The organism is Paenibacillus sp. LHD-117 (assembly GCF_030929555.1).
In the GTDB taxonomy this organism is placed as follows: domain Bacteria; phylum Bacillota; class Bacilli; order Paenibacillales; family Paenibacillaceae; genus Pristimantibacillus.
This window is the reverse complement of sequence record NZ_JAVFVT010000013.1, coordinates 115,343-172,360: the sequence shown is the minus strand read 5'-3', so window position 1 is coordinate 172,360 and position 57,018 is coordinate 115,343. Positions and strand designations below refer to the sequence as shown.

Annotated in this window: 55 protein-coding genes, 1 rRNA gene and 1 other RNA gene (1 of these 57 running past the window's edge); 12 read left to right on the top strand and 45 right to left on the bottom strand. The window is 54.6% G+C overall.

Annotated elements, in window-relative coordinates:
- The 16 genes from RB620_RS12530 to rpoE all read right to left on the bottom strand — a co-directional run.
- Positions 1 to 85, bottom strand: a 16S ribosomal RNA gene (locus RB620_RS12530); the annotation flags it as partial.
- Between the two features lie 308 nt (positions 86 to 393).
- Positions 394 to 657, bottom strand: a complete 264-nt coding sequence (locus RB620_RS12525; protein WP_308094761.1) for a pro-sigmaK processing inhibitor BofA family protein — start codon at positions 655 to 657, stop codon at positions 394 to 396.
- A complete protein-coding gene (locus RB620_RS12520) occupies positions 654 to 899 on the bottom strand; it encodes a DUF2508 family protein (protein WP_308094760.1) in 246 nt (81 codons plus the stop codon). Before RB620_RS12520 ends, RB620_RS12525 begins: the two co-directional genes overlap by 4 nt.
- Positions 900 to 1,159: 260 nt before the next feature.
- Positions 1,160 to 1,759, bottom strand: coding sequence for a recombination mediator RecR (gene recR / locus RB620_RS12515; RefSeq protein ID WP_308094759.1), 600 nt, complete (start codon positions 1,757 to 1,759; stop codon positions 1,160 to 1,162).
- 71 nt (positions 1,760 to 1,830) lie between these two features.
- Positions 1,831 to 2,142: a YbaB/EbfC family nucleoid-associated protein gene (locus RB620_RS12510; RefSeq protein ID WP_308094758.1), complete on the bottom strand. Its 312-nt coding sequence runs from the start codon at positions 2,140 to 2,142 to the stop codon at positions 1,831 to 1,833.
- A 26-nt stretch (positions 2,143 to 2,168) separates the two neighbouring features.
- Positions 2,169 to 3,956, bottom strand: a complete 1,788-nt coding sequence (gene dnaX / locus RB620_RS12505; protein ID WP_308094757.1) for a DNA polymerase III subunit gamma/tau — start codon at positions 3,954 to 3,956, stop codon at positions 2,169 to 2,171.
- Between the two features lie 211 nt (positions 3,957 to 4,167).
- Positions 4,168 to 4,435: signal recognition particle sRNA large type (gene ffs, locus RB620_RS12500), an RNA gene on the bottom strand.
- A 125-nt stretch (positions 4,436 to 4,560) separates the two neighbouring features.
- A complete protein-coding gene (locus RB620_RS12495; RefSeq protein ID WP_308094756.1) occupies positions 4,561 to 4,980 on the bottom strand; it encodes a hypothetical protein in 420 nt (139 codons plus the stop codon).
- Between the two features lie 82 nt (positions 4,981 to 5,062).
- Positions 5,063 to 5,260, bottom strand: coding sequence for a 50S ribosomal protein L31 (gene rpmE / locus RB620_RS12490; protein ID WP_308094755.1), 198 nt, complete (start codon positions 5,258 to 5,260; stop codon positions 5,063 to 5,065).
- Between the two features lie 156 nt (positions 5,261 to 5,416).
- Positions 5,417 to 6,670, bottom strand: coding sequence for a radical SAM family protein (locus RB620_RS12485; protein ID WP_308094754.1), 1,254 nt, complete (start codon positions 6,668 to 6,670; stop codon positions 5,417 to 5,419).
- 30 nt (positions 6,671 to 6,700) lie between these two features.
- Complete coding sequence (rho, locus tag RB620_RS12480) at positions 6,701 to 8,044, bottom strand: transcription termination factor Rho (RefSeq protein ID WP_308094753.1); 1,344 nt, start codon at positions 8,042 to 8,044, stop codon at positions 6,701 to 6,703.
- A 69-nt stretch (positions 8,045 to 8,113) separates the two neighbouring features.
- Positions 8,114 to 9,373, bottom strand: a complete 1,260-nt coding sequence (locus RB620_RS12475; RefSeq protein WP_308094751.1) for a UDP-N-acetylglucosamine 1-carboxyvinyltransferase — start codon at positions 9,371 to 9,373, stop codon at positions 8,114 to 8,116.
- Between the two features lie 195 nt (positions 9,374 to 9,568).
- Entirely contained in the window at positions 9,569 to 10,423 is an 855-nt protein-coding gene (fba, locus tag RB620_RS12470) for a class II fructose-1,6-bisphosphate aldolase (RefSeq protein WP_308094749.1), read from the bottom strand.
- A gap of 174 nt (positions 10,424 to 10,597) precedes the next feature.
- Positions 10,598 to 10,996 carry a response regulator gene (locus RB620_RS12465; protein ID WP_308094748.1) on the bottom strand — a complete coding sequence of 133 codons (399 nt, stop codon included), beginning with the start codon at positions 10,994 to 10,996 and terminating at the stop codon, positions 10,598 to 10,600.
- 172 nt (positions 10,997 to 11,168) lie between these two features.
- Positions 11,169 to 12,773, bottom strand: coding sequence for a CTP synthase (locus RB620_RS12460; RefSeq protein ID WP_308094747.1), 1,605 nt, complete (start codon positions 12,771 to 12,773; stop codon positions 11,169 to 11,171).
- A gap of 388 nt (positions 12,774 to 13,161) precedes the next feature.
- A complete protein-coding gene (gene rpoE, locus RB620_RS12455; protein ID WP_308094745.1) occupies positions 13,162 to 13,731 on the bottom strand; it encodes a DNA-directed RNA polymerase subunit delta in 570 nt (189 codons plus the stop codon).
- Between the two features lie 432 nt (positions 13,732 to 14,163).
- Between rpoE and RB620_RS12450 the strand changes: the two genes are divergently transcribed.
- Positions 14,164 to 15,300 (top strand): S8 family peptidase, encoded by a 1,137-nt coding sequence (locus RB620_RS12450; RefSeq protein ID WP_308094743.1) that lies wholly within the window; start codon positions 14,164 to 14,166, stop codon positions 15,298 to 15,300.
- A gap of 49 nt (positions 15,301 to 15,349) precedes the next feature.
- Here RB620_RS12450 and argS read toward each other — a convergent pair whose 3' ends face one another.
- From argS to RB620_RS12435, 3 genes are all read right to left on the bottom strand, one after another.
- Positions 15,350 to 17,035 (bottom strand): arginine--tRNA ligase, encoded by a 1,686-nt coding sequence (gene argS / locus RB620_RS12445; protein WP_308094741.1) that lies wholly within the window; start codon positions 17,033 to 17,035, stop codon positions 15,350 to 15,352.
- Positions 17,036 to 17,037: 2 nt separating this feature from the next.
- The gene (locus RB620_RS12440; protein ID WP_308094739.1) at positions 17,038 to 17,520 is read right to left on the bottom strand and encodes a YwiB family protein; all 483 of its coding nucleotides are present in this window, start codon (positions 17,518 to 17,520) and stop codon (positions 17,038 to 17,040) included.
- A gap of 79 nt (positions 17,521 to 17,599) precedes the next feature.
- On the bottom strand, positions 17,600 to 18,202 hold the full coding sequence (locus tag RB620_RS12435; RefSeq protein WP_308094737.1) for a DNA-deoxyinosine glycosylase: 603 nt from the start codon (positions 18,200 to 18,202) through the stop codon (positions 17,600 to 17,602).
- 141 nt (positions 18,203 to 18,343) lie between these two features.
- On the opposite strand from RB620_RS12435, the gene RB620_RS12430 reads away from it, so the two are divergent.
- Positions 18,344 to 18,718, top strand: coding sequence for a winged helix-turn-helix transcriptional regulator (locus RB620_RS12430; protein ID WP_308094735.1), 375 nt, complete (start codon positions 18,344 to 18,346; stop codon positions 18,716 to 18,718).
- A 192-nt stretch (positions 18,719 to 18,910) separates the two neighbouring features.
- Entirely contained in the window at positions 18,911 to 19,573 is a 663-nt protein-coding gene (locus RB620_RS12425; protein WP_308094734.1) for an NAD(P)H-dependent oxidoreductase, read from the top strand.
- Between the two features lie 76 nt (positions 19,574 to 19,649).
- On the opposite strand, the gene RB620_RS12420 is transcribed toward RB620_RS12425, so the two are convergent.
- From RB620_RS12420 to RB620_RS12400, 5 genes are read right to left on the bottom strand one after another with little or no spacing between them, the layout of a single operon-like run.
- Positions 19,650 to 20,675 (bottom strand): tyrosine-protein phosphatase, encoded by a 1,026-nt coding sequence (locus RB620_RS12420; RefSeq protein WP_308094733.1) that lies wholly within the window; start codon positions 20,673 to 20,675, stop codon positions 19,650 to 19,652.
- Positions 20,676 to 20,723: 48 nt separating this feature from the next.
- Positions 20,724 to 21,578, bottom strand: a complete 855-nt coding sequence (gene phnE, locus RB620_RS12415; RefSeq protein WP_308094732.1) for a phosphonate ABC transporter, permease protein PhnE — start codon at positions 21,576 to 21,578, stop codon at positions 20,724 to 20,726.
- A complete protein-coding gene (gene phnE / locus RB620_RS12410; RefSeq protein WP_308094731.1) occupies positions 21,578 to 22,375 on the bottom strand; it encodes a phosphonate ABC transporter, permease protein PhnE in 798 nt (265 codons plus the stop codon). Before phnE (RB620_RS12410) ends, phnE (RB620_RS12415) begins: the two co-directional genes overlap by 1 nt.
- Positions 22,376 to 22,377: 2 nt before the next feature.
- Positions 22,378 to 23,175, bottom strand: a complete 798-nt coding sequence (phnC, locus tag RB620_RS12405; RefSeq protein WP_308094730.1) for a phosphonate ABC transporter ATP-binding protein — start codon at positions 23,173 to 23,175, stop codon at positions 22,378 to 22,380.
- A 31-nt stretch (positions 23,176 to 23,206) separates the two neighbouring features.
- Positions 23,207 to 24,190: a phosphate/phosphite/phosphonate ABC transporter substrate-binding protein gene (locus RB620_RS12400; protein WP_308094729.1), complete on the bottom strand. Its 984-nt coding sequence runs from the start codon at positions 24,188 to 24,190 to the stop codon at positions 23,207 to 23,209.
- A 217-nt stretch (positions 24,191 to 24,407) separates the two neighbouring features.
- On the opposite strand from RB620_RS12400, the gene RB620_RS12395 reads away from it, so the two are divergent.
- On the top strand, positions 24,408 to 25,055 hold the full coding sequence (locus RB620_RS12395) for a GntR family transcriptional regulator (RefSeq protein WP_308094728.1): 648 nt from the start codon (positions 24,408 to 24,410) through the stop codon (positions 25,053 to 25,055).
- 144 nt (positions 25,056 to 25,199) lie between these two features.
- Here the strand turns inward: RB620_RS12395 and RB620_RS12390 are convergent, their stop codons facing one another.
- The 8 genes from RB620_RS12390 to speE all read right to left on the bottom strand — a co-directional run bounded on the left by RB620_RS12390 (position 25,200) and on the right by speE (position 37,309).
- Positions 25,200 to 26,063 carry a DUF4085 family protein gene (locus RB620_RS12390; RefSeq protein WP_308094726.1) on the bottom strand — a complete coding sequence of 288 codons (864 nt, stop codon included), beginning with the start codon at positions 26,061 to 26,063 and terminating at the stop codon, positions 25,200 to 25,202.
- Positions 26,064 to 26,410: 347 nt separating this feature from the next.
- The gene (gene lacZ, locus RB620_RS12385) at positions 26,411 to 29,614 is read right to left on the bottom strand and encodes a beta-galactosidase, LacZ type (RefSeq protein ID WP_308094724.1); all 3,204 of its coding nucleotides are present in this window, start codon (positions 29,612 to 29,614) and stop codon (positions 26,411 to 26,413) included.
- A gap of 28 nt (positions 29,615 to 29,642) precedes the next feature.
- Entirely contained in the window at positions 29,643 to 30,467 is an 825-nt protein-coding gene (locus RB620_RS12380; protein ID WP_308094723.1) for a carbohydrate ABC transporter permease, read from the bottom strand.
- Complete coding sequence (locus tag RB620_RS12375) at positions 30,460 to 31,335, bottom strand: carbohydrate ABC transporter permease (protein ID WP_308094721.1); 876 nt, start codon at positions 31,333 to 31,335, stop codon at positions 30,460 to 30,462. The genes RB620_RS12380 and RB620_RS12375 overlap by 8 nt, the downstream gene beginning before the upstream one ends.
- 115 nt (positions 31,336 to 31,450) lie before the next feature.
- Positions 31,451 to 32,749 carry an ABC transporter substrate-binding protein gene (locus RB620_RS12370; protein WP_308094719.1) on the bottom strand — a complete coding sequence of 433 codons (1,299 nt, stop codon included), beginning with the start codon at positions 32,747 to 32,749 and terminating at the stop codon, positions 31,451 to 31,453.
- A 191-nt stretch (positions 32,750 to 32,940) separates the two neighbouring features.
- A complete protein-coding gene (locus RB620_RS12365) occupies positions 32,941 to 34,740 on the bottom strand; it encodes a cache domain-containing sensor histidine kinase (protein WP_308094718.1) in 1,800 nt (599 codons plus the stop codon).
- Positions 34,737 to 36,320 (bottom strand): response regulator, encoded by a 1,584-nt coding sequence (locus RB620_RS12360; RefSeq protein ID WP_308094716.1) that lies wholly within the window; start codon positions 36,318 to 36,320, stop codon positions 34,737 to 34,739. The genes RB620_RS12365 and RB620_RS12360 overlap by 4 nt, the downstream gene beginning before the upstream one ends.
- A 161-nt stretch (positions 36,321 to 36,481) precedes the next feature.
- Positions 36,482 to 37,309 (bottom strand): polyamine aminopropyltransferase, encoded by an 828-nt coding sequence (gene speE / locus RB620_RS12355; RefSeq protein ID WP_308094715.1) that lies wholly within the window; start codon positions 37,307 to 37,309, stop codon positions 36,482 to 36,484.
- Between the two features lie 246 nt (positions 37,310 to 37,555).
- Between speE and RB620_RS12350 the strand changes: the two genes are divergently transcribed.
- Positions 37,556 to 39,682 (top strand): transglycosylase domain-containing protein, encoded by a 2,127-nt coding sequence (locus RB620_RS12350; protein WP_308094713.1) that lies wholly within the window; start codon positions 37,556 to 37,558, stop codon positions 39,680 to 39,682.
- Between the two features lie 154 nt (positions 39,683 to 39,836).
- Here RB620_RS12350 and RB620_RS12345 read toward each other — a convergent pair whose 3' ends face one another.
- The 6 genes from RB620_RS12345 to RB620_RS12320 all read right to left on the bottom strand — a co-directional run bounded on the left by RB620_RS12345 (position 39,837) and on the right by RB620_RS12320 (position 46,336).
- The gene (locus RB620_RS12345) at positions 39,837 to 40,940 is read right to left on the bottom strand and encodes a GerAB/ArcD/ProY family transporter (RefSeq protein ID WP_308094711.1); all 1,104 of its coding nucleotides are present in this window, start codon (positions 40,938 to 40,940) and stop codon (positions 39,837 to 39,839) included.
- A gap of 15 nt (positions 40,941 to 40,955) precedes the next feature.
- Positions 40,956 to 41,189 (bottom strand): hypothetical protein, encoded by a 234-nt coding sequence (locus RB620_RS12340; RefSeq protein WP_308094709.1) that lies wholly within the window; start codon positions 41,187 to 41,189, stop codon positions 40,956 to 40,958.
- 112 nt (positions 41,190 to 41,301) lie between these two features.
- Positions 41,302 to 42,405, bottom strand: a complete 1,104-nt coding sequence (locus tag RB620_RS12335; protein WP_308094708.1) for a GerAB/ArcD/ProY family transporter — start codon at positions 42,403 to 42,405, stop codon at positions 41,302 to 41,304.
- 21 nt (positions 42,406 to 42,426) lie between these two features.
- Positions 42,427 to 43,626 (bottom strand): Ger(x)C family spore germination protein, encoded by a 1,200-nt coding sequence (locus RB620_RS12330; protein WP_308094706.1) that lies wholly within the window; start codon positions 43,624 to 43,626, stop codon positions 42,427 to 42,429.
- Between the two features lie 14 nt (positions 43,627 to 43,640).
- Entirely contained in the window at positions 43,641 to 45,158 is a 1,518-nt protein-coding gene (locus tag RB620_RS12325; RefSeq protein ID WP_308094705.1) for a spore germination protein, read from the bottom strand.
- An 89-nt stretch (positions 45,159 to 45,247) separates the two neighbouring features.
- Positions 45,248 to 46,336 (bottom strand): GerAB/ArcD/ProY family transporter, encoded by a 1,089-nt coding sequence (locus tag RB620_RS12320; protein ID WP_308094703.1) that lies wholly within the window; start codon positions 46,334 to 46,336, stop codon positions 45,248 to 45,250.
- A gap of 183 nt (positions 46,337 to 46,519) precedes the next feature.
- Here RB620_RS12320 and RB620_RS12315 point away from each other — a divergent pair, with 183 nt between their 5' ends.
- From RB620_RS12315 to cyoD, 5 genes are all read left to right on the top strand, one after another.
- Entirely contained in the window at positions 46,520 to 46,801 is a 282-nt protein-coding gene (locus RB620_RS12315; protein ID WP_308094702.1) for a hypothetical protein, read from the top strand.
- 289 nt (positions 46,802 to 47,090) lie between these two features.
- Positions 47,091 to 47,993 carry a ubiquinol oxidase subunit II gene (gene cyoA / locus RB620_RS12310; protein ID WP_374121400.1) on the top strand — a complete coding sequence of 301 codons (903 nt, stop codon included), beginning with the start codon at positions 47,091 to 47,093 and terminating at the stop codon, positions 47,991 to 47,993.
- A gap of 29 nt (positions 47,994 to 48,022) precedes the next feature.
- Positions 48,023 to 50,011, top strand: a complete 1,989-nt coding sequence (locus RB620_RS12305; protein ID WP_308094698.1) for a cbb3-type cytochrome c oxidase subunit I — start codon at positions 48,023 to 48,025, stop codon at positions 50,009 to 50,011.
- Positions 50,011 to 50,703, top strand: coding sequence for a cytochrome o ubiquinol oxidase subunit III (gene cyoC / locus RB620_RS12300; protein ID WP_308094697.1), 693 nt, complete (start codon positions 50,011 to 50,013; stop codon positions 50,701 to 50,703). The genes RB620_RS12305 and cyoC overlap by 1 nt, the downstream gene beginning before the upstream one ends.
- 1 nt (position 50,704) lies before the next feature.
- Positions 50,705 to 51,064, top strand: coding sequence for a cytochrome o ubiquinol oxidase subunit IV (gene cyoD / locus RB620_RS12295; protein ID WP_308094695.1), 360 nt, complete (start codon positions 50,705 to 50,707; stop codon positions 51,062 to 51,064).
- Between the two features lie 495 nt (positions 51,065 to 51,559).
- On the opposite strand, the gene RB620_RS12290 is transcribed toward cyoD, so the two are convergent.
- Together RB620_RS12290 and RB620_RS12285 are read right to left on the bottom strand one after the other, a co-directional pair.
- Positions 51,560 to 51,790 (bottom strand): hypothetical protein, encoded by a 231-nt coding sequence (locus RB620_RS12290; protein WP_308094694.1) that lies wholly within the window; start codon positions 51,788 to 51,790, stop codon positions 51,560 to 51,562.
- 44 nt (positions 51,791 to 51,834) lie between these two features.
- Entirely contained in the window at positions 51,835 to 52,221 is a 387-nt protein-coding gene (locus RB620_RS12285; protein WP_308094692.1) for a hypothetical protein, read from the bottom strand.
- Positions 52,222 to 52,342: 121 nt separating this feature from the next.
- Between RB620_RS12285 and RB620_RS12280 the strand changes: the two genes are divergently transcribed.
- Entirely contained in the window at positions 52,343 to 52,606 is a 264-nt protein-coding gene (locus tag RB620_RS12280) for a hypothetical protein (protein ID WP_308094691.1), read from the top strand.
- Positions 52,607 to 52,690: 84 nt separating this feature from the next.
- Here the strand turns inward: RB620_RS12280 and RB620_RS12275 are convergent, their stop codons facing one another.
- Positions 52,691 to 52,984 (bottom strand): hypothetical protein, encoded by a 294-nt coding sequence (locus RB620_RS12275; RefSeq protein WP_308094689.1) that lies wholly within the window; start codon positions 52,982 to 52,984, stop codon positions 52,691 to 52,693.
- Between the two features lie 188 nt (positions 52,985 to 53,172).
- Here RB620_RS12275 and RB620_RS12270 point away from each other — a divergent pair, with 188 nt between their 5' ends.
- The gene (locus tag RB620_RS12270; protein ID WP_308094688.1) at positions 53,173 to 54,642 is read left to right on the top strand and encodes a protein adenylyltransferase SelO; all 1,470 of its coding nucleotides are present in this window, start codon (positions 53,173 to 53,175) and stop codon (positions 54,640 to 54,642) included.
- An 88-nt stretch (positions 54,643 to 54,730) separates the two neighbouring features.
- Here the strand turns inward: RB620_RS12270 and RB620_RS12265 are convergent, their stop codons facing one another.
- The 4 genes from RB620_RS12265 to RB620_RS12250 form a co-directional block, all read right to left on the bottom strand.
- Positions 54,731 to 55,528, bottom strand: coding sequence for an SDR family oxidoreductase (locus RB620_RS12265; protein WP_308094773.1), 798 nt, complete (start codon positions 55,526 to 55,528; stop codon positions 54,731 to 54,733).
- Between the two features lie 23 nt (positions 55,529 to 55,551).
- A complete protein-coding gene (locus RB620_RS12260) occupies positions 55,552 to 55,932 on the bottom strand; it encodes a hypothetical protein (RefSeq protein WP_308094686.1) in 381 nt (126 codons plus the stop codon).
- Positions 55,933 to 55,970: 38 nt separating this feature from the next.
- Positions 55,971 to 56,525, bottom strand: coding sequence for a GNAT family N-acetyltransferase (locus RB620_RS12255; RefSeq protein ID WP_308094685.1), 555 nt, complete (start codon positions 56,523 to 56,525; stop codon positions 55,971 to 55,973).
- A gap of 384 nt (positions 56,526 to 56,909) precedes the next feature.
- On the bottom strand, positions 56,910 to 57,018 hold the final stretch of the coding sequence (locus tag RB620_RS12250) for a hypothetical protein (protein ID WP_308094683.1). Its footprint extends 491 nt past the window's final position; 109 of the gene's 600 nt are visible here — the last part of the coding sequence; the start codon falls outside the window, past its right edge; its stop codon occupies positions 56,910 to 56,912.

Sequence of the window (57,018 nt, the reverse complement as noted above, 5' to 3'; positions counted from 1 at the left end):
AAGCACTCCATCAGATCCGCTCGACTTGCATGTATTAGGCACGCCGCCAGCGTTCGTCCTGAGCCAGGATCAAACTCTCCATAAAAGTGTTTGATAGCTCTAAAACGTTGTTGCTATTTTCGATCAATATGCTTACGAAGTGTTTTGCTTCGCAAAACTTAAGATCGGGCAGTTTCGCTCGTTGTTCAGTTTTCAAAGAACAATTTCTTGTCTTTCGTTTCTTGCGTGTCGGCCGTTTGTCTCAGCGGCGACTTTTATAATATATCACAGGCGCCTAGAGGAATGCAAGCACTTTTTTTAAAAACTTTTTAAACCGTTTTTTCCTCTGCGTCAGGCGCGAGTAATAATGTAGCATACCTGATTGCCCCCCGTCAACCCTAATCTCCAAATTCCCTACATGACGGTCCACTGCAAGCCTGCAAGCAACGCGATGCCCGGTACGCCTAGCACAACAACCGTCCCGACCGTGACCGGGTTCAGCGGGATATACATACCAGGGACCAGCCCGCTGTAATTCAGCACGTATAACACGCCGGCTGCCGCCACCAGATGCAGAGCGAATCCGCGAAGCCAAGCCAGCGGCATTTTGTTACGTATCAAAATCCAAATCAACAGAGCCGAAGACCCGATTAACATTGCGGTCCATACCGTCTTCATTTTACGATTCCCTCCCATTTGGGCCATGGGCCTCTCATCCGTTTCGCTTTGCTGAGCAGCATGTCATACCGTTTCTCCGCGGTAATAATGGAGAAGATCGCATAGTCGATCTGCTCTTTCCCCGCCGCATGATTGAAGAAACGTTTGGCATTCTCCCATTGCGTCAGCGTCTCCCGAATTTCCGCCTTCAGTTCTTGCTTGCGCTCAAGCTCTTCTTTATCCAGTTCGCTTCGACGTTCCATTTCCCCACCCGCCTTGTCCAAGCTAATTAACGACTTCCTTCTATGTGTATAAGCTTGTACTCGCGATTAGAACATTCAGGCGGAGGAAAGCGAACCTGTCCATGCAAGCAGGATCACGGTAGCCCAATCATACGCGACGAGAAGATGGATAAGCCCTCACTAAAGCATTTCGTTAATCAGCAAAAAAAGAAACCGCCCCAACAGCGCAGGTTCGCGCGGTCGAAACGGTTCTTTCGGTTATGAATGTATATTTCGATACATTAGCTGAGCTCTCTGCGTCCCTCTAGCGCTTTGGACAACGTCACCTCGTCGGCATATTCCAAATCTCCACCAACCGGCAATCCGTGCGCGATCCGGGTCACCTTCAGACCGAACGGCTTAACTAGGCGGGACAAATACATCGCCGTAGCTTCACCCTCGATATTCGGGTTCGTGGCCAGGATCAATTCTTGAACGCGCTCGTCGCTAAGCCTTCTTAACAGCTCGGCAATTCGAATCTCGTCAGGTCCGACTCCCTCCATCGGAGAGATTGCGCCTTGGAGCACATGATAATAGCCGTCGAATTCCTTCGTCCGCTCCATCGCAACCAAGTCCTTCGACTCCTGAACGACACAAATAACGGAGCCGTCGCGGGATTTGTCCTGGCAGATTCTGCATGGATCGGTGTCCGTAATGTTGCAGCAGACAGAGCAATAAAATAAATTTCTCTTCACGCTGACCAGCGCCTTGGCGAAGTCGATCACGTCGTCTTCCTTCATTCGCAGCACATGGAACGCAAGTCTTGCCGCTGTTTTGGGACCAATGCCCGGAAGACGGGTAAAGGCGTCAATCAGCTTCGCTATCGGTTCCGGGTAATACAAAGGTACAGCTCCTTTCAGACTTTGAGAAAACCTTTATCGAAGCCATTCAATATCGAACGACCCGTCCAATATTAGAACAATCCCGGAATTTTCATGCCGCCCGTAAATTTGCCCATATCTTTGTTCGCCAGCTCGTCTGCTTTCGTAAGCGCGTCGTTCACGGCAGTAAGTACAAGGTCTTGCAGCATTTCTACGTCATCCGGATCTACGGCCTCGGGCTTAATGGCAATGCTGAGCACTTTCTTGTGGCCGTTTACTTCCACCGTCACAACGCCGCCGCCAGCGGTTCCTTCGACAATTTTGCTTTCGAGCTCTTCCTGGGCTTTCATCATTTGTTCCTGCATCTTCTTCACTTGCTTCATCATTTGGTTCATATTGTTCATCTGAAGTCACCTCTTCATTAGTATAATTAAGTTTTATCCTTCACAACAACCAGATCTTCGCCGAAGAGCTTCACGGCTTCCTCGACCCATTCCGGCTGCTTCGGCGACGACGACTCCACAGATTCGTGCTCCAGCTCGAAGTCGCCAGCCGGTGTTTCCCCGGCTCCATCGACGCCGGATTGCCAATCTTTCTGCATGACCGTTACAAGCATATAAGACTTGCCCAGGACGTCGCTTGCAATCCGCTCGATGATTTCTCGATGGTTTGGCTTCTCGGTCGTTTCCCTGTGGATCTCGTTCTTGAAGGCAAGCAGGAGATTGTTCTCCGATACGGAGACGAGTTCCCCGTCCTTAAGCCAAGCGTGGAGGGTCACTTTCTCTTCCTTCACCCGCTGCAGCACGTCGCCCCACTTCATGCGGGCGGAGCCGGAATCGGGACTGCCCGCGGATGCCAGATAAGCATCCAGCTTCACCTTGGTGCGCGCAACGCCGCCTCCGCCGCCGAAGGCTCCGCGGGTAGCGCCTCGCGTCGCAGCCCCGCCTCCGGCACCTCGGCTTGCCGTTGCCGCTTCTCCCGCGGCCGCGATGGCTGCTCCTCCACTGATAAGACCCTCGATCTTCCGCTCGAGCGCCGCGATCTGCTGACGCAGCGCTTGCACCTCCGTCGAGGAGGCGCCGCTTCCGGAGGATGAAGCTTGGCCGCCGCTTGCGGTTCCGCTCCTCACGCCTTCTTCGAGCGTGCAGAGCTTGAGCAAAGCAACCTCGAACACCGTCTGCGGCTGCGTCGCATGTTTCAGCTCCGCCTGATAGCGGTTCAGCGTATCGATCATTGCGAACAATCGCTCCGGCGAATACGCTTCGGCCATCTCGCGGAACCGCTCGCGGTCCACGATTCTCTCCGTAGCGGCACCGCCGCCCGGCGCCAGCTTCAGCACCAGCAAGTCGCGGAAATAATAAATGAGATTCTCTAAACACTTGTCGGGACTCTTGCCGGCTTGCGTCAGCCCTTCGACCAGCGGCATAATGGCCGCGGCGTTCCGATCCCTTACCGCTTCAGCAAGCTGGTAGAATTGTTCAGAAGCCATACCGCCCGTCACGTCGACGGCGGCTTCGAGCGTAATCCGCGAATTACCGAACGCGGATACTTGCTCCAGCAAGCTGATGGCATCCCTCATGCCGCCTTCGGATAACCTTGCGATATACGCGATCGCATCCTCGTCCGCGCTAATGCCTTCTTCCGCGCAAATCTGCGATAACCGCTGCGTCTGCTCCTGAAGCGATACCTGACGGAAGTCGAACCTCTGGCATCTGGAGATGATCGTGGCCGGCAGCTTGTGCGGCTCCGTCGTGGCCAGAATAAAAATAACATGCCCCGGCGGCTCTTCCAACGTCTTGAGCAGCGCGTTAAACGCTTCCGAGGTCAGCATGTGCACCTCGTCGATAATGTACACCTTGTACCGAACTTCGGATGGCGCGTATCTTACTTTGTCCCGTATGTCACGGATCTCGTCGATGCCGCGGTTGGACGCCGCGTCGATCTCGATCACATCCATAATATGTCCTGCCGTTATTCCTTTGCAAGCGTCGCACTCGTTGCACGGCTCGATCGCCGGTCCCCGCTCGCAATTCACCGCTTTGGCCAGCACTTTGGCCGTCGTCGTCTTGCCCGTTCCCCTCGGCCCGTTAAACAAATAGGCATGGGAAACCCGATTCTCGCGAATCGCGTTCTGCAAGGTTTGTATAATATGCTGCTGTCCAACCATATCCTGAAACGTCTGAGGACGCCAGGCACGATATAAGGCGATATGTGTCACGCGGCTCTTCCCTTTCAGCTGCTTGCGATACCTTATTATACTACATCAGGGAGTTGAGCGTAAGCGTTATCCATCATTCGCTGCTCGGTTGCGACTTTTCCGAAGCATGCAAAAATGCCCGCAACCGCGAAGTTCCCCAAGCGTTATGCTTGTTGAACCTGCAGCTGCAGGCATATGTGCAAGGCTTGCGCCCCTCATTCCTTAAGTAGAACCGTGCACCTGCCCCCGATATATGCGATCCAAGCGGCACTCTTGCTACACAGCTCGAGCCAGGCACTCCCCCGGCACATGAACTAACTTGCTTACGGCTGCTTCCTTCCGGACCTGACCGGGTTCACAAGCGTCCATTGCGGAGGACCCAGCTGTCAACACTGCTTGCAAGCGCCAAGCCTCACATCAGCATAACCTCAGACAGGAATTCAACCTCGCTACAGCGGATTGCGAGTTACAGGGCACCGCTACCTCCCCATCTAGCACGGCATAGACAAGTATAGTACATTCCGGGGCAAAGCGCAACCGATGGTGAATTTTACACAAAAACGAGGCCCAGAGTCTTCGATGTCCAATGACTCTCGAGCCGCGATCAATCGATTCGTTTGCGCCATTATCGGCTTGCTTTTACGTGCACCTCGTACCTCGGCATGTTCGTCTGCACGATCGACTGCGCCCGCGCGCGCAAGTTTTCGAGTTGAGCGTCCGTCATATCCCGATCCGCTTTCAGGTTCACGTGCAGTTCGCTGCCGTTGAAACTGACCTGGGTCGAACGAATGCCCGCGACCGGCTCGAGGACGCGCTCGATCAACCTTGTATCCTTCTCGTACAGCAGAGTCGTATTGCGGTTCATCAAATTCGGGTTGCTGTTCGAATAACCCATATAACCATCATGGCCGTAGGATCTTGCCTCACCCGGCTCCGCGCCGGCGCAACCCGACCCGAGCAGCATAGCTGCGCCGACCAATCCGGTCAGCATCCATTTGTGAAGCGGTCTCTTGATGCCATTGTCCTTCCGATATCGCTTGGTCATAAAAAAACCTCCCTTATAACCATAGGATGGCTGAGGGAGGTTCTTGTATTCTGCCAAATAAAGGCCGAATGCTTGGTATGAATTACATGCCGTATTTCTTCTTGAAACGGTCGACGCGGCCGCCGGCATCCAGGAACTTCTGCTTACCCGTGAAGAATGGGTGACATGCGGAGCAAATCTCTACGCGAAGAGTCGGTTTGATGGAACCTGTCTCGAACGTATTGCCGCAAGCGCAAGTTGCTGTAACGACGTGGTATGTCGGATGAATACCTTGTTTCATCTCGTTCACCTCTTTCTGCCCTGAGCCACATGCGGGCCCAGAGTATAAATCACACATAGTGGATTATAGCACGAAGCGGCTTCGCGTTGCAATGATCAAAGCCGCCTCCCGGCTCAGTGGATGCATTTGCCAAACGATTATCGAGCCTAAACCGCGTTATCTGCGCAATGCCGCTGGAGGCACATGCGTATACGAGCCGATGACGACGTCCGGAAGTTCCTCGCGGAATATCTCCAGCATCTGTTTCATGCCGTAAATCTCGCCTTGCGGCTTCGGAATAAGCGCCAGGTAGCTCTCGGGATCGATGTTCAAATTCCGCATTTGAATAAGCTTCAGTCCCGTGCGTTTCGCGAAGCCGATCATCGCCTCGATCTCTTCCTCGCGATCGGTCACGCCGGGGAAGATGAGGTAGTTGATCGACGTGTACACGCCCTTGTCGGTCGCGTATCTCAGCGACTTCTCCACGTTCTGCAACGTGTAACCCCGCGGCTTGTAATAGGCGTTGTAGTGATCGTCGAGCGCGCTGATCGTACTGACGCGCATCAGATCGAGACCGGCGTCCACGATCGCTCGGATGAAATCGGTCAAACCGGCGTTCGTATTAATATTGATATAACCGAGCGAGGTAGCGGCTCTGACGCGCTTCATCGCTTCCACTATGATCTTCACCTGCGTGGATGGCTCGCCCTCGCAGCCTTGGCCGAAGCTGATGATGGACTCCGGCTCGCGCAGATGCTCCAGCATGATGTCCACGACCTCGTCGACCGTCGGCTTGAAGTTCATCCGCGTCTGCGGAGCCAGGAAGCCGCTGTCGTCCGGTTGTTCGGAGATGCAGCCGAAGCAGCCCGCGTTGCATGAGTAGGATACAGGTACCGCCCCTTCCCACCGGCTCAGGAACGTGTTCGATGCCGTCAGGCATTCGTAGCCGAGGGCGCAGTTCGACAGATGTTTGTACAGCCTGTTGTCGGGATACTTCTCGAGCAGCCGCTCGACTTGCACGCCGAGCTCCTTGCGGTCGCAATTTAGCGGATCCCAGCGTTCGGGATCGTCGCATTGCTCGGCTGCCACGTAGAAGCCGCCATCCTTCCAGACGACGGCGGTATAACCGAACAGCGGCAGCTTCTCGTTTTTGTCAGCCTTCACGTAGCCAGGCAAACATAAGCGCGTATAACCTTGCGGCAGCAATGCGCCGACCGCCTGCGCGCCGCCGGGCAGCACTTGCATCTCTCCGCTGTCCGGATCAAGGCCGATCGGGCGCGTGAACGGCAAGCTAACGAGCGTAGCGCCTTCCGGAAGAGGAATAAGCTCCTCCTCCATCATTTCGACGACCATGTCGCCGCTGCGTCCAAGGCCGTAATATTCGGGATGGTCGAACACGTTGCCGTGTTCGTCCGCATATACGAGATTCATGATGTCCTCCTTCCAGCCGGGCAGCGAAATCTAAGACCCTTGCGTTGATCTTGCCACGGGTCTTCTGCTCGCGGATGACGATGGGGAACTGCTCTTCATCGCCGGTCTTTCGTTCCTCGAAGCTTCCGCCGAAGTATCCAGAGACATGAGGAACTGCTCGTTGTTCTCCGAATCCTTCAACTTCTTCAGGAAATTGTCGACGAACTCCACCGAATCGTTCATGCTCTTGCGGATCGCCCATACTTTCTCGAGCTCTTCCTTGGTAAGCAGCATCTCCTCGCGGCGCGTACCGGATCTGCGCATATCGAGCGCGGGGAAAATGCGTCTTTCCGCAAGCTTGCGGTCCAGGTGCAGCTCCATGTTGCCCGTACCTTTAAATTCTTCATAAATGATATCGTCCATACGCGAACCCGTCTCGATCAGCGCCGTCGCAAGAATCGTCAAGCTTCCGCCTTCCTCCACGTTGCGCGCAGAACCGAAGAACCGCTTCGGACGGTGGAACGCAGCCGGATCGATACCGCCGCTCAGCGTGCGTCCCGAAGGAGGAATGACCAGATTGTACGCGCGCGCCAGCCGCGTGATGCTGTCCAGCAAGATGACGACGTCCTTCTTGTGTTCGACCAACCTCAGCGCGCGCTCGAGGACAAGCTCGGCTACCTTGATATGATTTTCCGGCAGCTCATCGAACGTCGAAGCCACGACTTCGCCTTTCACGGAACGCTGCATGTCCGTTACTTCCTCCGGGCGTTCGTCGATGAGCAGCACGAACAGCTCGATATCGGGACGATTCTCGGAGATGCTATTGGCGATTTCCTTGAGCAAGAGCGTCTTGCCCGCCTTAGGCGGAGCGACGATCAAGCCCCTCTGGCCAAGTCCAACGGGAGCTAACAGGTCCATCATGCGGGTGGAGAGCTTCGACTTTGAGGTTTCGAGCACTAATTTCTTCTCGGGATATAGAGGAGTAAGAGCAGGAAAGTGGAGTCGTTCCGATGCCGTATCGGGATTCTCGCCGTTCACGGCGTTCACTTGCAGCAAACCGAAGTAACGTTCGTTCTCCTTGGGCGGCCGGCACTTGCCGGAAACTAGATCGCCGTTCCTTAAATCGAATCTGCGTATCTGCGATGCCGAAATATAAATATCTTCTTTGCTGGGCAAATAGTTGATGGGACGGAGGAAGCCGAAGCCTTCCTGCAGGATGTCCAGCACTCCCTCCATAAACATAAGCCCGCTCTTCTCCGCTTGCGCCCGGAGGATGGCGAATATAAGTTCCTTCTTCTTCAGCTGACCATAATAAGCAATCTGATATTGCTTAGCGAGCTTGTACAGCTCCGTCAGCTTCATCTCTTCCAGATCTGCAATCTGAAGATCCGACATGTCCTCACCACTTTATTCAAATTGTTGGGGCTATTCCTGATTATTCATCCTTGCCAGGAATTCCCTGATCTATTCCGAGTCGTTCTCGCGCCAGACTTCCGCGCCCAGTCTCGTTAAATTCTCGACCAGATGGTCGTACCCGCGGTCGATGTATTCCACGCCGGTTATCTCCGTCACGCCATCCTCAACAGTCAAGGCGGCTACGACAAGCGCGGCTCCCGCGCGCAGATCGGCGGCTTTTACTTTCGCCGCGTTGAGCTTGCCGCCTTCGATGATGGCGGATCTGCCTTCCACACGGATATTGGCTCCCATCCGGGCGAGCTCAGGGACATGCTTGAACCGGGTACCGTAAACGTAATCCGTCAGAATGCTTACGCCCTTCGCTTGGGTGAGCAGCGTCGTCATCGGCGATTGCAGATCGGTAGCGAAACCCGGGTAGACAAGCGCCTTCACGTCGACGGCCGTGTAGTCCGGTGATCCAACGATGCGAATCGCTTCATCCATCTCGTATACTTGCACGCCCATCTCTTCCAGCTTGGCCGTCATCGCTTCCAGATGTTTGGGAATGACATTATCAATGAGTACATCGCCGCGCGTAGCAGCGGCCGCAATCATATAAGTGCCCGCTTGTATGCGGTCGGGAATAATAGAATGGCGGCAACCGTGCAGCTTGTCGACGCCTTCGATACGGATCGTCTCGGTGCCGGCTCCTTTTACGTTCGCCCCCATGGCGTTCAATAACGTAGCTACATCTATAATTTCAGGCTCTTTTGCCGCGTTTTCGATAATGGTAGAGCCTTTGGCCCGCGAGGCCGCCAGCATGATGTTAATCGTCGCTCCGACGCTTGCGACGTCCAGGTAAATCTTCGCCCCGCGCAGTTGCTTGGCGGAAATATGAATCGATCCGTGCTCGTTCGTTACGGTAGCGCCTAAAGCCTCAAAACCTTTGATATGCTGATCGATTGGACGCGGCTCAAAGTTACAGCCGCCAGGCAAGCCAATAACCGCTTCGCCGAATCGGCCAAGCATGGCACCCATTAAATAATAAGAAGCGCGAAGCAGCTTTACTTTTCCGTTCGGCATCGGCCTTGCGGCCAGCTTCGACGGATCGATGCGCATCGTATCCCCGTCACGGGTTACCGCCGCGCCTAATTCTCGCAAAATATCGCTATAAACCGCGACATCGCTGATAAGTGGCAAATTATCCAATACGACTTCCGATTCCGCTAAAATCGCGGCCGGGACAAGTGCAACCGCGCTGTTCTTCGCGCCGCTGATCTGTACGGTTCCGCGCAGCGGACGTCCGCCGCGTATCATCAATTTCTCCATGAAAGATTAGTTCCTCCTCTTAAGTTGGAAGAGAACAAGCAGAAACACCTGCGGCGTCCTTGTCAGAGGACGCCACCGTTTCGCGTTGAATTCTAAGTCCGTTTGAGAAAAACCGCCGCGGCAAGCAGGCCGCGGCCCCAGCCGGTTCATCCTGCTTGCTCTCTCAGGCGGTTTACGTTCCCTTGCTCTCTTCGCTTAAGCTTGGTTGTTGCTTCCGAACAAGCGGATTTTTTCTTGGATGACAGCCTTCATTGCGGAACGAGCAGGCGTCAAGTATTTGCGCGGGTCGAATACATCGCCGTTCGCGCTCAGCACTTCGCGGATCGCGTTCGTGCAAGCCACTTGGTTCTCGGTGTTTACGTTGATCTTCGCAACGCCAGCTTGGATGGACAGACGAATCGCCTCGTCCGGAACGCCGGAGCCGCCATGAAGAACGACAGGAACCGGGATTGCGTCGGCTACCTTTTGGATGATATCGTAGTGGATCTTAGGCTCGCCTTTGTACATGCCGTGCGCCGTACCTACGGCAATCGCCAGGCAGTCTACTTTCGTTTCTTCGTAGAAGCGGATCGCTTCTTCAGGGTCAGCCATTTTGGCATCTGCTTCGTCTACGCTGAGGTCATCCTCTACGCCGCCGATCGTGCCCAGCTCGCCTTCAACGGAAACGCCCATCGCGTGAGCCGCTTTGACGACTTCCTTCGTCAGGGCGATGTTTTCTTCCAGACCGTAGTGGGAACCGTCGAACATAACGGAAGAGAAGCCCGCGCGGATACATTTCATCGCGACTTCGAAGCTGCTTCCGTGGTCAAGGTGAAGCGCGATCGGCAAGCCGGATTTCTTAGCTGCCGCTTCAGCCATAGCAACCGTGAATTCGATTCCCATATATTTCAGAGCGCCTTCGCTGACTCCGTAAATAAATGGCGATTTTTCTTCCATGGCAGCCTCGACAGTCGCTTGCGCGAATTCAAGGTTGTTCATGTTGAATTGACCTACTGCAAATTTGTTCGCTTTCGCTCTAGGCAAAAACTCGTTCATCGAAACCAATGGCATAGTCTTCATTTCCTCCTAAAGTTCGCTTTCGCTTTCTGTTTCAAGCCCGTACCGACTTGTCATTCTGAGCTATTATACCACATTGCAGCGGCAAATGGTAAAGCTTGTTTTGGGCCTCAACACAGCAAAAGAAGCACCGGCGCGCTAAAGCGGCCGATGCTTCCTTATATTTCATTACGAGCCTACCGCGAACCGATCCGAGGAATTGCCCCCTTGGAGATGCTTGTTCACTTCCATTCTCATCTCGTCGATATCGAACGGCTTGGTGAAATGCATCAGCGCTCCCAGATCCGTCGCTTCCTTGATCATGTCGAGCTCGCCGTACGCCGTCATCATAATAACTTTGATCGTGGAGTCGATGGTTTTGATATGCTTCAAAATTTCGAGTCCGTCCATACCGGGAATCTTCATATCCAGCAGCACCAAATCCGGCGATTCGCGCCTGACGATCTCTAGAGCAAGCTTGCCGTTGGCCGCTTGAAACGTGTTATAGCCTTCGCTGCTGAACACTTCGAGCAGCAACACGCGTATCCCGTTCTGATCGTCGACAATCAATACCTTCTTCTTATCCAAGCTTCCTCAACCCCCCGAGTCTAAACGTAGTTATCCTTCATCGATCGATTAGAGATTTCTTCGTCAATTTTTTATACTTATTCGAGAGGGAGGAGGGATTTTCCTGCTATTGCATACAAAAAATTACTGAATGGGAGAAAGTATGACAACTTAGCGTCAACTTTGTCGGAAATTAACGCTCCGAGTACGCAAGAGCGGCCTGAACGAAGCCTTTGAACAACGGCTGCGGACGGTTCGGTCTCGACGTGAACTCCGGATGGAATTGAACGGCCAGGAACCAAGGATGCTCCTTCAGCTCGACCATTTCCACGAGGCGGCCATCCGGGGACGTACCCGAGATGCGCAAGCCCGCCGATTCGATCGTTTCTCTATATTCGTTGTTGAACTCGTACCGATGGCGATGGCGCTCATACACCAGCTCGTCTCCGTATTCGCGCGCCGCGATCGTCTCCGGCGCGATCTTGCATGGGTACAAGCCTAGTCGCATCGTGCCGCCCAAGTCTTCGATATCCTTCTGGTCGGGAAGCAGATCGATGACCGGATACGGCGTCGAAGAATTGATCTCCGAGCTGTTCGCTCCCGGCAATCCGGCAACGTTGCGCGCGTATTCGATGACGGCCACTTGCATCCCCAAGCAAATGCCGAAGAACGGCACTTTCGCTTCGCGCGCGTAACGGATCGCGCAGATCTTGCCCTCGATGCCGCGATCCCCGAAGCCGCCCGGCACCAGAATGCCGTGCACGCCCTGCAAGGCGTCAGCCACGTTCGAATCGGTCAGCTGCTCGGCGTCTACCCAGCGGATCTTCACTTCGGAATCCGCGGAGATGCCGGCATGGCCAAGCGATTCCACGATGCTGAGGTAGGCGTCGTGAAGCGCGACGTACTTGCCGACGATCGCGATCTCCGTCGTATTGTGGAGCGACTTCACGCGATCTACGAGGCTCTCCCACTCGCGCATGTCAGGCTGATCCGTAACCAGCTTCAGATGATTGACGACGATCTCGTCGAGGCCTTGCTCGCGAAGCATGAGCGGCACTTCGTAAAGCGTCGAAGCGTCGCGGCATTCGACGACCGCGTTCGCGTCGATATCGCAGAACAAGCCGATCTTGCGCTTCATGTCTTCGGCTAGCGGATACTCCGTGCGGCATACAATGACGTTCGGCTGGATGCCAATGCTGCGAAGCTCCTTCACGCTGTGCTGAGTCGGCTTCGTCTTCACTTCGCCGGCAGCTTTAATGTAAGGAATGAGCGTAACGTGGATGTACATCACGTTCTCGCGGCCGATGTCGCTCTTGATTTGGCGGATCGCCTCCAGGAACGGCAAACTCTCGATATCGCCTACCGTGCCGCCGATTTCGGTGATGACGACGTCGGATCCGTGTTCCTTGCCCGCGCGGAAGACGCGGTCCTTGATTTCGTTCGTGATGTGCGGAATGACTTGCACCGTTCCGCCCAAATAATCGCCGCGGCGTTCCTTCGTGATGACGTTCGAATAAATTTTGCCCGTGGTGACGTTGCTGTTCTTGGACAGGTTGATATCGATGAAACGTTCGTAGTGACCAAGGTCAAGGTCCGTCTCCGCGCCGTCGTCCGTGACGAACACTTCGCCATGCTGATAAGGGCTCATCGTTCCCGGGTCGACGTTGATGTACGGATCGAACTTTTGGATGGTGACTTTAAGGCCTCTGTTCTTGAGCAGTCTGCCCAGCGATGCCGCGGTAATTCCTTTGCCTAGGGACGATACTACGCCGCCGGTTACGAATATATATTTGGTCACTGTGATGATACCCTCCATGCTCCTATGTTAATAAATAGTTTACCCAAATCCGCTACCTTATGTCGCCTATGCGCGAATGATTCGCGCACCTCTTCATCCGCTTTGGCGACAGCCTATAGAAACCCGAAACGAAGCCGGAATCTCGGCACTGCGTCCCGCGGGAATGCGCTCAGCAACCCGCATGGGACGAACCGAAAAATCCGTTTCCCTCGAAAAAAACCGGCAAACAACCGCCATTCAAACAAAAAAAGTGACACCCGTAGCTACGGGGGCACTTTTCTCTTATCGCATGAAATATGCGTATTATTTGTTAACCGAATCTGAAGCCCATGCAATAGTTTACTCTGCCTTAATAGGACATGTCAAGCGAAACTAAGCGGCCTTCCGATTACTTGTCGTCGTCTTCCTCGTCGTCGTCGAAAGACTCTTCGTCCTCGTCTTCGTCGGAGTCGATCTCTTCCTCGGCCTCTTCTTCGAGATCTTCTTCTTCGATGTCGATTTCCTCTTCGACTTCGGCCTCTTCTTCGGCTTCTTCGAAGTCTTCTTGATCCTCGTCGTACGCATCGTAATCTTCGTCCTCGGCCGCGAAATCGTCTTCTTCCTCGTCCGTGTACAGATCGTCGTCGTCGAGATCGTCGTCATCGTTAATAATGCGCGTACGCTTCGCGTTGCCGACCGGATCCTCGGAACGTTCGACCGGATACCAGCGCTTCAGTCCCCACATGTTGCTGCCAACGCACGCGAACCGTCCGTCGATATTGATCTCCGTATATACCTGAGCGATAAATTGATTGATGCCCTCTTCGGACAGACCGCGGATCTTGGCGATCTCCATCATCAAATCGCGATAATAATATGGCGTGTTAGCCGCTTTGAGCACCTCGAACGCCAAGTCCACCATTGGCATTTCCTTCACGCGTTCAGGATCCAGCTTCAATGTAATACTGCTGCCGCTCATATGGACACATCCTCTCTTGCACCGAAATAATGTACGGTACCGTACTTTGTTAACGTTAGTCACAGTATAGTAAAACCTATTTTATTCGAAAAAGCAAGCGCAAACGGCTGTCGCCGTACTCCGGCGGCAAAAGCTTGCATATCGCGACAGATTCCATGCCCGGATAAGGTGGACAAGCCGGGGCAACGCGCAGCGCCGCCAGGTTCGCCGCCATACAAAAAGCGAAGGGAGCCTCCCTTCGCTTTGACTGTATCCATCCGACTCGCGTCGGAGATGCAAGAGCATTCTCAGCTCTTCCTTCATCCTATGAGCGAGCGCGGATTTTGCCACGGCCTAGCGCCTATTTATTTTAAAAGGGGCAAGTGGCTTATGCGGCTTAGGACGCCCCTTCATACAATAGTTCAGCATCGTCCTTCGGGAGGGGGAGCCCTATTGAATACCGCCGCATTCATCCGATGGTTACAGCAATCGCGCGCAATCCAATCCACGGAAACATCGAAACGCATTATCCGGTTCCAGCACGGCAGCGATTACCGGCACTTCCTTCGGCAGTTGTCGCAGGACAACTCTTTTCGGCCGCTCCAAAAGTTTGTAAGCCCCCTGCCCATCATACGGGGCATCTCATGCCTATTGCCCGAAACCGCCGTTCTGGATACATTCAAGGGACGAGTATGGATGGAGAAGGACTGCCTCATCAGCGTCAGTCCGTCCGCCCAAAAGGCACAGGCGCTCGATAACGGCATGCCTTGGGGCGTTCAGCAAATCAAGGCGCCGCAAGCATGGGGAATCACGACGGGTCACCGGGTCAAGGTCGGGGTCATCGACACCGGGGTCGACTTCAATCATCCCGATCTTCGCCATTCCTTATTGAGAGGCATCAATCTGCTGAACCGCAGCAAGATGCCTTACGACGACAACGGACACGGCACGCATATCGCCGGCACGATCGCCGCATCGAACGGCATGCACGGGATGATCGGCGTTGCGCCGCGCGCGTTGATCGCTCCGGTCAAAGCGTTCGACCACAACGGAAGTGCTTTTGTCTCCGACATTATCCTCGGCATCGAATGGTGCGTCCGCAACGGCATGGACGTCATTAACATGAGCTTCGGGATGAAAACCCGAAGCAAGGCGCTGCTCGGCGCCGTCAACAACGCTTACAATTCGGGAGTCATTATCGTCGCTTCATCCGGCAACGACGGCAAGCTGCGCTCCGTCGACTATCCGGCGCGTTATCCGCAGACGATCTCCGTCGGCGCCACGAACCGAATGCGGCGGGTCGCTCCGTTCAGCAACCGCGGTACCTATATCGATATTTATGCCCCAGGGGAGAAGATTACGTCGGCATGGCTGCGGGGCAATTATAATGAAATGAGCGGCACGTCGATGGCGACTTCCCACGTCAGCGGCGCGATCGCCCTCCTGCTTTCCCTATACCCGCACTTATCGCCGGGCGAGATCAAGCAGATTATGAGAAGATCCATGCAGCCTCTCCGAAGCGGCAAAACCCGCCGAACGGTCGGCGAACTGGACGTCATAAGAATGCTGCAAGCCGCGGAGAAGCTGTAGCTTCATCCGCGGCTTGCGCGAGGTTGCTATATGGCGTGCGGCGTTCCCGTTACATGCGCTCCGGAGCGGATACGCCGACTAATCGCAGCACGTTCGCGATCGCGAGGCGGACGGCCCCCAGCAGCGCGAGGCGCGCCGCCGTCTGCTCGGCGTCTTCGGTGATGACGCGTTCGGCGCGGTAGTAGCTATGGAAATCAGCGGCGAGCTCGTAGACGTAGCGAATAAGACGATGCGGCGCATACCCGGCCGCCGCGTCCGCCACTTCCTGAGGCAGCTCGCCGATCTTGCGGATCAGATCGAATTCCGCTTCCGTGTCAAGCTTGCCCAGCGCGACGTTCGCCAAATCGCTCACGGAGATGCCTTGCTCCTCGGCCTGACGGAAAATACTGCAAATCCGCGCATGGGCGTATTGCACGTAGAAGACCGGATTCTCGTTCGAGGTCGAGATCGCGAGATCCATGTCGAAATCGAGGTGAGAGTCCATGCTTCTCATCGTGAAGAAATAGCGGATCGCGTCGACTCCGACTTCGTCCATCAGGTCTTCCATCGTGACGGCTTTGCCGGTGCGCTTGGACATTTTCATCTTCTCGCCGTTCTGGAACAGGCTCACCATCTGCGCGATCAGGACGGTCAGCTTGGCCGGATCGTTGCCGAGCGCCTCCATCGCCGCCTTCACGCGAGGGATATAGCCGTGATGGTCCGCTCCCCAAATGTTAATCATCCGGACGAAGCCGCGACCGTACTTGTCGCGGTGGTACGCGATATCCGGCGTCAGGTACGTGTAGGAGCCGTCGTTCTTCACGAGCACGCGGTTCTTGTCATCGCCCAGCGGCACGGTATTCAGCCAAGTGGCGCCGTCTTCCTCATAGACATGGCCGGAAGCCTTTAGCGCTTCAAGGCCTTGCTCGACCAATCCGTTCTCGTACAGCGAAGTTTCGCTATACCATACGTCGAAGCCGACGCGGAACCTGGCGAGGTCGCGCTTGATCTTGTCCAACTCCTTCTCCAGCCCGAAGCTGCGGAAGAAGCCGAACCGCTCTTGGTCTTGCAGCTGCAGCAGGCGCTCTCCTTCTTGCTCGGACAAGCCCTTGGCGAATCCGATAATGTCTTCGCCGTAATAGCCGTCCTCCGGCATCTCCGCTTCTTGTCCGAGCGCCTGGCGGTACCGTGCTTCCAGCGACAGCGCCAGGTTCTCCACCTGCTTGCCGGCATCGTTAATATAATATTCGCGCGTGACGTCATATCCGGCGAAATCCAATACGTTGCACAGCGCGTCGCCGACCGCCGCCCCCCGCGCATGGCCAAGGTGAAGGCTGCCCGTCGGGTTGGCGCTGACGAACTCCACCTGCACGCGCTGGCCCTCGCCCACGTTCGCACGGCCGTATTGATCGCCCGCTTCCAGCGCTTGCCGAACGACCGGATACAGATAACTTTTATCTATTCTGAAGTTGATAAAGCCGGGTCCCGCTATTTCGGCCGACTGAATCGAAGCGCTCTTCACGTCCAGATGTTCGATGATCGCTTCCGCGATTTGGCGTGGGTTCCGTTTCGCCAGCTTCGTCAGCTGCATCGCGGCGTTCGTCGCGAGATCGCCGTGCGACTTGTCCTTCGGCACTTCCAGCACGAAGACAGGCAATTGCTCGCGCTCGACTAGGCCGGCAGTGACGACCGCGTCCGCGATCGCCTTCTTCACCAGTTCGTACATGACTTCCAGCACATTCACATTCGTATTCATCCTTAAAGCTCCTCCTGTATATGGAGACGGATATGGAACCGTCCCGATAATTGCTCTTCGACTAGCAAGCCGTACGCCCACTCCAACGTAAAAGGCAGCGCTGCCGGCAATCCCTGCCCGTCTATCACGCCTTCATCACCTTGGATGGACAGCTTCGTCGTGTCTGTCTCCAGCCCAAACGCTGTCATCGCCGAGCGGTAGCTGCCTTTCCTTCGCTGGCCGGCGACAAACAGCTGCTCCATCCTCACCGCTCCGTTGCGGGTCAACGACAGCTCGCCCGGCGAATAACGGATCAACGTCCGAACTTCGCCCTCCGATGGCTGCTGCCGCGACGTTCCGGCTGCCGCCGAGTCCGCGCCGCCTTCTGCGTAACGGATATACACAGCCTTCGCCTTGCGGAACCATTCGCCGCGATAGATCTCTACTTGCCGTTCCCCGTCCTGAACACTCTCGAGCGTCAGGGTGATCTTGCCGCTTGCTTCCATAACGTCCAAACTCCCGTATTCATTGAAATGTCATGTTACTACTATATACAGGAAGTGCCGCAATTTCAACGCCGTCCTATCAGACTTCCCCTGCTGCGTACGGCACGATCGCCCGCCAAGCCGCGACGCGGTCCTCCAAGCTTCGCATATGCTTCGTCGGGATCGGACTTGTGGACGGCAGCTTCAGCAGCGCCACCTCCCGGGGAAGCGCGCTCGTTCCTTTCCCGTAATGCTTGCGGAAGGTATCGAACGCCTTGCTTCCGTTGAACGCGATGCACCGGATACCGGGGTAACGCTCCAACAAGCCGGGAATGTCGTTCGGAAGCTCGGCTTTAATATTGACGTCGAGACTGCCTTCCCGCTCGCAGGAGAAGATGACGTCCCATAAGGCTAGCCGATGGGCTTGCAGGAAGTCCAATCGTTCGCCGTAATCGGAATTCGGCGCAAGGTACGGCCGTACGTCCCCCGCAGCATGGCCGGCTATGCCCCTCTCTCCGTCCGGCGCGATCGCCCGCGTCCCTTCATCTCCGAACAAGGCGTAGACGACTCTCCAGAAATAATTTTGCGGATGACCGTAGAACTGCCCGTGTTCCAGCGACTTTACGCTTGGCGCCGTGCCGGCGATAAGCACTCTGGCTCGTTCGTCGACGACCGGCGGGAAAGAAAAAATGCGCTCGACCACTCGAGGGTCACCTCCGATTTTCGTCGTAAATAGCTTTAACATACCGCTAACGGGGACCTAATCGCAACTTGCGATGCGGCCATGCACGATAATAGGAGGTCTGCTATAATGCAGATAATCAATTTGACGAGGTGAAAGCCCATGCGAACTCGTAAACTTAATGTAGACAGCTGTCCGAATAAGGAAGGTTGTCCGGTCGAATACACGTTAAGCATCATCGGAGGGAAATGGAAAAGCATTCTGCTGTACCACATGATCGACAGCGACAAGAGATTTAATGAATTCCGGCGAATCTGCCCGGATATTACCCAACGAATGCTGACGCTGCAATTGCGCGAGCTGGAGAATGACGGCATCGTGCACCGGGAAGTTTACAAGCAGATTCCGCCCAAAGTGGAATATTCCTTGACTGAGCTTGGACGAACGCTGGTTCCGATCATTTTGCAGATGAAGGCTTGGGGAGAAGCCAATAGATCATTACCCAGTCCCATTAGTATAAAAAAGGATACTATGTGAGAAAACCTCTATCGAGGTCTTTCGAAGATGAGCGACCGCGTTTAAAGGTGGGTTTTATCGCCAAGTTGAATTTATTCTTCCGATTCATTCGGAAGTTATTAATTCTACTGTGGTTACAAACATGTGCGTACTTACATGGCTGTTGTGCATTCGATATACTCGAACTATCAACAGACGAGGAGTGACGCAGGCTTGAAGAAAGAAGAAATATTGGAAGCATACCGTTATCGCCACGCAACGAAGGAATTCGATCCCGCACGCCAAATCTCCCGCGAGGACATCGGCTTTATTCTGGAAACAGCCCGATTGTCTCCTACCTCCTTCGGATTCGAGCCAGTCAATCTGCTCATGGTTCAAAACAAGGATCTTCGCCGCAAGCTTCTGCCCGTAACCTGGGGCGCGCAGAAGCAGTTGCCTACCGCCAGCCATTTTGTCATCCTGCTTGCAAGAACGAAGTCCGGCATGACCGCGCAATCGGAACATATTCAAACGATGATGACCGAAGTCCAGAAGCTGCCGCCGGATATCGCGGAAAACAAAGGGAATCTGTACCACAAATTTTTGGAGTCCGACTTCGGCCTGCTTGATAATGAACGCGCCATGTTCGAATGGGCCAGCCGGCAAGGCTATATTGCACTCGGCAACATGATGACCGCCGCAGCTCAGATCGGAATCGACTCCTGCCCTATTGAAGGTTTCGATAAAGCGCGGGTGGAAGCGATCTTGGAAGAAGAAGGTTATCTGCGCAGCGAGCAGTTCGGCGTTTCCTGCATGGTCGCCTTCGGATACCGCGTGCGGGAGCCGCGCGAGAAAACAAGAAGACCGCTGCATCAAATCGTGGAATGGATTGAATAACAAGCAGAGGCTATCCCGCTTCGTTAGCGGAATAGCCTCTATTTCATATATCCAGCAGGTCGAATGATGACAAATTCTACTCCAAATATAGCGAGCGAAGGCGCTCAAGCTCTCCGGCGCTTAGGCCGAGACCGTTCGTCCAATAGTTCTCGAAGCTGCCGTAACGGGCATCGATCTCTTCGAAGGATGCGGCCAGATATGCCGGCCTTGCTTCCGACAGCGCCTGAGCAACCTCCGGCGTCAGCTTGCTCATGAAAGAAGCATGCGGATTGTCTCCGCGCTTCACGCTTAGCATACCCGCTTTGAAGCGCTCGGCAAACTGGTTGGTCAAGGCATAGTCCGTCAGGATAACCTCGCGGTCCACGCCGAGCGCCTGCAGGATGAGCGAAGCGAGGAATCCCGTGCGGTCCTTGCCGGCGGCGCAGTGGAACAGGAACGGAGCGCCGTTCAGCTTCAGCAGGCGGCGGAAGAAGTCGGCAGACAGCTCGGCGTTGCCAACCATGTGACGGTTCATCAGCGCCAGCATGTCTTCGTTAATATCCTCCAGCTTCATCATTTCGTCCGGATTGGCGGAGGACATAAAGGACAGCTGTTCGTTCCGCTCGTTGCCGATCCGTGGGCTCGGGCTGTGCTCCAGCTCGATATCGGTGCGAAGATCGCAAATCCATGCAAGCTCCAGCTGTTTCAAGTAAGCGAGATCCGCTTCGGTCAGGCGGGATAGATCGGCCGAACGGTACAGCTTGCCCCACTTCACGCTGCGTCCGCCGTCCGCGCCGTAACCGCCCATGTCCCGGAAGTTCAGCGCGCCAAGCAGCGGAAGCACGCGTTCCGCGACCGGAACAACACCGAGTTCTCCGAACTTGACAAAATAGTACCCTCTCGCTCCGGGATTCGGGTCCTGGAACGTCCATTCCTGCGCCTGCGTCACGACCGCTACCAGATGGTCGCCGTTCTCGTCCAATACGGGCTGCTCGCTGCGGTAGATCAGCACTTTGTCGACCTCAACGGGCGGATCCCAGAAAATCCGTAGCGCAAGTCCGTCCAATCGCTCCAGGCCGACTGCCGTTATCGCCGTTTGCGGCGCTTGTTGTTGCGTGTTCATCATTGATATCTCCTTTTCTTCTTGCCCTAGTTGAAATGTCGCATAACGTTACGACCGCTTTCGCATCCGAAGCTTCAGCCGGTTCGATGCCAGCTCTACGCTGAACACCATCGCGAAAATAACGAACCCGACGAACAGCGCTTGGTCGAATTTATAGCTGCGCATCGCGTGGGACAGCTCGTAGCCGATGCCGCCCGCGCCTACCGCGCCGAGAATCGTGGACTCGGCGAGATCGCCTTCGAAACGCATGACGCACCATGCGAGCAGCGCCGACAATGCGCAAGGCAGTACGCCTTGAAGGACGATCTGAATCCAGCTCGCGCCCGTCGACCGCAGCGCTTCGATGACGCCGTCGTCGACTTCCTCGAGAGATTGCGCGAATACTTTCACCAAGCTGCCCGTCGCTCCGACCATGATGGCGAGCACGCCGGGCAACGGACCCATGCCGACCGCGACGATGAAGATCAGCGCCCAGATCAGCGTCGGAATCGCCCGCAGCAGCGAAGAACCGCTTCTCACGGCCCAAGCCACGGCAGGATGAGGCGTAATGTTGCCGGCCGCCAGGAACGATAGGAAGAAGGCAAGCGCGATGGCCAGAACCGTTCCGAGTATCGCGACCTGTATCGATTCTACGGCTGCCGCCAGGACGTACTGCCACTGGGAAGCGTCCGGAGGGAACATAAGCCCCACCGTCTTCGTGAACTTGGCCGCGCCCGTGAATAACCTTCCGTAATCAAGCTGCAGTTGAAACAAGCTGAATCCAAAAAACAAGACGGCGAGCACGACCAGCCATCCGAGGGACAACCGCCGTTTGGCGCCGCTCTTCGCTCCGTCTGGGCGCTCCCGGTTTTCCGTCTTGCCCGTCCAATCGTTCCTCTCCGGATTACGAACCGTCGATGCCATTAGATGATCCTCTCCCTAATCCGGTTTGTCATGAACTCCGTGGCGAGGACGATGACAAGAACAAGCAGAACCGCCATGCTCACCTCTTTGTATTGAAACAGCTTGATGCCCGATTGGATCGCGAACCCAAGTCCGCCTCCGCCGACCATGCCGACGATCGTCGACGCCCGTACGTTGACTTCGAGATTGAACAGCGACCATCCTACGAAGCTGGGCAGGAACTGCGGCAGCACGGCTTGCCCGATAACCTGCCAGTAGCTGGCGCCCGCCGCCCGAAGCGCTTCGACCTGACCCATGTCGATTTCCTCCAGCGACTCCGCGTAGCAGCGAATCAGCATGCCTACGGAGACGATGACGAGCGAGAGCGTGCCAACCAAATTGCCCAGACCGAAGGACGCCACGAGCAGGATGGTCCAAATAATGACCGGAATGTTGCGGAACATCGCGGAGAATGCGCGCAAGCCGATCTGGATCGCCGGATGCGGGGACGTGGTCGCCGCGGCAAAGATCGACAGAAACCCGGCAATGATGGAGCCGATGAACATCGCGACGAAGCTCATGTAGATCGTGTCCAGCGCCGGCTGGATCAAGCCCGGGAAGCTCGCCGCGTCCGGCGGCAGCAAATCCTCGAACAGAAACCGCGCCCCGTCGCCGATGCCGCCGAATAATGCCGAGCCCGAGAATCCCGTGCCAACCGCCGACCAGATGCACAGCCCAAGGAGCAGGACCAGGAATAAGATTAACTGATTTCGTTTCGCTTTACGGATTTTTTGCAGCTGTTCGCCCTTGATGCCCATGCTTATGCCGTCTCCTTCTGCCGCGCCGGTTCTCCGGACAATTCCGCGCCGCCGGCCGCCGGCCGGTTATAGATCAGCGCAATCATGTCGTCCGTCAATTCTTCCGGCGTTCCGTCGAACACCTTCTGCCCCTTGTGAATGCCAATAATCCGTGTCGCGTATTTCTTCGCCATGTCCACTTGATGCAGATTGCAGAGGCAGGCGATGCCGTCCTCCTTGCAGAAGGTGTGCAGGCTGCTCATCACCGTCTCCGACGACGCTGGATCGAGGCTCGCGATCGGTTCGTCGGCGAGGATCAGCTTCGGCTTCTGGGCAAGCGCCCGCGCGATGCCCACGCGCTGCTGTTGGCCGCCGCTCAGCTCGTCTGCCCGCTTGTGAATCTGCTCGCTGAGACCTACGCGCTCCAGCAGTCTTGTCGCCTCCTGCACGTCGGACTTCGAGAACAACCCGAGCGCGCCTCGCCAGCCGCTCATATACCCCAACCGCCCGTGGAGGACATTCGTTAAGACGGACGACCGCTCCACCAGATTGAAGCCTTGAAAAATCATGCTCATCTCCCGGCGGATATGGCGCAGCTTCCGGTTGCCCGCTCCGATAGTTTTTGTCCCTTGGAACACGATTTCTCCCGAGGACGTCTCCACCATTTGGTTCAGGCAGCGGAGCAGCGTGCTCTTGCCCGCGCCGCTCGGTCCGATCACCGCGATGAACTCGCCCGCCTCCACCTTGAAGTCTATGCCGGATAATCCGACCGTTCCGTCCGCATATACCTTTCTCAATCCTTCAACCTGCAGTAATGTCATCCTCATGTCCTCCCGTGTACGCGGTTTGATGTTATTTCAGCATTTCTTCCGGAGACATCTCCAGCATCTCGGCCACTTCGCGAACGCCGTCGAAGTCGGAATCTTCGGCAGGGAAGAAACCTTTGGCTCCCATGCCTTCGAAGTAAGCCGGGTTCTTCTCGGCGTAGCTCAGCGCGAATTCACGCATTTTGTCGACCAAGTCCTGCGGCAGGCCGTCGCGGTAAGCTAGCGCGCCTCCGCCCGGAATTGGATCGGATTCCGCGATGACGCGAACGTCTTCGGCTTTGATGAGACCCGCGCCGACGATGATCTCGATGCACTGGCTGCAAGTCGCGGCGCCGTCCGCATCGCCGTTCGCGATGGCCAGCAGCGATTTGTCATGGCCGCCGGAGAACGATACGTTGCTGAAAAATTTCGGGATTTCGTCGTTTTTCACATTCAGAAGCTTCATTAATGTCGCTCTAGGATACAAGTGTCCCGTCGTGGATGCCGGGTCGGCGAACAGGAAGTTTTTGCCCTTCAGATCCTGCACCGTCTGCGCCGGGGAATCCTTCGGCACGATAATAACGCTTGTCCCCTCCGAGCCCGGACCGTTGTTCATGGCGGCCAGCAGCTTCGCGCCGCTTCTCTCCACCGCGATAATGTAGCCGAACGGTCCGTAGGTCGTCATATCGATTTTGCCGGAGCGCATCGCTTCGATCATCATATTGTAATCCTCTCCCTCGAACGTCTCGACTTTGATGCCGAGGTATTCGCCGAGATCGGTTGCGAATTGATCCGCGTTACGGCTCATTTCTCCATCTTCCATAGGCAGGCTGCCGATTCGCAGGACGGATGGCCATTCCGATTTCGGGGCGTCCGATGCCGTGCCCGCGTTCGCGCTCGCGTTTTCCTTGTTGCCGCCGCTTGCGCCGTTGTTCGCGCCGTTGTTGCCATTGTTCCCTCCGCATGCCGCAAGAACCAACATCAATGCCGCCATCAGTGTAACCATTGTCCAAACCTTCTTCTTAAGCACAGTACAGCCTCCTAAATGGTATTGCGTTCCGGTCCGTTCCGGCAGTCTTCCAGCCGGCAGCCTATCCGCGTTTATCTGGTACGCAACTAGAATACAAGTTGAATGTAAATAGAGTGTTTTCGATATTTCGAGAGATTGTAAAGGCTGAAAATCGCTTGATTTGCGAGATTCGCGGCTGTTAAGATAGTGTTAACCCAGTGTCGAAAGGATAGGTATAATGGCAATTCAATCTCTCGTCGCGACCGCTTATACCACGCTGAAGGACCGGATCGTGCGCGGGCAGTTGATGCCGGGTACGCTTCTGTCGGAGAACGAGCTCGCCGATGAGCTCAAGATGAGCCGCACGCCGGTGCGCAACGCGATTACCCATCTGGAATCGGAAGGGTTCGTCGTCTCTCTCAAAAATCGCGGAGTCCTGGTGAAGGAAATTACAGCCAAGGAATCAATGGATATGTACGAGGCGGTCATGGCCATGCTTGTCTATACGCTTGACGTAAAGAGCGAAAGGAACATTCATCTCAACATGGAGAAGCTGGAGGAGTGTTTGAACAGGCAGATCGAAGCGGAGAAGGCGGACGATTATTTGTCTTATATGCAATATTCGATGCAGTTCATGAAGGCGATTATTTCGTCCATTCATAACATGGCGATGCTGGCCGCAATGGAAAGTTACGTCGATAAGCTTGCGATGGCGGCCTACATCAATTTTTTGAATACGCCGTACATCAAACATTATTCCGCCAACAACCTGAACCGCTCGATCTTCGAGGCGCTTCAGAAGGGCGACGACGAAGAAGCCCGCCGACTCGCCAAAGGCGCTTACACCTACGCCCGCAGCCGCATGTTTGAGGCAGGACGCTTCTAATCCGCGAGGAGGCTGCCCACTTGTTGAGTAGCCGACCTCCCATAATTGTAGCAGTACGCTTGTACCGCGAGAGAAGGCTGCAGGACCTGAGGCGGCAGCCCTCTTACGCATGCAACAGCAAGCCGATTGTCCGGCCTTCACTCTTCATTCTTGTTCTACAATAATGTCCCCGCAGCGAATAATGAGTTCCGGCATTCCTTCGCCATAAAACAGGATGTGGGCCTCATAGCCGGAATTCGTACGATACAGTTCCTCATAAATCCAGTGACTGCCTGCAATATGCTCATCTTGTCTGAGAATCTGGGCGGCGTCAAACATGACCTTGTTAAAAGTGGTGAAACCGCCCTGCGTGTCCAGTCGCATAATCAACTGCTTGCCAGAGGTCAATTCCGCGACCTTGCAATCGTGAAAGCCGAACCGACTTCGGATATGTTCGGGAATGTTCTCCGCTTGCTGCGCCTGTCGATACTGCTCCAGGACCGACGTGACTCGTTTTTCATTTTGCTTGCTTAGCCGCTTCAGCTCGCTCAATACTTCTTTCGTACAATAACCTAACGTAAACACCCGCATATCCGCAATGCGGGAAGACAGCTCGTACGGCAGCCGATTAAGCGCTTCCTTGCATAACCCCTCTTGGTGGATGGCGAAATCCGCATGACATTTTGCCTCGTCGAATGGAGGCCGGGCATCATAATCGGCAATCCTTTGCAGGATCCGGTCTTTTTCCTCGGAGGACATATGATACACCATTGTATCCTCTTCGCCGATCGCTTCGCCGTTCAACACTTTATCCAGAGGCACGCAAGTCATTCCATCCCGCTCCAGCATAAACCGGGGATCGACATCGTAAAGCTCGCGCTGCATCTTGGCATATTCCTTTGCCTTTCTATTATAGAGCCGCAGATAGAGCGCTTCGTCTCGTACATGGGCCCCCTTGTGCGCCTTCATATCAAAATGAAGTCCTGTCCGCTGGCATAGATCGTACCAATCCTTTGTCAAATATTTCACAGGAGCGCCTCCTTTCTCTTGTTTTTTGGTGTGGTAACCTAAACTTCGAGAATGTGGGGAGGTACTCCTTTTTTTAATGCCTGAAAATCCTTATTCCACTAGGGCCCGAGAAGACTTTTTTGCTTTCTATCCGAGCAGTGGTTCAGTTGCTGCGCCAAGCGCCATGATGGAGCAATCCTCCGAAGCGACTCTGCTTTTATGCTCATTTTGGAGCTGTGAAAGTTGAGTTATTAATTCTTTGAATTTCAAAAAGACTCCAACCCACGCGGCCGCGGTGTTGGAGTCTTTTTCGTATCTTCATTAGGAAAATTATATTCAAGATTGTATATCCGCCGCCGTTACGCCAACTACACCCGTTCGATCACGAACGAGAACGTCATAGGCTTGTCGCTCGGGATCGTGTACTCCTCGTGGACCGGCGCGCCCCAGCTGTCGTCGCCGCCGACGCCCATCTGGCGGCCTGCGACGGTGATAACCGTATAATGCTGCTGCGGCAGCTCATAATGATGCTGCGCGTTCTCCAGCTCGAACGCCGTGTACGGCGAGATGCCGCATTCCACGGGCGCTCCGTCCGCAACGATGCGAATGCCTCTGCCTAGGACGTCCGTCACGTCCACCCGGCGCACGCCGGTCCGGTTGCCGGACTCCTGCGGCATGACGTAGCCGGAGACGTTGCCGGCCGCCGTTCCTTCGAACTCGCACAGGCGCGCTCCCTGAGCGCGATCGGCGTAGTTCTCCTCCGGCCCCAGCGCTAGCCACTTCAGCCGGTCGTAGTCGGCCGACACCTTGAAGGACACCGCGAAGATCGGCAGCTTCGGCAGGTTCGCCGCGCCGCTGTAGTCGGCCTGCACGCGGATGCTGCCGTCCGGCCGAACCGTATAAGCGACGCGCGTCTCAAGCTCGGCGCTGACGGAGAAGCGGAAGCGGTACGCGATGGTGACCGCGCCATCCTCCCCGTTCTCTGAGACGTCAATGCCGACGCACTTGCGCGACAGACTCGCGGCATACCAAGCTCCCGCGTCGAACCCTTGCGAGAAGCCCCTGTCGTTGTCGGTCGTCGCCCGCCAGAACAGCGGGGACGGCGGGGAAGCGATCATCTCGCGCCCCGAATAGTTCAGCGAGATCAAGCTCATCGCCTGTTTCGAGAAGAGGGCGCTGAAGTCACGGCCTTTGACGCCAATGTTCACGTCGCCGTGAACGACCTTCAGCTTCCCGCGAGCGTCCGTCTCCGTTCCGAAAACCGCGCATCCGTCAGCACCGCATAAGTTGCCGAATCCTCCGTCGATCGAGCCTCCGGCAACCAGGAGCAGGCCGCTAGCTTCGCCGTTGTTGCCGCTGACTGTCTCATCTTCCACCCGGAACACATGCTGGCCGAACGCGACCTCGTGGCCGGCTTCCGCCCAAATCGCAGCTTCCTTCAAGCGGAAGGAGGCGTCGATCGCGTATTCACCCGGTGCAAGACCGTCGCCTAACTTCGCAAGCTCGATCGGGACGTAAGCCTCGCCGCAAGGAGCGACGTTCGCTTGCACGACGCGGCGCTCCAGCTCCCTGCCTTCCGCCGACAAGGCGAACAAGAGATCGAGCTGCGACGTGTCCGCGAACAGATTCTCGTTGCGGATCGCGACGCCTTCCCTGTCCGGCGTCAGCTTGATGTTCTGGTACAGGAATTTGACCTCCTGCATCTTTGGCGAAAGCTTGCGGTCCGCGTACACAATGCCGTTCGTACAGAAGCCGTAATCCGTCGGCCGGTCGCCGAAGTCGCCGCCGTACGCGAGGAATTCCTCGCCGTAGCGGTCCTTCTTCACGATGGACTGGTCGATGTAATCCCAGATGAAGCCGCCTTGGTACATCGGATATTCGCGCTCCAGATCGGTGTACTTGCTCATGCCGCCGAGCGAATTGCCCATGGCGTGCATGTATTCGCAGCTGATATACGGCTTATCCGGATTTTCCTCCAAATATTTCGCAATATCCGCCGGCTTCGCGTACATCCGGCTTTCCATGTCGCTCGCTTCCGTGAAGGCGCGGTCGTAGAATACGCCCTCGTAATGGACGAGCCGCCCGCCGTCCACCGAACGGAAGTATCTCGCCGCGTTCACGAGGACATCGCCGACGTACGACTCGTTGCCGAGCGACCAGATCAGGATCGACGGATGGTTTTTGTCCCGCTCGTACATCGAAACGGCGCGGTCCAGAACGATGTCCTGCCACTCCGGCTTGCTGCCCGGAATGTTCCACGACGGCTCGACGGCGCCCATCTTCTGCCACGAGCCATGCGTCTCGAGGTTCATCTCATCTATGACGTATACGCCGTATTCGTCGCATAGCTCATACCAATAGCTTTGGTTCGGGTAATGCGACGTCCGGACGGCGTTCATATTGTTCCGCTTCAGCGTCTGGATATCCCATAACATGTCTTCCTTCGTGATGGCGCGGCCCGTGCGGCAGTTAAACTCGTGACGGTTCACGCCTTTGAACACGATGCGCTTGCCGTTGATCGTCATAATCTTGCCGGTCATCTCGAACCGGCGGAAGCCGATCCGGCTCGGAATCGCTTCGACCAAGGTGCCTTCCGCGTCGTAGATCTCCAAGATCAATTCATATAAATAGGGCGACTCGGCGCTCCACAGCTCGGGTCCCGCCACTTCCGCCTCCAAAGTCGCCTTCATCCCTTCGCCAAGCGCTGCCGAAACTTCAGCAACTTGCCCGCCGCACGCGTCGTACAGCGTCGCGACGGCCTTCGCTCCCCGCGGCGGCAGCTCGCGGAACGTCAGTCCCGCGCGAAGCGTGCCCGCGGCAAACGAATCGTCCAGCTCCGCGCGGACATCCAGATCGTATACGTGGATCGATGGCACAGTATAGAGGTACACGTCGCGGAAGATGCCGGAGAACCGCCAGAAATCCTGGTCCTCGAGCCAGCTTCCCGTACTCCGCTGAAATACTTCCACGGCAAGCTTGTTCTCGCCCTCGCGCACGTATGGCGTCAGATCGAATTCGGAAGGCGTGAAGCTGTCCTCGGAGTAGCCGACGAATTGCCCGTTCAGCCAGACGTAGAAGGCAGTCTCTACTCCTTGGAACGAGATGTACACCGGCTCGCCGCGCATCTCCTTCGGCAGGTCGAAAAACTTCACATAGCTTCCGACCGGATTATGTTCTTTGGATATAAAAGGAGGTCTCAGCTCCTCTTGGCCGTCCCATGGATACATCGTATTGACATACTGCGGCTGGCCGTAGCCCTGCAACTGGATATGCCCGGGCACCTGAATGTCGCCCCAGCCTCCGCAGCCGAAGTCTTCCTCGTAGAACGAAGCCGGCCGAAGCGCCGGATTCGCCGCGTAATGGAACTTCCACGCGCCGTTCAAGGAATGGCGCATCCGCATCGGCGTCCGGTTGCGCGCTTCTTCCGCCGTCTTATAGTAGCCGTGATCGGAATGGGCAGCCAGGCGGTTCACCGCGAATACGCGAACATCCTCCAGCCAGTCCAAGGTTGGACTAGCCGAAGGAGCGGAGGAGCCGGTTGCCGTTATTTTGGAATGAGATGTCGATATCATAAATAAACATATCTCCCTTCAACCTTCATTACTTAACCGAACCGGTCATGCCCGCGACAAAATGTTTCTGCATCAGGAAGAAAACAATCGCCGTCGGCAGCGTCGCGATCAGAATAACCGTCATGATAACGCCGTAATCCGGCGAATAGCTGGAGCCGAGGTTCGAAATCAAGAGCGGAATCGTCCGCTTCTCCGACGATTGCAGAACGACGAGCGGCCACAAGTAATTGTTCCAGCTCGACATAAACGTAATGATGGCCGCCGCCGCGTATGTCGTCTTCATCGTCGGCACGTAAATGCGGAAGAACACGCCGAGCTCGCTAAGCCCGTCGATGCGTCCCGCTTCCAGCATATCCTTCGGGAACATCTTCGTGCTCTGGCGGAAGAAGAAGATCAGGAACGCCGTCGTGACCGTCGGCAGAATGACCGACGAGATCGTGTCGATCCCGATGAAAGGCATCGTCTGCGAGATGCTACCGAACATCCGGTACAGCGGAACCATCAGCGCGGCGAACGGAATCATCATCGACAGCAGCAGAATGCTAAATACGGCATCCTTAACCTTGCTGCGGTAGATTTCGAAGCCGTAGCCGGCAAGCGACGCGATCAATAAAGCGAGCAGCGTGGTCGTGATCGAAATTTTCGCCGAATTAAGAAGCGCCGGCACGAGATCGACCGTATCGAACACCTTGCGCAAGTTCTCGAACAAATAACCGCCCGGCAGCAGCCTGCCTTGCGTCACGTCGACCGACTTGTTCGTGGAGCTGACGATCATCCACAGGAACGGGAAGATCGACACGATTGCCGCGACGCTTAGAAAGACGTACAAAAGCGATCTTTTCATTTTACGCATTCTTATCACCCGCCAATTTGAACTGTAGGATCGAGAAGATGACGATCAGGATGACGATCGCGTACGAGACGGTCGCGGCGTACCCGAAGTCCGGCGTGTATTTGAACGACAGGTTATAAATGTACTGGGACAACGTCATCGTCGAATTGCCCGGTCCGCCCTTCGTAATGTTCATGACCTCGTCGAACAGCTGCAGCGTCCCGATCGTCGACGTAATGGACGTGAACAGAATAATCGGCTTCAGCAGCGGAACCGTAATGCTCCTGAACTGCCTGAAAGCCGAGGCGCCGTCAATCCGCGCGGCTTCGTAGATGGAGTTGTCGATATTTTGCAGGGCAGACAGATAGAAGATCATGTTATACCCCGTCCAACGCCACGTGATGGCGATTATAATCGTAATTTTAGCCCAGAACGGATCGGTAATCCATTCAATGGGTGCGTTAATCAGATGCAGCTTCAGCAGCATCGTGTTGATAAGGCCGTCCGGCCCGAACAAATATTTGAAAATAACCGAATACGCGACGAGCGAAGTGACGGCCGGCAGGAAAATCGCCGTGCGGAAAAACCCTTTGAACTTCAAGTTTCTGTCGTTCAGCAGCACCGAGATGAACATGGCGAGCAGAATCATGATCGGCACTTGGATGATGAGATAAATAAACGTGTTCTTCAACGCCGTAATGAACGTGGCATCCGTCAGCAGGCGCTTGTAGTTATCGAAACCGACGAAAGACAGGTTCGTTCCCGTACCGGACTGGAACGACATAACGAGCGCCTGAATCATCGGGTAAAAATAAAACGCGCAAATCATCACGACCGCGATGGCGATAAAGGACCAGCTGATGGTGTTCGTTTTCGCCTTCAAGTTCATGGCATAGCCTCCTCTTCCACCCTATATTCCGGAAAAGAAAACCTCGGAGCAGCCGCCTGCCACTTCTCGTAAGGCAGCAAGCGGCTGTCCAAGGTTCCCGTTTTGTCTATTTGTTTTATTTGATTTGCGAATCGGCTTGCTTCTGGGCGTCCGCCAGCACATCGTCGACCGACTTGCCGTTCAGGTAGTTCTGCATCTCGACGACGAGGATGTCCTCGATTGCGTACGTGTGCATGCCGTAGTTGACGCTAGGAATTTCCGCCGTCCACTTCGCGAAGTCTTGGACGATTTCCTGACCGCCGAAGAATTCGTTCGGCGCTTTGTACGCTTCGCCTTCGGCCGCTGGCTTGTACGTACCGATCGCGCCCACTTCCGTGATCAGCTTCTGGTACAGATCCACGTTCGAACCGAGCGTCGCGCCCAGGAATTCAGCCGCCTTCTCCTTGCCCGGTACGTTCAGCACGTACCACGAGCTGCCGCCAAGGCTGGAAGCGTGAACCGAATCGGCGTTGTTCGTCAGCTTCGGCAACGGCACGATCGCCCATTTGCCCGCTTGGTCCGCCGCCGCCGTGATGGAAGGCGTGAACCAGTTGCCCGTCGGCACGGATGCCGCCTCGCCGCTATTATAGTTCGCCACGAATTGGCTCCAGTCGGCATGGATCTTCACGACGTTGGCGTCCATCAACTTCTTGTACGTCTCGAACGCTTCTTTCAACGCGACATTGCCTGCGAGATCCGCCGTCTTGCCGTCTTCCTTCAGGTACCAGGAGCCAGCCGATTGAATCATGACGCGAAGGATGCCGAGGTCGTTCGGATCAAGGGAAATCCAATCCTTGCCCGTCTTCTCTTTCACCGCTTTGCCGATCTCGATGTACTTGTCCCACGTGATGTCCTGCATGTCGGCCACCGTGTAGCCGGCTTGCTCGAGGTAATCCGTTCTAACGTACAAGCCTGTTACACCGGAGTCGAATGGAAGGCCGTAGTTTTTGCCGTCGATCGCCGTCGGGCCCAGCTTGTATTCAGCGAAGTCCGCAGCCTTGAAGCTGTCCGTCAGCGGATGGAACATATCCGGATACGCTTGAAGGAAGCTTTGCGCGCGGTAGTCTTCGATCAACACGATATTCGGAAGACCTTTGGTCGTGCCCGAGCTCATGCCCGTGTTCAGCTTCTGAACGATGTCGTTTTGCGCGTTCTCGATAATGTCGACGGTTACGTCCGGATGATCCGCGGCGTAAGCATCCTTCGCCAAGTTCATGGCTTTGATATTGAAATTCGGATCCCATGCCCAAACCGTGACTTTACTTGTCTCCTCCGCGGCTCCGCCTTCGGCATTGCCGCCTTCGTTCGCGTTCGGGGAGCATGCTGCCGTCAAGACCATAATGCCTGCAAGCAGAAGGGCAATCATCTTTTTCATCTCTCTAGACCTCCGTTTATGTTTGTATGTGCTGTAAGCGTTTGCCCGCTTACTGACTCCATCTTAGCATTCCGCGGATTTCGGACGTTATGATGATTTTTGCCTACAGTTGTCGGATTATTGCAAGTTGCTCGGGGAGAGCAGCACGCGTTAGAACGATATTTGGATTTTTGGACGATTTTTATCTTTGATCAAAAGCGGGCTTTTTGAACATCCTCCTCCAGCAGAGGAATCCGGATCTTCACTTTGGTGCCCTCGCTGGGCTCGCTCGTCATCGTCACGCCGTATCCGTCTCCGTACAGCAGCTTGATCCGGTCGTGCACGTTCTTCACGCCGATGCCGGTGAACAGCTGGCGCTTGCCCTTTGGCCGCGCGAGCTGTCCCTCTTCCCTGCCCGACATGTCGAAGCCGTCGCCGTCGTCGACCACCTCGCAGACCAGCGCGTCCGGCTCCATCGCCGCCATGAAATAAATATTGCCCGATGCCTTGCGATTGAATCCGTGGAAAAACGCGTTTTCGATAAAAGGCTGGATGATCAGCTTCGGCACATGGTACCCCATGCAGTTCGGCGCGACGAAATAGTTCATCTTGATCCGCTCGCCGTAGCGCACATGATTAATGAAAACATAGTTTTTCATATTGACGAGCTCCTGGCTGAGCGGAATCGTCTCGCTGACGTTGCCGATCGCGTTCTGCAGCAGGGAAATCAACGCGTTGATCGTAGCCGCCGCCTTCTCCTTGCTGCCCTGCTGTACCATGAACTTCACCGAAGCCAGCGTGTTGTAGAGGAAATGGGGGTTGATCTGCTGCTGCAGCGCCTCCAGCTCCGCGTTGCGCTGCTGCTTCTGCGTATGGACCAGCTCTTTCACGTATTCCTGCAGCTCGTCCATCATGGCGTTAAACGCCTGGCCGATCTGCCGCGTCTCGTAGCTGCCGTCCACGGCCACGTGATGGTCGAATTCGTATTTGGAAATCGTGGAGATTTGTTTCACGAGCCGGGTGAGCGACTTCGTCATGCGCCGGGAGATAAGGAAGACGACGATGAGCGCGACCCCGACGATGACGATGACGCTGAGCACGATCGCGCGGGTATCCGTCAGCTGGCCGATCGCCGCTTCCTTGTCCACCAGATTGACCACGTACAGCCCGAACGGGGCCAGAAACTTCGACAACACGATCTGGTCTTTGTCCATGATGTCCGCGTTCACCGAAGGCAGCGATTGTTGCTCGATCCGTTCGGCATATTGCAGCAACTCCAAGGAGGGCTGTCCGAGCCATTCCGTCCGGTTGGCGGAGACGATCGTGCCCGCCCGGTCGATGACGGCAACGTCGTTGCCGAGGCTGGTAAAGCTTTCGTAGAATCGCTTGAACTCTTTCTCCCGGATGGAGAAGTAGATCGCGCCGTAAATGCGTCCCGTCGCGCGGTCGGCCAGCGCCTTGGACGCGATGATGGTGGGTTCCGCCTTCGCCACGCCCGAACGTTCCGTGTCGTCGTATTGGTAATGGATTTTTTTCGGTTCCTTAAGCGTTCGTTCTGTAATCGGATGCCCGCGCAGCTCCTCCGGGGAAATCGGCCAGATGGTCGGATCCGTGGAAAAACTCCGCCCGTTCACTCCCGTTACGACAATGCTGACCTCGTAAGCGTCGACCATGGATTGGATTCTCTTGAGCTGCTGACTCATATTGTAATAGGCCTTGCTCCTCGCGACGGAATCCCCGTCTCCTTCCGTCAGGAAGCCGCGGATCGAACCGCTTTGCTGAATACTGTTCGCCGCCATGACGACCGCGTAGCTGAACGCGTCCATATTGCTCGTAATCTGCGCGATGATCTTGGAATTGGTAATGCTGAACGTCTGCATGAACACCCGCTCCGACGTATTGATCGTCGTCCAAGTGGACGTAACGGATACGGCGATGATGCTGACGACCATGATAATGAACATTTTGATAAAAAGTCCGTTGTATTTGAACCGATCGAACGCGTTTCTCATGGTTGGCCCTTCTCTTCGTTCGCGAATTGCCTCCGGTAACGGCTGGGCGACAATCCGGTCAATTTCTTGAATACTTTGCAGAAATAACTGTGGTCCGCGTAGCCGACCATGCCGCCAATCTCCGAAATCGTGGCGTCTTCCTTGCACAGAAGCTCCTCCGCCTTCTCGATCCTTACCTTATGGAGGTAGTCGACGAACCCTTCGTTGTTGTGGGCGGAGAAATAGCTGGATAGATAAGACGGGTTGAAGTGGAAGTGCTTCGCCATCTCCGTCAGATTAAGCGGCTCCGCGTAATGTTCGTGGATATAATCCAGCAGCTTCTTCATGTTCGCGTTGCCGGGAACCGCCGCCTTGTCCGCAATGCACGCCTCCGCTTCGCCGATGAAACCTTCCAGGCAGGCCAAAGCCTCGGCCGCGAACCTTGCATCTTCGATTTCTTTGAAATAACGGTATTTGTTTTTCTCCAGCTCCTTGATATCGTACGCCATGTTGCCCAGCAGCACCGTGATATTGAACACAAGATTGCCGAGGAAGGATTTGAACTCGAATACGTCCATCGTATAGGCAGACGCCATTGCCTGCGCATGCTCGCGAAGGTATCCGAACGCTTGCCGGAATTGTCCGCGCTTAAATTCCTCCGTGAACCGGTTCAGGTGGAAGGCTTCGACGGGCGGTCCTGCGGCCGGAAGCTCGCTTTGGAGCAGCACATCCCGGTCCGGGAGATAAAATGAGTAACCCAGCAGCTTGAGCAACGAATCGTTGTACGCCGAATGCAGCTCCCCGATGTCGCCGAACGGAGCCGTGATCGCGATGGGGGTCCTTGGCCCGAACTCCGCAAGTTTGCCGGCCGCGCCCCTCGCCCACTCCGGCAGCATGTCCATCGTCCGCCGGTCCGCATTGATCAGGAATGCGCGATTCGGCCCTTCAAGCGGAAGCTCCCGGCGGACGGCGCCCGCTAGAACGGTATCGAAGCTATGCGCCAGTCGCTCGCTCCGCTTCTCCCTGACCGGCAGCGGCCCATCCGCGAGCCCTCGCGCGTCGAACCCCGCCAGGCAGAAATAGGCGTGCGGGAACGCGGCCTTCACTTCTTCCGGCTTCACGTCCGCATCGTAACCCGACAACAGCCGCTCCAATCTTCTATCCAAGGAAGGAGAGTAGCCGCTTCCTTCCGTCTTTTTCGCCGCAAGCGACGGAATCCGCTCCGCCGTCATTTTGAGTACCGTTAGCAAGTGCTGAATATCAAGCTTAGGCTTTAGGATATAGTCTGCCACTCCGCTCTGAAAGGTCGACCGCACGTAATCGAATTCGCCGAAGCTGCTCAGAATAATGACTTCGATCTCCGGGTATTGCTGCTTGATCTGCTTGGTCAGCTCCTCGCCGTCCATCACGGGCATGACGATATCGGTAATGACGATATGGGGCCGCAGCTCGGCGATCAGCTCCAGCGCCTCCTTGCCGTTGGCCGCCTCCCCCACGATATGAAAGCCTTCCCGCTCCCAATCCATGAAGTGTTTGATGCCCTGTCTGATCAGAATCTCGTCGTCCACGATCAGCACCTTGCAATAATCCGTTGTTGCCATGCCGGCTCCCTCCGCTTTATCCGCTTTATAGGTTAGGTTTAGTATATCCTTCTTCGTTAGGCAAAGGTAACTTGCCGCATTGCCGGCTTCGCAAAAAAGAGCCTTCCTCGGCTTAGGCCGAGATCAGGCTCTTCTTTGTCGCTTATTTGCTTATCAGCTTATTACTTCACGAGATCTTCCACGAACTTCGGCAGCACGAAAGCCGCTTTGTGCAGGCGAGGCGTGTAATATTTGGTCTCAAGCTCCGGGATGGACGTCTCGTCGACCTCAAGCGGATCGTGTTTCTTGCTGCCCATCGTGAACGTCCACAGACCGCTTGGGTAGGTCGGGATGTTCGCGCCGTAGACGCGCACGATCGGGAATACTTCCTTCACGTCGCGGTTTACGCTTTGGATCAGGTCCGCCTTGAACCAAGGGTTGTCCGTCTGCGCCACGAAGATGCCGTCTTCCTTGAGCGCTTCGAAGATGCCTTGGTAGAAGCCGCGCGTGAACAGGTTCGCCGCTGGTCCTACCGGCTCCGTGGAGTCGACCATAATGACGTCGTACGCGTTTTTGTGATCGTGGATATGCATGAAGCCGTCGCCAACAAGCACTTCGACGCGAGGGTTGTCCAGCTCGCCCGCAATCGTCGGCAAATATTTTTTGGAATATTCGATGACCTTGCCGTCGATGTCGACAAGGACTGCTTTTTTCACCTTAGGGTGTTTCATGACTTCGCGGATGACGCCGCCGTCGCCGCCGCCCACGACAAGCACATGCTCCGGATTCGGATGCGTGGACAATACCGGATGCGCGACCATCTCATGGTACACGAACTCATCCTTTACAGTAGTCATGACCATGCCGTCCAAGACGAGCATCGTACCGAACTCTTCCGTTTCGATCATATCCAGCTGTTGAAAATCGGTTTGTTCATTAACATACGTTTTCGTTATCTTCGCCGTAATGCCGAAGCTGTCGGTCTGTTTCTCGGTATACCACATTTCCATGGCGTTAATCCCTTCTTTCCAGTGGTTGTTCAAAAAACCACTTTTGAGCTTTTGACCACGTATCTCAAATGGTTCAACCTGTATTATAGTATTTCAAGCGGAAAAAGCAACCTTTTGCCAACCCGTTTGCAAAAAAATTACGGATGAATAGCCGATACCGCATTTTTCCATACTAATCATAACAAAAGAGTTCGTGATCAAAAGCAGACTTTTTGAACTACCTCTATACGGAAGGGAGTCGGCAGCATGGCCAAGTCATCGAATCAGCCCACCAAGCGGCAGGGCAAGCTCCGCCGCCGCATCGCGTTCCCCATCCTTTCGGAACGGTTCCTCGCTCCGTGGCTTCGCCTTCGGAAGTGGTCCATGCGGGCCGGGCTCGCGGCGATCGTCTTCGCGGTATTGCTCGCCGGGTTCTACTTCTATGTAAGGGCGCAGACGCTGCCCGACTCTACCGTCAGCCAAACCTCGCAGATGCTTGATATACAAGGCAACGTTATCGATACGTTCCATGCTGGCGAGAACCGACGCTCGGTCGCGCTGGACGATATCGCGCACGAGCTGGTCGACGCGACGCTCGCCATCGAAGACCGTCGCTTCTACGACCATTCCGGCTTCGATCTGAAGGGGATGGCCCGCGCCGTCGTCGTCAACGTACAGAGCCTGTCCACCAGGCAAGGAGCGAGCACGCTCACGCAGCAGCTCGCCCGCAACCTCTACCTGACGCATGAGCGGACCTGGCACCGCAAGCTGAAGGAAGCGATGTACACGGCGCAGCTCGAGATGAATTACTCCAAGGACGAAATTCTCGCCATGTACCTGAACCAAATTTATTACGGGCATGGCTCTTACGGCATCGAGGCGGCGGCGATGATGTACTTCGACAAACACGCCTCCGAATTGTCGCTTGCGGAGAGCGCGATGCTCGCGGGCATTCCGAAAGGCCCGAAATATTATTCGCCATACATGAACATGAAAAACGCGAAGGACCGGCAATTCGTCATCCTGGAGGCGATGAAGGAAGGCGGCTCCATTACCGAGGAACAGGCGAAGGCGGCCTATGCCGAAGTACTTGACTTCCAGCCGCTCGGCTCGGCGGAGCAGGAAGGTTTCGCCCCTTACTTCCGCGACTACATCCGGAGCGTGGCCGTGGACAAGCTCGGCATCGACGAAAAGCTGCTTAACGAAGGCGGCATCACGATCTACACGACCCTCGACCAAGAGGTGCAGGCGGCGGCCGAAGAAGCGATCAAGAACGGCATACCGGAGAGCTCGGAGCAGCAAGCGGCGCTTGTCGCCATCGACCCAAGGAGCGGATATATCAAAGCCATGGTCGGCGGGCGCGACTACAAAAAAAATCAATACAACCGCGCGTTCGCGAGCACGCGGCAGCCGGGTTCTTCGTTTAAGCCGTTCCTCTACCTGACGGCGATTCGCAGCGGCTTCATGTCGCCCATCACCCGCTTCCGCAGCGAGCCGACGGTGTTCAGCTACGACGAGGGCCGCAAGACGTACGAGCCGAGCAACTACGGAGACAAATATACCGGCGACTACATCGACATGCGGCAGGCGATCGGCGGCTCCGACAATATCTACGCGGTCAACACGATCATGACCGTCGGCGCGGACAAGGTCATCGAGACGGCCCGCTCCCTGGGCGTAGGCAGTCCGATGAGCCCGGTGCCATCCCTTGCGCTCGGCACGTTCCCGGTCAGCCCGTTCGAGATGGCGTCGGCGTACGGAACGTTCGCGAACGCCGGCACGCGCGTGGAGCCGGTCGCCATCCTGCGCATCGAAGACCGCAAGGGCAACGTGCTCTACGAGGCAAGACAGCAGTCGAAGCAAGTCGTTACGCCTGCCGAAGCCTATGTGATGACTAGCTTGCTGGAGAGCGTGTTCGACGAAGGCGGCACGGCGCACCGGGTATCCGCGACAATCAAACGACCGGTCGCGGGCAAGACGGGCACGACGTCGACGGACGCGTGGCTCGTCGGCTACACGCCGGAGCTGGCGGCGGCGGTCTGGGTCGGCTACGACAAGGACCGAATGCTGACCGTTGCCGAAGCGCATCGCGCCGCGCCGATCTTCGCGAATTTCATCGAAGGCGCGCTGGCGGCGGTGCCGCCGAAGATCTTCCCTGTGCCGGAGGGCGTCGTGAACGTCTACATCGAGCCGGAGAGCGGCAAGCTCGCGGCGGCCGGCTGCCCGGGGAACCGGCGCATGGAGACGTTCCTCGCCGGCACGGAGCCGACCGAGGTATGCGGCTCGGCGGCGACGAAGGGAGCCGAGAGCGGCAACGGCGGGGCCGGCAATGGCGGCAAAGCCGAGAAACATCGCTCGTGGTGGCAGGATTTGAAGCGCTGGTGGACGGACTAAACAGATTCACTATACGCAAAAGGGGCAGTTCCTATTTGTGACTTTTGGGCCCTTGCGCGAGCGAAAATTGAAGGACCTCACCTTCCACATTACAGTGGAATTTGAGGTCCTTTCGCGCGTTAATTGTGCCGTTCCCGTCTACAAGCATACGATTCTATTTGTCGGCTTGACGTTTCTTGCGAACGACCGCTACACCTAACAGCAGAATAGGCAATAATAGGCCATAAGTTGTCGCATACACCCCCCATACGGGAATGAAGTTCATTAAGTAGGTCGAATGGGGAACCGCCATGATAGAGAGTACGATCACGATCATGGCGAGTGGAAGCGTTATAAATTTATAATCTTTCATATTCAACGATTGCGCCAGACCTAATGCGGTTATGTAGAACAAGAGGGTAAGCCTGAAATAGCTCGTAATAAACCAAATGATCGCCATAATGGCTTCGATTCGTTCCAAAAAATCGCCGATGCTAATATTTTTGGTTATGACGTAACTTGGAAACGTATTTCTGGCCGTTTGATCCGCTCCGAGAACCAGTATCGATAACGCCGTTATAACAAACAATATGCTTCCGCTGAGCAACACGCCGACAAACACCGCTTTTCCGGCTTTCTCGGTTCTGTTTACATATGGGTAAACCATTAACAATATGACAGGCTCCAAAAAAGGAAAGCTGAAAAAGGGGATCGCGGCCGTCACGATCGGCTTCATTCCTCCTTCCATTATCGGTTGCATGTTCTCAACCTTTATTTGCGGAGAAATGAATATAACCAGAAGCGCAAACAGCAGCATGATCCATGGGAAAAAGATCTCCGCCGCGCGGGACAAAGGTTCCAGACCAAGTCGGGCGCCCATTACGACAACCGCCATGAATAAGATGTGAACAGCATGAATCGGGGTTTCCGGAACGACCTGCGTTGTCATAAAATCGCCGATATTCCGAAGCGTCAGCGCCGCGATCAGAAAGGGAAAGCCGATGAAAAACAAAAGAGAGACGGCTTTCCCTAGCCATCTTCCAAGTATCTCCTCGGTATATTCGGCAAAGGTCATATCGGGAAAGCGCCTGCTGAGCGCATTATACAAAGGGAGAATCGTTACCGCCGCTCCTACGGTCAGTATTGCCGCGATCCAGGCGTCTTGCTTAGCCGCGACGGCAAGAAAGGACGGAATAATCAGGATGGCGACACCGACGATGTAAAGAGTGACCAGTATCGTCATTTGACGAGCCGATATTTTTTGGTGTTTTTGAGCCATTCTTGCCCCCCCTCCTTATTTCAACAGGCTTGTTAAGCTATCGCTGAGCGGCTTATACATAAAGGAGATCCAGTCCAGCGGGTTTGGAATTTTGACATTCAAGCTTTGTGCAATGCTTAACCCGGCTCCAAAAAAGAGTAGAACGAAAAAAAACCACAGCTCCTTTTTCCATTTTTTCTTCTTTAGACCAGGAACTTCGAGCATCGCGATCGCAATCGAAACGGTTAGAATTCCGGCAATCGCCAACATCTTATTCGCTCCTTTACCGCTTTGACGTTAACGGGCATGTTTGGGGTGGCGTCTCTTGTCCCATTATTTCCTTCCCGTAAGTTTATAAACTTACGATTGAGAATGCGGGTCATCATCCGTTATGAGAGCCTTTCTTGCGAACGACTGCTACACTTAGCAGCAGAATAGGCAATAATAGGCCATAAGTTGGAGCGTACACTCCCCCTACGGGAATGAAATTCATCAAGTAGATCGAATGAGGTGCCGCCGTTATCGAGAAAACGAGTACTATCATGGCGAGTGGAAGCGTTATGACTTTATAGTCTCTCAAGTTTAAGCATTGGGTCAGACCTAGTGCGGTGATGTAGAATAGAAGGGCAAGTCTGAAATAGCTCGTAATAAACCAAATGATCGCCATGATGGCTTCAATGCGTTCCAAAAAGTCGCCGATGCTAATATTTTTGGTTATGACATAACTTGGAAACGTGTTTCTGGCCGTTTGATCCGCTCCGAGAACCAGAATCGATAAAGCCGTTATGACGCACAATATGATTCCGCCGATCAACACGCCGATAAACATCGCTTTTCCGGCTTTTTCTGTTTGGTTTACATACGGGTAAATCATTAACAACATGGCAAGATCCAAAAAGGGGAAACTGAAAAAGGGAATCGAGGCCATCACTATCGGCTTAATTCCTCCTTCCATTATAGGCAGCAGGTTATCCAACTTTATTTGCGGGGAAATGAACACAACCAGAAGCGCAAACAGCAGCATGATCCATGGGAAAAAGATTTCCGCAGCGCGGACCAAAGGTTCCAGACCAAGTCTAGCGCCCATTACGACAACCGCCATGAATAAAATGTGAACCGCTTGAATCGGGGTTTCCGGAATGACCTGCGTTGTCATAAAATCGCCGATGCCCCGAAGCGTAAGCGCCGCAATCAGAAACGGAAAGCCGATGAAAAACAAAAAAGAGACGGCTTTCCCTATCCATCTTCCCAGTATCTCCTCGGTATATTCAGCAAAGGTCTTATCGGGAAAGCGCCTGCCCAGCGCATTATATAATGGGATAATCGCAAGCGCCGCTCCTACGGTCAGAATCGCCGCGATCCAAGCGTCTTGCTTGGCCGCGACGGTGAGATAGGATGGAATAATCAGGATAGCGATACCAATAATGTATAACGCTACAATTATCGCAAATTGACGATTCGTTATTTTCTGGTGTTTTTGAACCATATCCGGCGCTCCTCCCTATCCTTACTCTTTCATTTCTTGTATAAATGAATTGTTTACGGTGCCGAGACGGCGAATGTTGACGTCTACCTTGACGTTAACGGGCAGCTTGGCAAAATAGGCGTCCCATTCCTTTCCGATTTGTTTCCACAGCTTCGGCTCCGAGCGGTGAATGGCTTGTCCGAATCCGAATATATCCGCTTTGTATTTCTTCTGTATTTTTTTGACCGAAGCTTCGATGAAGCTCTGCAGCCTTTGATTCGCCAATTGTTCGATCTCCTCAATCGTCGGCGTTTTGGTCAGATCGATACGGCAAGCGACTTCGGCCACGTTCGCTTCTATCCGAAGCTTCACGTCGATGGAGGGTTTGCCGTTCTCGAGCTTGCCTTTGATCGTTTGTTTCGACCGGATGACCTCGAGTGCGATGGAGCCTCCGTTCGGACATTTCAAGATGCCGACCGTGCTTTTTACGTGACCGGTCAAATAGTTATACGTTTTGCTTTCGAGCTCGCTTAACCAGCCAACCAATTTGTCGCCCTTAAACGCTGCCAGGCCCGTATATTGCAATCGGCCGGACGAATCGATTTCTTCTACGTTTTTTTTGTTTCCCGCCGCCTCTTTGTCACCCTTTAGTTCGATGCCGGTAAGGATTGCTTGCTTGCCTTCGCTGGTCAGGTCGGACATAAGCTCGTTTAAGTTGGTATTACGCGTAGGCGCCCACGCTTTCTCCGAGGATTCCAAGGAATTAAATAGACTGACGGCCGGTATTTTTTCCATCGGCGTCATGACGTTCAGAATGTTTTTCGCTTTCGTATGTTTGGCTACGATGATGAAGAAGTCGGTTCTTAGCTCGTGGTCTCTGGACAAGAAGTCGAGCACATCCGCGATGCCTTCTCTTGCAAGCGATTCGCCGATAACCAGAATACGAACGTGGGATAAGTATATTTTCCGCGGGCTTTGCTTCGTCATCTTGCGCATCGCTTCGAAGATGGAAGCGCCCCTCGCATCATACAAGACAACAGGGGAACGTCCGCCTCCTCCTTGCTTGGAGGCCACTTCATCCGGATCGACGACTTGAGCGGACACCTCGAATTGATCGCCGGCTTTATCGATTCCTACTCCAACGGCGATTCCTAGCGTATTCAATTCCCGGCGGTTCCAGCAGCCGGTGACGAGCGCCAGCATAACAACGAGAAGAAGCGGCAATAACCATTTTCGGGACATGACGTGGACCTCTCTTATTCTCTAGGCTGCGGTTTCGAGGGTTGCGGGGTTTGCTCGCGAATGACATTTTTTTGATTGATCAGCCGCGGGCGGGAAAATAGGGCCCAATGCGGCATCCGAATCAGCGTATCCTTAAGATCGGAAGTAATCATAGGCGCGAACGGGCTCATATAGGGCACTCCGAAAGAACGCAAGCTGCACAAATGAAGGACAAGCGCAATGATTCCGACAATAATGCCGAAAATACCGAACGAAGCGGCGAGTCCCATCAGAGGAAAACGGAGCATGCGAATCGATATGGACATGTTAATGGACGGAAATACAAAGTTGGATATCGCCGTAATCGAGACGACGATAACCATGGCGGCCGATACGATGCCGGCTTCAACCGCCGCTTGCCCGATAACGAGCGTTCCTACGATCGATACCGTTTGCCCGATCGTCCGGGGCATTCGGATACCGGCTTCCCGCAAAATTTCAAACGTAATTTCCATCATGACCGCCTCGATGAACGCGGGGAAAGGAACGCCTTCGCGTTGAGCGGCCAAGCTGATCAAGAGCTGGGTAGGCAGCATTTCCTGATGAAAGGTGGTGATCGCGATATAGAGCGATGGACCGAGCAGCGCGATCATAATGCCGATGAAACGCAGAATACGGATCAGACTGCTAATATCCGCGCGCTGATAATAATCTTCCGCCGACTGGAGGAAGGAAATGAACAGCGCCGGAACGACAAGCACGAACGGCGTTCCGTTTACGAGAATGGCAACTTTCCCTGCGAGCAGTTCGGCGGCTATCACATCCGGGCGTTCCGAGTTATAGATGGTCGGGAAAGGCGAATACGCTTCATCCTGAATCAATTCCTCGATATAGCCGCTTTCCAGAATGGCGTCGATATCGATCCGATCCAGACGCGCGCGCACTTCCTCGACGATTTTGTCATTCGCGATTCCGTTGATGTACATCATGGCGACGTTTGTTTTGGTCACTCTGCCGATTTTTTTGTTTTCGAGCCAAAGATTCGAATCGTTGATTTTTCTGCGGATCAAGGCCACATTGGTGTGCAGGCTTTCGGTAAAGCTTTCCCGCGGCCCCCGAACAACGGTTTCGTTGACCGGCTCCGACACGCTCCGTCTTTCCCCGCCGCACATTTCGATACTGAACCCCTGCGGATACCCATCCAATAAGAGGATAAGGCTTCCGGTCAATAGGGATAGAAGAAGAGGGCCGAAATCCGTCACGGCCCCAATATCGCCTGCCGAATGCAGCGAATCTTTCAGGAGAGTCAGATCAATTTCCGAAGTCTCCGTCTCCACTTTTTGAATGTTAAGGCTAAGCGCCCCGTTAATGAAATCATTGGCGGATTGCGTATCCGTGAGCCCGGTTGTATAGCAGATTCCTGCTCTAATCCGTCCTTCCGAGCCGATCCGAATCTCTCTGATGACGATGTCGTCGCTATTTCCTAACGCTGTTTTTATATATCCAATATTTTCTTCCAGGCTTGCATAGAGCGGCTGCGGTTTAACACTCATTGACTGTCCCTCATCTGTGTTGTGAATTGGCTATTTGTTCCATTATTTCCTGAGCACAGGTTTATAAACTTCTATGTCGAATTGCACGGTCAGATCTTTTTTCTCCATAAATCGATGGCCAGCAGTAAAAAAGGAAGGAATAGCCCGTACGTTAATGAATAGGGCGTCCATATTTTGGCGAGAAACGAGTGGAAGTAGGATGTATTCGGGCTGACGATCAAAGAGAGCGAAACGGTTAACATCCCTAGCGGCAGCGTTAAAAAACGGTAGGATTTCAGGCGGAACGTCTGTGCTATTCCTAGAGCCGAGGCGTAGAAGCAGATCGTCAGCGTGAAAAATATGGTCAAAAACCAAATGATCGCGAGTATCGCTTCGACCCGCTGGAAGAAGCCGGCGATATTGATTTGTTGCGCGAGCATATAGCTGGGAAATAACTGCGATTTCGAATAATCACTGCCCATGACAAGGATCGACATAAACGATACTGCTATCAGGACGACCCCGCCTGCCAGCGTTCCGATGACAAAAGCTTTTGCCGTCTCGTCCTTGCGATTAATCGAAGGCAATATCATCAGAAAAACGACAAGCTGCAGAAACGGAAGACTCAGAAAGGGGAAAGCGGCCTGCAATACGGGCTTTATTCCATTTTCCATTACCGGCAGCATGTTTTCGAATTTAATCTGGGGGGAAAGGGAGACGACAAGAATAAGAAACAGCATCATGACCCAGGGGAGGAAAAGCTCGGAAGCGCGCGCAAACGGCTCAAGTCCCAATCGGACGGCCAGGATGACTATCGTAAGAAAAATAATATGAATGGCTTGAATCGGCGTATTGAGCATCATGTGGATCGTTACAAAATCGCCGATTTCACGAAGCAGTAGTACGGATAGAAGAAAAAAATAGCTGAAGAAAGAAAGAGATATAGCCTTGCCCAGCCATTTCCCGACAATTTGTTCGCTGTACTGCGCCAGAGTAAGCTTGGGATATCGTTTTCCGATAGCGGCATATAGATAGACGAGAAGCAAGGAAACGGCCACGCCGAGAATCGCGGCGATCCATGCGTCTTGATTGGCCCCTTTGGCAAGACCGCCGGGAGCGGAAAGGATGGAGCCGCCAATCGTAAAGATCGTAACCAGTATTGTAAATTGCCTAGTTCCGATTTTGCCGATTCCCGTCATCTCCAAATACCCCCGGCTTTAAGATTCCCCTATCATCTTGGACGAAAATCGCGTGCTGTAAATAACCCTCAAATTAGTGTCCAATTTATGTGCAAATCGTGAATTTTCTTTGAACAAACGACATAATATGTGGTATAGTGTGTCTTAGAAAGCACTTACATGTACTCGTAAGGAGTGTTCCCTATGACGACCAAAACCGCAACAATCAGCCAATTAGGCGCAACGAAGTCCGACGTGAAACGTCTTGTGAACGTAATGACCATCATCGCTTGGGGCGTTCTCAGCATCGGCGTTCTGCTTTGTCTCATAAATCTTAGCCACTTCAGCGATAAGAACATCGGCCTCATGGTAGGCATCGGTTTTCTGGTTGGCAGCGTTCATATTTATGTCATCGGCACGGCAATCGGACTCGTCCATGCGTGGAAAACTGAGATGGCCAAGTCGAACGATTCGACGTCCGAGTAAGAGCTTATAGCTATCCCAGACACATTAAACCAAAAAGACGGTTCAAGGAGGAGCTCCTCCCTGCACCGTCTTTTTTTGCGTTTACTCTGCCGCGCCATCTATGGTAAACCTTTAATGGCAAAATCATTCATTTGTCTAACTCGTGACCGACTCGTGACTAAACTTTGTCGGAACTTCGTCAAATTGTTTACATCGTCGATAACCCGCTGATATTCTTGCGCGAATTTGTTACATTATTCACAAGCTAATGAAATCGAGGAGTGGAACCGCAATGAGACGTTATTATCGAATGCTGGCAACAGTGCTCTTCCTGGCGATGGTTGCCGTGATCTCGGGCTGCAGCAGCGAGCAGTACATCGTGCTTGACCCCAAAGGACCGATCGGGCAGCATCAGAAGGATCTGATCATCATATCAACCGTTCTGTGCGCGATCATCATCGTGCCCGTCCTTATCCTGACCGCGATTATCGTATGGCGTTACCGCGACCGTCCAGGCCGCAAAGCGTCCTATAAGCCTGATTGGGAGCATAACACGAAGCTGGAAGTGACCTGGTGGAGCATTCCGATCGTCATCATTCTGGTCCTCGCGATCGTGACCGTTAATTATACGTACAAACTCGAACCTTCGAAGGCGCTCGAATCGGAGAAGGAACCGATCACCATCGAAGTGACGTCGCTCGACTGGAAGTGGCTGTTCACGTATCCCGGCGAGGATATCGCAACCGTCAACTACATCAAAATACCGGAAGACACGCCCGTCCGTTTCCAGCTTACTTCGGACAAAGCGATGAACTCCTTCTGGATCCCGCAGCTCGGCGGGCAGCTCTACACCATGTCCGGCATGGCGATGACCCTGTATCTGCAAGCCGATGAGCCCGGCTCCTACTACGGCTCGGGCGCCAACTTTAACGGCGAGGATTTCGCCCAGATGACATTCCGCGCGGAAGCCGTTTCCGACGAAGAGTACGACGCATGGGTGCAGGAAGTGAAAGGCTCTTCCCCGGCGTTGACGCTGGACGGCTACGAAACGCTTAAGCAGCCGGGACGCTCCGACGTGCAGCTGTTCTCCAGCTTCCCCGAAGGTTTGTTCCAATACATCGTCACGCAGTACGTCGAAGACGGCAGCGGCGGCGCCCACGCGCATCACGGCCAAAGCGGCAAGAGCGCGAATAACGGGGATAGCGGGCATTAGCGCCGGCGCATACGAAAGGAGAAAGCTTCATGTGGGATAAAATCAAAGATTTTTCATCCGAGTTTTTCGTGACGGGCGATCCGCTCATTCTCGGCGCCCAAGTGTCCATCGGGCTTACGCTCGTGGCCATCGTGTTCACGTTAACCTATTTCAAAAAATGGCGGTGGCTCTGGACCGAATGGCTCACCTCCGTCGACCATAAAAAGATCGGCATCATGTACATCATCGCCTCCATCCTGATGTTGTTCCGCGGCGGCGTCGACGCGCTTCTCATGCGCGTGCAGCTGGCGGCTCCGCAGGTCGAGTTCCTGCATCCCGATCACTACAACGCGATCTTCACGACGCACGGCGTCATCATGATTCTGTTCATGGCGATGCCGCTCATGTTCGGTCTGTTCAATATCGTCGTGCCGCTGCAGATCGGCGCGCGCGACGTCGCGTACCCGTTCCTGAACTCCCTGAGCTTCTGGATGTTCTTCTTCGGCGCGATGCTCTTCAACGTTTCGTTCATTATCGGCGGTTCGCCGGACGCGGGTTGGCTCGCTTACCCGCCGCTGTCCGAGCTCTCGGGCAGTCCGGGCGTCGGCCAAGACTTCTATATCTGGGGCATACAGATATCCGGCATTGGCTCGCTGGCGACGGGCATTAACTTCGTCGTCACGATCCTCAAGATGCGCGCCCCCGGCATGAAACTGATGCAAATGCCGATGTTCAGCTGGTCCGTTCTATCGTCTTGCGTCACGATCATGTTCGCGTTCCCGATTCTGACCGTTACGCTGTTCCTGCTGTTCCTTGACCGCTACCTAGGCGCGCATTTCTTCACGCTCGACGGCGGCGGCAATCCGATGATGTACCTCAACCTCATCTGGATGTGGGGACATCCGGAGGTCTATATCGTCATCCTGCCGGCGTTCGGCATCTTCTCCGAGATCGTCGCGACGTTCTCGAAGAAAAAGCTGTTCGGCTACAAGTCCATGGTATTCGCCCTGATGTCCATCAGCTTCTTCTCGTTCTTCACCTGGGCGCATCACTTCTTCACGATGGGCACTGGCGCGAACGTCAACGCCTTCTTCGCCGTCACGACCATGATTATCGCGATCCCGACCGGGGTCAAGGTGTTCAACTGGCTGTTCACGATGTACCGAGGCAAGCTGTCGTTCCCGACTCCCATGCTGTGGACGATCGCTTTTATCCCATGTTTCGTCGTGGGGGGCATGACCGGGGTGCTCTTGTCGGTCGCGCCGGCGGACTTCCAGTTCCATAACAGCTACTTCCTGATCGCCCACTTCCACCAAGTTTTGATCGGCGGCGTCGTGTTCGGTTATTTCGCGGGTCTCTACTACTGGTGGCCGAAAATGTTCGGTTTCCGCCTGCACGAAGGACTCGGCAAATGGGCGTTCTGGTTCTGGAACATCGGTTTCTATGTTTGTTTCATGCCGCAATACGCGCTTGGTCTTATGGGCATGACGCGCCGCTTCAACGAATACGACTTCGACATGGGCTGGCAGCCGCTGAACGTCGTATCCACCGTCGGGGCGTTCCTGATGGGCATCGCGTTTATTTTCCAAGTGTGGCAGATCGCTCATAGCATTAAGTTCCTGAAAAAAGAAAAATCCGGCGACGCTTGGGACGGCCGCACGCTCGAATGGTCGATTCCGTCGCCGGCGCCGATGTACAACTTCGCAAGGCTTCCGGTCGTCACCAGCCAAGACGATTTCTGGGAGAAAAAGCAGCGCGCCCTCAGAGGAGAGAAGGACGCGCCGGAGGTCATCGCGGCCGAACAGGCTCCACTGGAGCCGATCCATATGCCGAAAAACTCCGGTATCCCGTTCATCATGTCGCTCTCCTGGTTCGTGGCCGGCTTCGGCTTCGTCTGGGATTGGAAATGGATGATCGTCGTCGGCCTCGCCGGCGTCATCGGATGTATGCTGGCAAGATCGTTTAGCTACGATACGGACTATTACATTCCGGTCGATGAAGTGCAGCGGACGGAAGCTGCGGCAAGGGGGGCTCACTAATGGCACAACTGTTCAAATCGTTGCTCGGCGGCAAGGGTCAACCCCTCGCCGCGGCGCACGGCGCTGGGGGCGGCGGTCATGCCGCCCACGGCGCGCACGGTGCTCATGACGCGCATGGCGGGCATGACCATCACGACCAGGAAGGCATGAAAGTATTCGGCTTCTGGTTATTCCTTATCACGGACGTTATCCTGTTCGGCACACTCTTCGCGACCTTCGTCGTGCTTCGCCTCAATACGGCTGGCGGACCGACGGGCGGCGAGCTCATCGAGCTGCCGGGCATCATCGCTTCCACGTTCATCTTGCTAACAAGCAGCTTCACCAGCGGCGTCGCGCTGCTGGAGATGAACCGGGGCAACAAAAAAGGGCTGATCGCTTGGCTCATCATTACCGCTTTGCTCGGTGCATCGTTTATCTATCTAGAGGTTTCCGAGTTTATCCACTTGGTCCATGAAGGCGCCAATATCGGCACTTCCGCGTACTGGTCGGCGTTCTTCACCCTCGTCGGCACGCACGGTCTTCACGTATCGGTCGGCCTTGTCTGGATGACGGCGCTTATTATTCAGCTTAACCGGCGCGGCATCACGGACGTTACGAAACGCAAAGTGAACATCATCAGCTTGTACTGGCATTTCCTCGACGTCGTCTGGATCTTCGTCTTCACAATCGTGTACCTGATGGGGGTGATGTAAGATGGCTAACCATAACGCCCATGCTGGCAACGGACATGGTCACGACGGACATGGCGGGCACGGCGGCGGTCATAGCGGCTCGCTGAAGTCTTACGTCATCGGCTTCGTCTTGTCGATCGTGTTGACGATCATCCCGCTTGTCGTCGTCATGAACGACATGTTCAGCAAACAAGTGAACACGCTCATCATCCTGGTTATGGCGATCTTCCAGTTCGCCGTGCAGCTCCTGTTCTTCATGCACATCCGGGACGAGGAGAAACCTCGCTTCAACCTGATCGCGCTTATCTTCGGCCTCGTCATCATGATGACGATCGTTGCCGGTTCGATCTGGATCATGACATACAACACGGTGGCGGGCTAAGACTCCGCCGACGCCGAGAATAACGAAACCCGCGACGGAAGACGTCGCGGGTTTTTGGCAATCCCGATGGCTCAAACACTTCGCGACATTGAGAATATGGGGAATGACTTCATTTAGTAACTGCGCAGCTTCTTGAAGCACTTCGACATCTGCGCCGTCATTGTATCGCGTAATCAATTCGGCAATATAGCGTAATTCATTCGCCGTACCGCGGTCAGGGGCATAAGTCGCGGCTTCTGTGAATATCTGCGGGTCAAGTTCGGCGGTCATAAGCTCTAATGCCGTCAAGGAATCGTAATTACGTACCATTGCGTTTAACTGTTCGCTTGCGTCCGATAATCGTGTTATATACGAAGTATCATTTATCGTAGTATCTATCCACTTAACAAAAAAGACCCCGCTAATAACGAAAGCCATTAATACAACGGCGATAATATCGCGCTTCGCGTGTTTACTCATGAAATATAACCTCGTATTTCTTCAAGATAGGCCCGCTTAGTTCAACCATCCGCTGACCAAGAATATGACCGTGCATACCAGCATAAAACCTGCTACCGCGTAACCGAAATAGCGCAGCGGCTTTGGCATTTGCTCCATATTCACTTTCCGAATCGGGCCTCCGCCTTCCACGCGTTGTATCGTTTCCATATTAGGATCTCTGTATGGCTCCTCCGGTGCGCTCAACCTCTCGGGCTGCGTTTCATGGATATCGGGTTCCCTCTTCATACGTAAACCACCTCCGCAAATATTCGCCGCAAAAACTTAGCTTTCTATGCCGGAATCTTCACTTTCGTCGCGATCCAGTCACCATTCTCCCACTTCAGCTTCAACGTCACTTCTTCGCTGAACCCGATGCCCTTGCCGTCATATACGTTCTTGACCTTTACTTGCCCGGCGAAAAAGAAATGCAGCGGAACGACGGACGCTTTGTAGGCATGGTTGGCGGAAACATACGACTCCTCATAGCCCGGCATTCTGTTAGTCGGCAGCAGCTTCCGATAAACCTCTTCCGTCATGTAGCCGGTGTAGTCGGAAGACGACTGCATGCCGGTCGCAACGTTTTTTTTGGCCCGATCGCTCATTTCGAATCCGAGCGCCACATATGCAATAAGAAACACGGCGACGGAACAGACCGCGTAGATCATTGTCTTCTTCAAGAGTAACGCCTCCTTCCTATCGATATCCGCTTATGCGCATCCTGTTTCTGGAAACTCCAGCTTTACTAAGCCGTATTACCTTGCGTGACCTCAACGCTCAGCGAACAAGGGAGGAATGCGAATGTTTTTCTTTTTCTGGATCGCCGTATTGATTATCGGGACGATTATATTGTATAAGAATCGCAGTCAAGACGAGGAATTGTTGGCGCTTAAGCTTGTCGGATATTACTTCCTCGGCACTTTTTATTTGGCGATTAACGGGTTGGTTCTTCCGGTCGGCTTCGTCATCAGCTTATTTTTGCGGCCCCGGGAAAACAAAAGCGTCAAACGCGGCGCGGCCATCTTCGGCCTTGTGATGATGATTATCGGGCAGATCGTGTATTAGATTGCAGGAGACGGCGGTGCGAGGCAGGTTACTGCTTCGTATCGCCGTTACTTGGTTTATGCGAGCAAGCTCTATGCATCTGTTTCACTTGTTCCTCACCCCTTCAATCGACCTGGACATTTGAATAAGCTCGCTTCTTAGCAATAACGTATAGTCTTCGACCTCGCGGACGAATTTCAGCATAACCAGGCTAACGCCGATTAGAATGGCTCCTAGAAGCGGAAAGACTATTCTTTTAGACACCCATGCTATGAATTCGCTCTGCTGGGCATCCGAGCTAAACTCCTGGGGCAAGTACTGCCATAACCCCATCAGCAGCACGACGATCCCTATTGTCATCATGACATAAATCCATCTTCTGGTGATATCCATATTCATGTTTACACCCCCTGCCTAAGCTGGAAAAATTCCTCTCTTCTTATAAACACCTCCAAGCGCCAAAAAGTTGTGCCGTTCGGTCATTTATTCCCGTTCAGGTCAAACCGCTCACTTTATCCGCATATCGCTAAGCAATTTGGAAAAGGTATAATAAAGGTACGATATGGAACAAGAGAGAAGGAATGATCATGACCATTCATGAAGCGACCTCGCGCGCTGGCTGGAACTTCGACAACAGCTATTCGCGCCTTCCGCATATGCTGTTCGATGAACAAGAGCCGAACCCCGTCGACGATCCAAGGCTTGTTATTCTGAACGAGCCGCTTGCGGCATCGCTTGGCCTAAACGCCGAGGCCTTGCGGGAGGAAGAGGGGCTTGAAGTCCTTGCGGGGAACCGCGCTCCCGAAGGAGCCGAGCCGATCGCTCAAGCGTACGCAGGCCATCAATTCGGGCACTTCACCATGCTGGGAGACGGACGGGCGCTGCTTCTTGGCGAGCAGATCGCGCCGAACGGCGCTCGGTACGACATCCAGCTCAAAGGCTCCGGCCCCACCAAATACTCGAGGCGAGGCGACGGACGCGCCGCGCTCGGCCCGATGCTCCGCGAACATATTATCAGCGAGGCGATGCACGCGCTGGGCATCCCGACGACCCGCAGCTTAGCCGTCGCGGCGACGGGCGATCCCGTCTTCCGCGAGACCGTGCTGCCCGGCGCCGTCCTAACCCGCGTGGCGGCCAGCCATCTGCGCGTCGGCACGTTCCAATACGCCGCCAATTGGGGCACTGCGGAGGATCTCTACTCACTTGCCGATTACGCGATCGAGCGGCATTACCCGGAGATCGCGGGCGAGGACAACCGCTACTTGGCATTCCTTCGCGCGGTCATCGCTCGCCAGGCCTCCTTGATCGCGAAGTGGCAGCTCGTCGGCTTCATCCACGGCGTCATGAACACCGACAACATGGCCATCAGCGGCGAAACGATCGATTACGGGCCCTGCGCTTTCATGGACGCGTACGATCCCGCGACCGTGTTCAGCTCAATCGACGCGAACGGCCGGTACGCCTACGGCAATCAGCCGTACATCGGCGTATGGAATTTGGCGCGGCTCGCCGAGTCGTTGCTTCCTATTTTGCATGAAGATCAAGAAAAAGCGGTGAAGCTGGCCGAGGAAGAATTGGCCGCGTTTACGGACCTATTCCATCGCAGCTGGCTGTCGGGCATGCGAGGCAAGCTGGGGCTGTTCGGCGAGGAAGAGGGGGACGAAGCGCTCGTAAAACATCTCCTCGATCTCATGAAGAAACATGCGGCGGACTATACGAATACCTTCCTCGCGTTAACGTTCGACAAGACCGAGAAGGGACCGCTGTACGAGGACGAGGAATTCGCGGCGTGGCGCGAGGAGTGGCTCGCGCGGCGGGGCAGGCAGGAGCAGTCCGATGAAGATACGCTTCGACTGATGCGCGAGAGCAATCCAGCCGTCATCCCTCGCAACCATCGCGTCGAGGAAGCGTTGGACGCGGCGGTGAAGGGCGATCTCGGCGTGATGGAACGGCTGCTTCGCGCATTAGCCGATCCTTACGTGCACTCGGCAGAGCAAGCCGAATACGCGTCCGTACCGGAGGCGTGCGGGCCTTACCGAACGTTCTGCGGGACGTAACGATCGCGAAATTTCAACCGATCTCTCCATGCAAACAGCGGAAGCCCTGGACGGCTTAACGGCCCGGGACTCCCGCTGTTTTTTTGGCTCAAAACCCGCCTCTGGAATGAATGATTTGGCCGGTGATCCACCGGGAATCGTCGCTTGCGAGAAAGGCGATCAAACGTGCCGCGTCTTCGGGCAGCCCGATTCGGCCCATCGGGAACTGCGGCAGCATCGCTTCTTTCACTTCGTCCGACATCCAGCCCGTATCGGTAGGACCCGGATCGACGGCGTTCACGGTAATGCGAAGCGGCGCCAGCTCCGATGCGAGCGATTCGGTGAAGACGGATATGGCGCCTTTGGTCGCCGCGTACGCGAGATTGCCGGGCATGGGTCCTTTGCCTTGGCCGGACGTCAGGTTGATGATGCGTCCGCCAGCGGCAGCAAGATCGGCATTCGCGCCCATCTCGAACTCCAGCATGCGCGCGAATTCGGCCGACAACATAAACGTCCCTCTCATGTTCACTGCGCAATGCGCGTCAATGAGCGCTTCGGTTAGTTGCCGGAAATCGGCATCGACGCTATACGTGGCATTGTTGACAAGAATGGTCGGAATTCCGACCGCGTTCCGTACCTCCTCCAATAGCGAAACGCCAGAGCCTGGCACGGCAAGATCCAACCTCTTATGCTCGACTCGTACGCCGGATTGACGCAACTCCTCCGCGAAACGCTCTGGCCATTCGGCTTCGGTGGCATCCGCATACATCCGTTGATCGTAGTCAACCAGATGGGTAAAAAACACGTTCGCGCCTTCGGCGGCAAATGCCCGGCATACGGCGGCCCCGATTCCGCCCGGACGGCTGGCGCCCGTGACGATGGCGTTTTTTCCATGTAGCTTGGTCAGGTTGTCCACCTCCCTTTCTCTTCTTACTTCTGAATCGACAGTTTCCCATTCACGTTGATCTCGACCGCTTCTATTAAATGGTCATTGGCGAACCGCCATTTGACTTCCGCCCTCTCTCCTTGCGTTAGCGCCGAAATATCCGCTTCGGTCTTCTTGTCGGCTGAGGCACGATAGAGCCGCGTATTCTCGGTTATGGTGAGCGTGAACTCTGATCCGGCTGTCGACTCCGGGTTTGAGCCAGGTTGAATATTCGTCAGCATCACGACGTAATCGATTTCAACGTCGTTGACTTCGGCGCCTCCTTGTTCCACGGATCCGATATCCCCGATCACGCTGTACGTCGAGGACGTTTGCTCTCCTTTGCCGCAACCGGTCAGGAGATGCACGATAAGTAAGACAAACAACTACTTGACAGCTTTGTTCAATGCGCTCGACTCCTTTGCTAGCTCATACGCTTGCCGTACAACTGCCCGAACTCGCTGGCCGTCATACCGAAGTGGATCTCGTCGTGGTACTCGCCATCCGTATAGATCATCTCTCGCAGGCGCCCTTCCTGCATGAACCCCAACTTCTCATGCAAGCGGATCGAGGCCGCGTTGAACGAATACACATGTGGCGTTGCCTTATTGTAATTCAACTCGTGAAAATAAAACCGGAGCACCGCGCGGATCATCTCCGCCGCGTAGCCTTTCGATCGATGTTCGGGCAGCAAAGCGATGCCGTACTTAAACGTGCCGTATCTCTTGTTGCACGCGAAAGTGTTGATCGTGCCGACCAGCTCGCCGTCATGCGTCTCCGCCACCCAGCGGAACACATCGCCGATCTTTCCGCGCTGTTCCGACTCCAGCCATTGCATCTGCTTCTCGGGCGCTTGCGGGAAGTGGATCATATCCACGTTGCGGTTCACTTCGTCGTCCAGGTTTTGAAACAGCGTAATATCCGACGCTAGCAGCGCCCTTAACGTCAATCTGTTCGTTCGCCAGTAGTGAAAGGGCATGGTTTTCCTCTTTTCGTCGCGTGTTGGTTGTTAGTTAACTCAACTATCGCAGGGTCTTTACTTTGTTACAATTATAGACGGTCAAAAGAAAAAAAGTTATGACAATGAATAAAAAAGTATCCTTTTCATCCATGGAACAGCCAAAGTAAAAAACAAGGACGCCAACTTCGTGCGTCCTTGACTTTACTTTTTAATAGATCCAAATTGTGTTTGGACTAATAGTACAATACTTTAGACTTTACGTGGGCCATCAGTCGTAACGACCGTACCCGAATAAGTCTTAACAACCGGCCGCCATGTATAAGACAAGTAAATTTACGGCGTTGCTGTCTGTTCGAAGGACTTTGGTTGTGGATGTCTTATTTCCGCTCTTGATATGTGACTTTATTGAAAACGGTACAACTTCCAATTTTTATCAACGTGAATGAAGATATAATCTCCTGTTGATGAGCTCACTTCTAAATTATCATTTAATCTCTCCATTGTGATTTTG

Coding starts and splice junctions, on each gene's coding strand:
- RB620_RS12525 (WP_308094761.1), bottom strand. CDS start 657: ATGAAGACGGTATGGACCGCAATGTTAATCGGGTCTTCGGCTCTGTTG.
- RB620_RS12520 (WP_308094760.1), bottom strand. CDS start 899: ATGGAACGTCGAAGCGAACTGGATAAAGAAGAGCTTGAGCGCAAGCAA.
- RB620_RS12510 (WP_308094758.1), bottom strand. CDS start 2,142: ATGAACAATATGAACCAAATGATGAAGCAAGTGAAGAAGATGCAGGAA.
- RB620_RS12495 (WP_308094756.1), bottom strand. CDS start 4,980: ATGACCAAGCGATATCGGAAGGACAATGGCATCAAGAGACCGCTTCAC.
- rpmE (WP_308094755.1), bottom strand. CDS start 5,260: ATGAAACAAGGTATTCATCCGACATACCACGTCGTTACAGCAACTTGC.
- RB620_RS12485 (WP_308094754.1), bottom strand. CDS start 6,670: ATGAATCTCGTATATGCGGACGAACACGGCAACGTGTTCGACCATCCC.
- rho (WP_308094753.1), bottom strand. CDS start 8,044: ATGTCGGATCTTCAGATTGCAGATCTGGAAGAGATGAAGCTGACGGAG.
- RB620_RS12475 (WP_308094751.1), bottom strand. CDS start 9,373: ATGGAGAAATTGATGATACGCGGCGGACGTCCGCTGCGCGGAACCGTA.
- fba (WP_308094749.1), bottom strand. CDS start 10,423: ATGCCATTGGTTTCGATGAACGAGTTTTTGCCTAGAGCGAAAGCGAAC.
- rpoE (WP_308094745.1), bottom strand. CDS start 13,731: ATGAGCGGCAGCAGTATTACATTGAAGCTGGATCCTGAACGCGTGAAG.
- argS (WP_308094741.1), bottom strand. CDS start 17,035: ATGAATACGAATGTGAATGTGCTGGAAGTCATGTACGAACTGGTGAAG.
- RB620_RS12440 (WP_308094739.1), bottom strand. CDS start 17,520: ATGGAAGCAAGCGGCAAGATCACCCTGACGCTCGAGAGTGTTCAGGAC.
- RB620_RS12430 (WP_308094735.1), top strand. CDS start 18,344: ATGCGAACTCGTAAACTTAATGTAGACAGCTGTCCGAATAAGGAAGGT.
- RB620_RS12420 (WP_308094733.1), bottom strand. CDS start 20,675: ATGAACACGCAACAACAAGCGCCGCAAACGGCGATAACGGCAGTCGGC.
- phnE (WP_308094732.1), bottom strand. CDS start 21,578: ATGGCATCGACGGTTCGTAATCCGGAGAGGAACGATTGGACGGGCAAG.
- phnE (WP_308094731.1), bottom strand. CDS start 22,375: ATGGGCATCAAGGGCGAACAGCTGCAAAAAATCCGTAAAGCGAAACGA.
- phnC (WP_308094730.1), bottom strand. CDS start 23,175: ATGACATTACTGCAGGTTGAAGGATTGAGAAAGGTATATGCGGACGGA.
- RB620_RS12395 (WP_308094728.1), top strand. CDS start 24,408: ATGGCAATTCAATCTCTCGTCGCGACCGCTTATACCACGCTGAAGGAC.
- lacZ (WP_308094724.1), bottom strand. CDS start 29,614: ATGATATCGACATCTCATTCCAAAATAACGGCAACCGGCTCCTCCGCT.
- RB620_RS12380 (WP_308094723.1), bottom strand. CDS start 30,467: ATGCGTAAAATGAAAAGATCGCTTTTGTACGTCTTTCTAAGCGTCGCG.
- RB620_RS12375 (WP_308094721.1), bottom strand. CDS start 31,335: ATGAACTTGAAGGCGAAAACGAACACCATCAGCTGGTCCTTTATCGCC.
- RB620_RS12370 (WP_308094719.1), bottom strand. CDS start 32,749: ATGAAAAAGATGATTGCCCTTCTGCTTGCAGGCATTATGGTCTTGACG.
- RB620_RS12365 (WP_308094718.1), bottom strand. CDS start 34,740: ATGAGAAACGCGTTCGATCGGTTCAAATACAACGGACTTTTTATCAAA.
- RB620_RS12360 (WP_308094716.1), bottom strand. CDS start 36,320: ATGGCAACAACGGATTATTGCAAGGTGCTGATCGTGGACGACGAGATT.
- speE (WP_308094715.1), bottom strand. CDS start 37,309: ATGGAAATGTGGTATACCGAGAAACAGACCGACAGCTTCGGCATTACG.
- RB620_RS12350 (WP_308094713.1), top strand. CDS start 37,556: ATGGCCAAGTCATCGAATCAGCCCACCAAGCGGCAGGGCAAGCTCCGC.
- RB620_RS12345 (WP_308094711.1), bottom strand. CDS start 40,940: ATGGCTCAAAAACACCAAAAAATATCGGCTCGTCAAATGACGATACTG.
- RB620_RS12340 (WP_308094709.1), bottom strand. CDS start 41,189: ATGTTGGCGATTGCCGGAATTCTAACCGTTTCGATTGCGATCGCGATG.
- RB620_RS12335 (WP_308094708.1), bottom strand. CDS start 42,405: ATGGTTCAAAAACACCAGAAAATAACGAATCGTCAATTTGCGATAATT.
- RB620_RS12330 (WP_308094706.1), bottom strand. CDS start 43,626: ATGTCCCGAAAATGGTTATTGCCGCTTCTTCTCGTTGTTATGCTGGCG.
- RB620_RS12325 (WP_308094705.1), bottom strand. CDS start 45,158: ATGAGTGTTAAACCGCAGCCGCTCTATGCAAGCCTGGAAGAAAATATT.
- RB620_RS12320 (WP_308094703.1), bottom strand. CDS start 46,336: ATGACGGGAATCGGCAAAATCGGAACTAGGCAATTTACAATACTGGTT.
- RB620_RS12315 (WP_308094702.1), top strand. CDS start 46,520: ATGACGACCAAAACCGCAACAATCAGCCAATTAGGCGCAACGAAGTCC.
- cyoA (WP_374121400.1), top strand. CDS start 47,091: ATGCTGGCAACAGTGCTCTTCCTGGCGATGGTTGCCGTGATCTCGGGC.
- RB620_RS12305 (WP_308094698.1), top strand. CDS start 48,023: ATGTGGGATAAAATCAAAGATTTTTCATCCGAGTTTTTCGTGACGGGC.
- cyoC (WP_308094697.1), top strand. CDS start 50,011: ATGGCACAACTGTTCAAATCGTTGCTCGGCGGCAAGGGTCAACCCCTC.
- cyoD (WP_308094695.1), top strand. CDS start 50,705: ATGGCTAACCATAACGCCCATGCTGGCAACGGACATGGTCACGACGGA.
- RB620_RS12290 (WP_308094694.1), bottom strand. CDS start 51,790: ATGAAGAGGGAACCCGATATCCATGAAACGCAGCCCGAGAGGTTGAGC.
- RB620_RS12280 (WP_308094691.1), top strand. CDS start 52,343: ATGTTTTTCTTTTTCTGGATCGCCGTATTGATTATCGGGACGATTATA.
- RB620_RS12275 (WP_308094689.1), bottom strand. CDS start 52,984: ATGAATATGGATATCACCAGAAGATGGATTTATGTCATGATGACAATA.
- RB620_RS12270 (WP_308094688.1), top strand. CDS start 53,173: ATGACCATTCATGAAGCGACCTCGCGCGCTGGCTGGAACTTCGACAAC.
- RB620_RS12255 (WP_308094685.1), bottom strand. CDS start 56,525: ATGCCCTTTCACTACTGGCGAACGAACAGATTGACGTTAAGGGCGCTG.